Below are 57,671 nucleotides of genomic sequence, written 5' to 3'. Positions count from 1 at the left end.
GCCACGCTCAAGGCTCAACTCGGTAATATCGGTTTGGGTGATTAAACGGAGCAACTCACGCACATCCTCGGTGAGTAAATTATGTTCTGGCGTTTGCTCACTCATGGGCTAACATCCTCAACTACACTTTTAGAAATGGCGACGGCGCAGGGAACGTGCCCAGCGCCGTGATGATCAGCTTTAAAATACGCGGCGCAACTCCACCTAGATCCGGGTGAGGTACTTGCCGTTGGTGGTATCGACGCGAATCCGTTCGCCGACGGCGACAAATGATGGCACTTGAACCACCAAACCGGTATCGGTTGTTGCAGGCTTGCCGCCACCTGAAGCGGTATCACCTTTGTAGTTTGGCTCGGTTTCGACTACCGTCATCTCGACTGATGAAGGCAATGAAATATCCAATACTTCATCTTCATAGGTCAAGACATCGAAGGTTTCGTTTTCGCGAATGTACAATAAGGCATCTTCGAGCAAATCCACGCTGACGGGGAATTGATCGTAGGTTTCGGTGTTCATCACATAGATGTAGTTATCTTCGCGATAGAGATATTGCACATTGCGGGTTGACAAGCGAGCTACTTCGAAGCGTTCGCCAGCCATAAAGGTTTTGACGGTGGTGGCACTGGTGCGGACATTGCGTAAGGTCAGGCGCAAGAATGCCGTGCCACGACCTTGCTTGACGTGGTTGGCTTCCATCACGCGGAACAATTCACCATCAATAATGAGGGTTAGACCTTTGCGTACTTCACCTGTTGAGACCATGATACAAAAACTCCCTTTGGGTTGTAATAAATTTTAGGCTTGCTCGATCACAATAATCGGGTCAAGTGGTGACTGTGTAAGGGTTTCAACGCCATTGGCATTGAGCAAAACCAAGTTTTCGAGCCGCACGCCGCCCCAATCGGGCAAATAAATGCCTGGCTCGATGCTGAAAATTGAGCCAACTGGCAGCAAATCGTTGTGCACGCGGCTGAGCCGTGGCTCTTCGTGAATCTGCAAGCCAACCCCGTGGCCAGTGCCATGGCTGAAATATTGGCCATAGCCAGAGGCTTCGATGACATTGCGGGCGAATGCGTCAGCCTCTTTGCCGGTGGTGTTGGCCGTGATGCCGTTGGTTGCATCTTCCAGCGCGTGGCGCACAATGCCATAAATTTCGTCGAATTTGGCATCGGGCTGACCCAGCACCAAGGTGCGCGTCATATCGCCATGATAGCCAGCATACAGCGCGCCAAAATCAATCACAATCGGTTGACCTTGGCCGAGTGGCGCGTTGCCAGCGTGATAATGGGGCAAGGCACTATTCAAGCCAGCGCCCACGATAATCTCAAAGGCTAAGCCATCGCCGCCATGCTCCACGATTGCCTTGTGCAATTCCCAAGCAACTTCGCGTTCGAGCATGCTTGGGCGCAACATCGGCTTAACTGTTGCTAAGGCTTGGTCAGTAATGTTAATTGCTTGGCGCAGGGTCGCAACTTCTTCGCTGCTTTTGATGGCGCGTAATTGCTCAGTCAACGAACCAATCGCAACCAAGGTTACATCGCCAGGCAGCGCTTGGCGCAAGGCATTATAATCGGCAACGCTCAAGGTTGTTGGCTCGTAGCCCAAGCGCTTGATTGGCGCAACATAGCGGCCAACGCAGCTATCCAACGTTTCATCAAGCGTGCGCGTGATGGTTTCAAATTGGCTGGCCTCTTGCGCTGCTTGCACGGTATAGCGGCCATCGGTGATTAACAATGCCCGTTGAGCATCAATTAACAACACGCCCGCCGAACCACTAAACCCGCTCAGATACCGCCGATTTTGGCTATTGGCCACCAACAATCCATCAATTTGGGCTGCTTCAAAAAGCATCCGCAACGCTGCGAGCCGTTCTTGAGACACCGCGCACCAGCCTTTCAGCACACTACAAGCCCGCTTGGGGTTGCCAACGGGCTTTGTGTAGTATATATGCCATCAAAGATGCTTGTCAAACGTTTTTATTGTAAAGCTATGAGAGAGAACATAGAGCAAAGAACATAGAACATAGGATGTTGGGGGTCGGGGATCGGGGGCTGGGGATTGGACGATAGGCTCTTGGCTTTGGGCTATTGGCTATAGGGTATGAAAAAATCATCTGGGCTAATCTGTGACAATCTGTGGCGAAAAAATAATCATTCATGCAATTCGTGCGGTTCGTGGATCAATCCTTTAACGCAGAGGCGTAGAGAAATATGGCTATTGGCTATTGGCTTTGGGCTATGGGAAGATTTTTCGTGCAATTCGTGCAATTCGTGGATCAATCCGTTAACGCAGCGGCCCAGAGAGAAAAGATAAAGGATGAAGGATGAGGGATGAAGGATGAAATGTGGGGTATAGCAGGATAGTCCAAATAATCTGTGGCAATCTGTGGCTAAAAAATCGTTCTTCGTGCTCTTCGTGCTCTTCGTGGATCATTAACTCTTCCGATCCCCGACCCCCAACACCAGCTCCCCAACTCCTACTGATAACTTGCGGCCAAGTGGAGGCTGGCTTGGGCTGCGCCTGCAAAATCGCCCAATGCTTCGAAGGCTTGGCGGGCTGCATCAAAACTGGCGCGGGCTGCGAGCACATCGCCCTCCAAGACCCAGGCCCGACCAAGCCCAAGCATGCGCAGCGGCGTTGTTTCCAAGCTCAGTGCTCGTTGATAGAGCGTGACTGCTGCTTGGCCCGATGCCATAATCAAGGCATGATAGCCAGCCATTTCTGCGTAGCGCGCTGCTTCGTGGGCATTGCCCGCAGCTTCATAATGGCTGGCCAATTGCACCGCGACCAGTGGCAACATACCCGCATAACTGGCGGCCAAGGCTTCGGCAGCCCGCCGATGAAACACCTGGCGACGCGCCGGACTCAAATATTGCTGCCACACTTCAGCAATCAGCGGGTGGGCAATTTGATATTGGCCTGTTTGCTCGGCCAAAATGCCTTGCTGCAATAAGAGATCAAGCATATCGAGGGCTTGATCTTCGTTGCAATGACTGACTTGTTGCAACAATTCGAGCCTGCTGTTGATGCCCAAAATCATGGCGGCTGAGAGCAAGGCTTGGGCAGCATTCGGCAAACTGGTTAAGCGCAAGCCCAACACATCTGCCAGCGAGCTAGGAATTTGCTCGCTTGGGGCTTGTAATAATTCGTGCAAAAAGTAGGGATTGCCTCGGCTGCGCTGATAGAGTTGGGCACTGCGTTGCATATCGCCGCCATGTTGGCGCACCAATTGGGCGCTTTCGCTGGCGCTTAGCGGTTGCAACTCATGGCGTTGGGCGATGTGGTTGCGTTGCCAATGCCAAAGCAAGTTGGCCAATTCGCCTTGTACCTGATTGGCCCGATAGGTCAAAATAATCAGCACTGGCTTGGATTGCAAGCGTTCGGCGGCAAAGCCCAGCCAACCAAGCGAAAGTTCATCGGCCCAATGTGCATCGTCGAGCACCAACACCAAAGGCTGATCGGCAAACAGCAACAAAACTTGCAACATGGCCTCGAAAATTCGGCGGCGTTCTTCGGCTGGTGTGGCTGTGCTCAGTGGTGGCACGATCTCGCGTTGCTTAAAATCGGGAATCAAGCGCGCCAACTCGCTTTGCCAGTAGGGAGCTAATGGCGATTGTGCGCCAAACAGCCAATCAAGCAGCGCGGTTTGGTCGGTCCAAGCCAAGAATGGCGCAAATGGCAGCAATTGGGTAATTTCCAGCCCTCGCGCCACGATAACTTGATGCGCTTCGCGAATTTGACCCAGCCATGTTTGCCACAAGCTGGTTTTGCCAATTCCCAGCTCGCCGGTGAGCAGCACAACTTGGAGTTGTTGGTGCAAACTGGCTTGCCAAGCGCGATTCAACAATGCGTAATCACGCTCGCGGCCAATTAATGTGGCATTGTTGGTTGGGGCGGGTAAACGTGGTGGCTGAAGCGTTGCGCCCGTGGGCGGGCCAAGAATTTGCATGCGCAGCGCTTGGGTTGCCGCTGCTGGCTCCAAACCTAATTGTTGCTCAAGTTGATAATGGAAATTGGTGTAGTGTTGCAAGGCATTGGCCCGTTGATCGAGCGCCAAGCATGCTTGAATCGCCGCTTGGACAAATGGCTCATGCAGCGGATCGATCGTGAGGCCATGGCTGGCAAGTTGTAGTTTTTGCTGCCAATCGTCGCAGCGTTGCAACCCCTGTTCAAGCAATTGCAGATAGTGCTGATGCACCCGATTGCGCTCTTGCAGGAGCCATAATTCAAACTCCGGCGCATCGCGCAAATTCAGGCCATCGAGCAATGGGCCACGATAACAATTAAGTAGCGTTGTCAGATCAGGCTGATCGAATTGCCATAATGTTTGCAGATCGTTCCAGCCCTCGTTGCCCAAACTCAAACGATCATCGTGGCTGCGAATACAATCGTTGCCCAATTGTTGGCGCAACAGCCAGAGACAATTGCTTAGGTTTTTGCGCGCGGCGCTGCTGCTACTTTCGGCCCAGAGCAAGCCCAAAATGCGTTCGCGGGGCTGCAGCTGTGGTTGGCATGCCAAATAGGCCAACAACGCCACGGCCTTGGCATTGGTCAGATGAATCAATTGCTGGTTGTAGAAAATTTGCGGCAGGCCCAAAAAATAATAGCGTCGTTCCATCGCCCATTCCCAACCCAAAATCACCTAGCCAGCATTTTAAACCAAAATCGTGCCAATTGGGAATTAACTAAGGAAACCAAACGGGAAAGGAGCGTGCAATAATCGCCTGAGTGAATAGTGATTAATCGTGGAGCAACGCCCAATGACGACCGCAACCGCTGGCAAACTGCAAATTGGCGATCGCGCCCCAAACTTTCGGCTGCCCAACCAAACTGGCGCGATTGTCGATCTCAACGATTTGCTGGGCAAAAAGCATATTGTGCTCTTTTTCTATCCCAAAGATGATTCGCTGATTTGCGTGGCCGAAGTCTGTGCTTTTCGCGACCAATATGAAGTATTCAAGCAAGCAGGAGCCGAAGTGATTGGCGTAAGCAGCGATTCGGTCGAGTCGCACAAGCAATTTGCGACCAAACATCGCCTGCCGTTTACTTTGTTGAGTGATGGCGATAGCGCGGTGCGCAAAGCCTACGGCGCAACCACGCTGGGCATTTTTACTGGCCGCGTGACCTACATCATCGATCCGCAAGGCACGATTCAGCATATTTTTTCATCGCGCTTGAATGCCCAAAAACATATTGACGAATCGTTACGGATTTTGCAACAAGCCTAAATTTTAGTGAGGAGTTTTTTAAGATGGCGACTGCAACCACTGGCAAATTGAGCGTTGGCGATCAAGCCCCAGCTTTTAGCCTGCCCAACCAAGCTGGCCAAATGATTGATCTGCAAAGCCTGATTGGCAATAAGAAAATCGTGTTGTTTTTCTATCCCAAGGATCATTCTGCTGGCTGCGTGGCCGAAGTCTGTGCTTTTCGCGACCAATACGAGGTATTCAAGCAAGCAGGAGCCGAAGTAATTGGCATTAGCAGCGATTCGGTTGAGTCGCATGAGCAATTTGCCGCTAATCATCGACTACCATTTACCTTGTTGAGCGATCACGATGGCACGGTGCGCAAGCTGTATGGCGCAACGACCTTGGGCATTTTGGCAGGCCGCGTGACCTATATCATCGATCAAAAGGGCACGATTCAGCATATTTTCTCGTCGATGCTCAACGCTAACAAACATATCACCGAAGCCCTGCGCATCATCAACGAAGCCTAACCACGAAGGCTATAGGCTATAGGCTATAGGCTTTTGATCCACGAAGGACACGAAGAGCACGAAGGCGTTAAAATTTCGCGTTCTTCGTGCTCTTCGCGGTTTCAAGGATACGATTTTTAACCACGAAGGACACGAAGAGCACGAAGGCGTTAAAATTTCGCGTTCTTCGCGGTTTCATCCCTCATCCTTCATCCTTCATCCTTCATTTCTGCCTTTTGATTTCCTTCATCCTTTTACGTCAGGCTGATCAGTTTTTGGCGCACGGCGATGCTGACGGCCTCGGTGCGATTGGTTGCGCCAAGCTTGCCCAAGATATTTTGGACATGAACTTTGACCGTGCGTAGCGCAATATCAAGCTCTAGCGCAATCTCGCCATTGGAGCGACCCCGTCCCAACAAGTGCAGTACTTCCAACTCGCGTGGAGTTAACGATTCTGGCTGGGGATTGCTCACGCCAGCCACTAGTTTGGCAGCAATATCGGGGGCGAGGTGGGTGCTGCCCCGCGCCACCGCTTGAATTGCCGAAACCAACTCATCAGCAGAAGCATCTTTGAGCAAGTAGCCCTTGGCTCCTGCGCGCAAGGCCGCCCAAATAAACTCATCGGTGGCATAGGTTGTCAGCACCAGCACTTTGGCTTGGGGCCAGCGTTGGCACAGCTGACCAATCGCGGTTGGGCCATCCATCACGGGCATTTGCAAATCCATCAATACGACATCTGGTAGTTCTTGGGCATAAAGATTAATTGCTTCTTGGCCATTGGCAGCCTCGCCCACAATCGCAATGTTGGCTTCATCCTCCAAAACAGCAATCAAGCCCTCGCGAACAATCCGTTGATCTTCAACAATTGCAACTCGAATCATGGCAAAATCCTCGGCGATGGCGTTTTTAGCGCCGTACTATCAGCTAGCTATCAGCTTAACACGGGTCTCGCCCGATCTGATTATGCTATAATGGCGCGTATACGAGGGCCAAAAGCCCTTCTTTTTTGGATTAAATGCCCGCTTGCGGGGCTTGTGGCTCCGGCCTGCACCTTGACTTCCTGCCAACCATCCACGCGAGCGCTGCAGCAGAAAGATCATCGCACCATATATGTTTAGATCATTTTTTCGCTCATTTAGCCGCGATATTGGTATGGACTTAGGCACCGCCAATACTTTAGTCTATTTACGCGGCAAAGGCATTGTGATTTCCGAGCCATCAGTGGTGGCCATTGATAAACGCACGGGGATTCCCCAAGCTTTTGGCGCTGCGGCCAAAGCCATGGTCGGCAAAACCCCAGCCAATATTGTCGCAGTTCGTCCGCTCCGCGATGGCGTAATTGCCGATTTTGATGTTGTCGAAAAGATGATGAAATATTTTTTCGACCAAGCCCACAAACACGTTGGGGCAAGCATTGCTGGCCGCCCACGAGTTATTGTTGGCGTGCCTTCGGGCGTGACCGATGTGGAAAAACGCGCTGCCCGTGACGCTGCCATGAACGCTGGCGCACGCGAAGCCTATGTGATCGAAGAACCAATGGCCGCCGCAGTTGGCGCAGGCTTACCTGTGACCGAACCAACTGGCTCGATGGTGGTCGATATTGGTGGCGGCACAACCGAAGTTGCCGTGATCTCGCTGGGCGGGATTGTGATTAACCACTCGTTGCGCACCGCTGGCGACGAAATCGACGAAGCCGTAATTGCCTTTGCCCGCCGCGAATATAACTTGCTGATTGGCGAGCGCATGGCCGAAAAAGCCAAAATTGCCGCTGGCTCAGCCTACCCACTCGAAGAAGAAATTAAAGTTACCTTGCGGGGCCGCGATTTGCTAACTGGCTTGCCCAAAGCTATTGAAATTAGCAGCATTGAGTTGCGCGAAGGCATCGCTGGCCCAGTTGCCAATATCGTTTCCGAAGTGCGCACCGCCCTGGAAGAAACCCCGCCAGAGTTGGTCGCTGACATTATGGAGCACGGCATTACCTTGGCTGGTGGCGGCTCGATGTTGCGCGGCTTAGACCGCCGGATTGCCGCTGAAACCAAAATGCCAGTTCACATCGCCGAAGATCCGCTTTCGTGCGTGGCTCGTGGCACAGGCAAGATGATCGAAGAATTTGATAAATACCGTGACACGATTCGGCGTTCGCAAGAATCGCGTCGCATCAAACGCGGCTAGCCATGTTAAATCGTTCAGGCAATGCCCAACGCGCCACCAAGCTGATTATTTGGCTGGCTTGTATTGTGGTTGTGCTGCTGTTGCTCGATCAACAGGGCATTTTGAATCCGGTTACGGCGAGCACTGCCCGCTTTTTGACTCCCGTTACCCGAACGTTGACGAATATTCGTTTAGCAATTAGCGATACCTTTGGCGGCATTTTCGGTTCGTCGCAGGCAGCCCAAGATTTGGCCGCCATGCAACAACGAGTCACCGAGCTTGAAAACGAAAATCTGCAATTGCGCAGCGCCGCCGCCGAAAACGCAACCTTGCGCCGAACCGCAGGCATGCGCGAACGCTATGGCTGGCGCACGGTGATTGGCAATGTGGTCAGTCGCTCCGCCGATGCTGGCAATCGTTTAATTAGCATTGATCGTGGCTCTGCCGATGGCTTGGCCGTGGGCATGCCAGTCGTCTCGCACGTCAACGGTAGCCCCGATGCGCTGATTGGCTTGGTCGATACGGTGAGCCAACATAACGCTACGGTCTTGCTGATTACTGATTCACGCTCGGTGATTAGCGGCCAAGTGCTAGCCCAAGTTGCCAACGAACAAGAAGGCGGCAGCATCAGCCAACCAATGGGCGATGTGCTTGGACAATGGCAGCTTGGCTCACGCCTGATTATGCGCCATATCGATCGCGACGCAAAATTTAAGGTTGGCGACGATGTGTTGACCGCTGGCATTAGCAAAGCCCTAGCCTTTGATGCGCCTGCAGCGCGGATTCCGCCTGATGTGCCAATTGGCCGCGTGAGTGCGATTCGCCCCGACGGCCACGGCCAACAAGCCGATATTGAACCATATTTTGATCCTGATGTGGTGCGGACTGTATGGATTATCGTCGGCGAAGATTAAGCGAGCGGCTGCGTGGGCAGCTTTGGTTGGCGGCTATTGTTGGCTTAACTGTAATCATTCAGACAACCCTTTTACCAACCGTGTTCAATGCCCACTTGAATTTGGTGTTATTGGCGGTGGTTTGTTGGACGTTGCTGGCTGATGTCTCCAAGGGCGCGGCAATCGCCATGTATGGCGGCTTGTTGATCGATGTGGTTGGCTATTCGCCCTTTGGCAGCCATGCCTTGGCTTTGTTGCTGGTTGCTTGGCTGTGTAGCCTTGCCGCCGAGCGCTTTCCGCCCGATACATGGCCAACTTCGCTGTTGCTCACAATCGGCGCAACGCCGCTGTATCATTTGATTACCCAAATGTTTCGCGGTGGCACTGACGATTGGTTGAGCTGGGCGATTGTGGTGCTTGTGCCAGCCATGATTATCAACGCGATTGGGGTTTTGCCGACGTTTCTTGTTTTGCAATGGTGGAACGAACGGCAAATTCGCCACTAAACTTATCAGCAAGGAGAACCCTTATGCGCGGTCGCTTGATCGGCTTACGGGTCGTGAGCTTAATTATATTCATTGCCTTGCTCGCCCGTTTGCAGCAATTGCAATTTGGCAGCAGCGCCGCAACCTCACGGGCTTCAATTGAGCAAAATATTACTCGCCACGATTATATTGCGCCGCAACGAGGCGAGATTTTTGCCAGCGATGGCACAACCTTGCTCGCGGCTTCGGTTCCAACCTCGCTCTTAGGCATTCAAGCAGAATCGCTGCCGCGCAAACGTGCCGACCGCAACGCTGTCTATATGCGGCTGAGCATGCTGTTGCCGTTCAGCGATACCTTCACGCTCTCGCCAACCACCAAAATGCAGGAAGATCCTGCTTTGGCAGCGGCGGTGTATGGCATTTCGCCAATTTTGCCCGCCGATACAAGCTTTGCACCGCATCAATCGATTACGGTGACTGTGCCAATGGGCAAGGCCTTGACTGCGTTGCAACTCAGCAAAGCCTATACCGATGTGATTACCTTGCAGCCAGGCGTGGAAAAAGCCCTTGCCAAAGCCAATTTGCCATCGTATTTGGTTGTGCCGGTGGCCAAAAATATTCCTAATGATGTAGCGTTGGCAATTCGCGAAAATGCGCTGGCCTTGCCTGGCGTGCGGGTTGTCGATGGTTTCCAGCGCGATTATCCGCTGAGTGCCGAAACCAAATCGCTTTCGCATTTATTGGGCTATATGATTCGGATTAACGATAAGCAACTGGCGCGTTATAATCCTCTGAATGATGCAGATGGCCCGCGCCAATACTTGGAAAGCGATTTGATTGGGGTTGATGGGATCGAAAATTATTACGAATCAACCTTGCGCGGCAAACTTGGCACCAATCAAATCTCGGTCGATGTCTGGGATCGGATTGTCGGCGAGCCAAAGGTGTTGCAACCAATGGAAGATGGCAAGAATCTGATTTTGAATATCGATATGGATTTGCAACGTGATAGCGAGCAGATTTTGCAAAAATGGCTCGATATTGCCGACCAACGCCGCGTGCGCTTAGCCAATACGCCGGGCAAAGATCAAGTTAAATATGCCTCATACGATCGCATCAACAAAGGTGTGATTATGGTGATGGATGTGAATACTGGCGCTGTGCTGGCCTCGGTCAGCTTGCCAGCCTACGATAACAATGCCTTCAATCGCGGCGAGGTCGAAGAAATTACCGATTTATTTACCGATGAAGAAAACACGCCCTTGTTGCATCGGGCGATTGCTGGTAAATATCCACCTGGCTCGACTTTCAAGCAATTTACTGCTGCCGCAGCCTTGGATAGCGACATTATCAACCCCGATTCGCGGATTCAAGACCCTGGCTTTTTGCTGGTGCGCAACGAATATAACGAAGCGCTGACCAACCAATATCCCAACTCCAACCGCCGCGCCAATGGCTTGATCAATGTTTCCGATGCTTTGAAAGTTTCGTCGAACGTGTTTTTCAACACCGTTGCTGGCGGGACTGATTACGTAACCAACCTCAAGCCCAACGATCCCCAAATTAAAGGCGGCTTGGGGATTGATCGCTTATACGAAACGGTTTCAGGCGAATTTGGCTTCGATAAATTGACTGGTATCGACCTGCCAGGCGAAGATTCGGGGATTATTCCCAATAAAGAGTGGAAGAAGCAGCGTCGCGAACGCTGGGGCGTTGGCGATACCTATATCGCGGCGATTGGCCAAGGTGATGTGCAAGTTACGCCATTGCAATTGCTGCGTGCGACCGTCGCAACCGCCAATCGCGGCACGGTTTATCAACCGCAAGTGGTCAAAGCAATTACCGATTTGAACCGCACCGATACAATTACGCTTACACCAGTGATTGAACACACAATTAATCTGGCACCTGAGCATTGGGCCGTGATTCGCGAAGGCATGCGCCGCTCGGTGCGTGATTCTGATGCCTATAATCGGATTGCCAATAGCAACAACAAACCAGCAGGCGCGATTCTCGCCGATCTTGATCGGCTGGATTTGGCGGGCAAAACCGGAACCGCCGAATATGCAGAAGGACCATATTTGCGTTCGCACTCGTGGTTTGTCGGCTTTGCGCCATTCGATAATCCCAAAGTTGCAATTTTGGCCATGCTCGAAGGCACTGGCGATTTAGGCGACGGTTCGGGGACCCTGGCCTTGCCAGCGGTGGTTGATGTGCTGCGCGCCTATAACGGCGAAGGCTTCCCCGATATTAATGGCAACATGCCTGCGCCTGCTGCTGGTAGCACTGGCCAATAAAGGAAACAGCGATGCAATTATCAGTTGCGCTTGGTCAAATTGATCTTGTTTTGGGCGATCGCGCAGCCAATTTGGCAACTGTGCGCAAACTTGCCGCCCAAGCCGAACTGGCTGGCGCAGATTTGCTTGTGCTGCCAGAATTATGGGGCACTGGCTACATGCTGGAGCAAGCCCACGAATTGAGCGATCCGCTGGGCAAGGGTTTGTTTGAAGAAGTGGCGGTTTTGGCAGCGCGCCATCATCTGGCAATTGTTGGCTCGCTGCTCGAACGCGCTGGCGAGCACGTTTATAACACCGCCACGTTGTATGATGCGCAGGGCAAACGCCTACAGCACTATCGCAAAACCCACCTAATTGGCCTGATGAACGAAGATCAATACTTGGGTGCTGGCCAGCAAGCAGAGGTTGTGCAAACTGCATGGGGCACAAGCGCCTGCGCCATTTGCTACGATTTGCGCTTTCCCGAGTTGTTTCGGCGCTATGCTTTGGCGGGCGCAGAAGTGATTATTATTCCCGCCGAATGGCCGACAGCCAGAATTGATCATTGGCGTACCTTACTACGAGCGCGAGCGATCGAAAACCAATCGGTAGTGATTGCCTGCAATCGGGTTGGCAGCGACCGCGCTAACCAGTTTGGCGGCGCTTCGATGCTGATTGATCCGTGGGGCACTGTGCTGGTCGAGGGCGATGATCAAGCTGGCTTGCTGACCGCGACGGTTGATCTGGACACTGTTACCAAAGCCCGCAACTTCCTGCCAGTTTTCCGCGATCGGCGGGTTGATCTGTATTAATTGGGGGTCAGGGATCAGGGGCTAGGGTTTGGTTTTGATCCACGAAGGGCACGAAGATGAGGCTATGGGCTATGGGCTATGGGCTATGGGCTTTTGGCCCACCAAACGTCCGCTAGCCGATAACTGTACTGGTTCATTGGATTGACAACCAGCGGCATGCCCTCACCCCCCAGCCCCCTCGCCCACGAAAACGCGGGCGAGGGGGAGCACCCATTTTCACCACGCCGTGCGGCAGAACCACAGGATTAAAGCCCCTCGCCCGCTCCGTGGGAGAGGGGTTGGGGTGAGGGGATCAAGCCATGGTCAACCTAATGAACCAGTATATCTATGCTCTTTGTTCTTTGTTCTTTCAGCCTACAGCCATATGTTCTCTGTTCTTTTTGCCTTCTGCCTTCTGCCTTTTGACTTTTGACTTCATCCCTCATCCCTCATCCTTTCAAACGCTGGTTGCGTAGTTGCGCTGAATGGTGGATAATCAACCAGCAGAATGCTGGCAGTGAACAAGTGTTGGAATCGTGTTAATATTGCGCTGCAATCGAACGGCCCTCTGCCATACGCGAGGTTTTTCGGGTAGACTAGAAGCATCGACCGAAGTGCGCCGACGCGCACCGTTGCAAGGAGGCTTGCTATGTCCTGGTTTCAATGGCTCTCACCTGCTCACGACATTGTGGCAGCGAAATCGCCCTCGATGGTTGTTCCCTACGTTGTAGAAACGAGCAGCCGCGGCGAACGAGTTTATGACATCTACTCCCGTTTGCTCAAAGAGCGGATCATCATTCTCGGTACGCCGATTGATTCGCAAATTGCGAATGTGTTGGTAGCTCAATTATTGTTCTTGCAACACGATGATCCCGATCGCGATATTTCGATCTATATCAACAGCCCCGGCGGCGAAGTGAACGCTGGCCTTGCAATTTACGATACGATGCAAATGGTTTCGCCCGATATTGCGACCTGGTGTGTTGGTTTTGCTGGCAGTATGGCTACCCCAGTGCTTGCTGGCGGCACCAAAGGCAAACGCTACTCGTTGCCCAACTCCACCATCCACATGCACCCAGCAGGTGGTGGCGCTCGTGGTTATGCGCCTGATGTCGAAATTCAAATTAAAGAGTTGTTGCGCCTGCAAAACATTGTGCGTGGCTTGCTATCGAAGGATACCGGCCAGCCAATCGAACGCATTGCCCGCGACTTCGACCGTGACTTGTTTATGACACCAGAACAAGCAAAAGAATATGGTATCATTGACGAAATTACGACCCACATCGAAGCTGGGCAACAAGATTAATTGAGCAACAAGGATGATGACGCGAGCAGCGTGGCTCGCGTCGTCACCAATGGGAGCAATTCCAATGGCGCATTCCGCCTTTATGCCACCGACCTATTACTGCTCGTTTTGCGGGCGGAGCCAAGATGAAGTCGATCGCTTGGTCACAGGTCCGGGGGCATTGTTTATTTGCAACGAGTGCATTGAGTTATTAAGCGCAATTATCGCCAATGAGGAGCGGAAAGATGCTCCGAATACCCCAACCCTACCACCAACTTTGCCAATTCCCCACGCCATTCGCGACCATCTCGATGAGTACGTGATTGGCCAAGATCGGGCCAAAAAGGTGATGGCGGTGGCGGTTTACAACCACTACAAGCGGTTGCGTGCCCAAGCTCAAGGCGATACCGATGTCGAAATTCAAAAAAGTAACATTCTTTTAGTCGGCCCAACTGGCTCGGGCAAAACCTTGCTAGCCCAAACGCTGGCACGCATGCTCGATGTGCCATTTGCCATCGCCGATGCCACTGCGCTCACCGAGGCTGGCTATGTTGGCGAGGATGTCGAGACGATTCTGTTGCGCTTGATTCAGGCCGCCGATGGCGATGTTGAGCGGGCGCAGATGGGCATTTTGTATATCGACGAAATCGATAAGATTGCCCGTAAAGCCGATAATCCTTCGATTACCCGCGATGTTTCTGGCGAGGGCGTGCAACAAGCCTTGCTGAAAATTCTCGAAGGTGGCGTGGTGAATGTGCCGCCAATGCCTGGCCGCAAACACCCGCAACAAGAATTTATTCCCTTTGATACTACCAATGTGCTGTTTATCTGCGGTGGCGCTTTCGAGGGCTTAGAGCACCACATTGCCCAACGCTTGGGCAGTGCTGGAACCTTGGGCTTTGGCAAAACCATCGTCAAAGAAGAACGCATCGAACGTTCAAAGAAATTGCTCTCGTTGGTCAATCCCGACGATTTGCTACACTTTGGCTTTATTCCTGAGTTTATCGGACGGATGCCAGTCGTTGCCGCGCTCACGCCACTCGATAAAGCTGCCATGCTGCGGATTTTGACCGAGCCACGCAACGCAATTATCAAGCAATATCAAAAAATGCTGGCGCTTGATCACGTGCAGCTCGAAGTTAGCAGCGATGCCATGGAAGCGATTGTCGAACGCGCCTTGGCTGGCAAAACTGGCGCACGTGGTTTGCGCACCGCCGTCGAGGAAATTCTGCTCGATGTGATGTTTGACTTGCCTTCGGAAACCGATGTTGTGCGCTGTGTGATCACCGCCGAAACCGTGCGTGATGGCGCAATGCCAACCTTGATTCGCCGCACAAGCACCCGCAGCCGCGCTGGCAAGCAACCAACAACTAAGGCTAGCTAAATTGCGTTTTGTTGGATCGATGCCTCGTTCTTTAGCAAGAACGAGGCATTTTGTTTTAGCATTTGTTGCCGTGGCTTGACACACTGCGTAAATCGCGGCATCCTGCTAGTAGCACACGAACTATGTGGCTTTTATGGAGGTTCTATGAAGGGTAAAGTTTGTTTGGTCACTGGGGCAACTGGTGGCATCGGCAAGGTGACGGCCTTAGAACTCGCTCGCCAAGGCGCGACGGTGGTGATTATTGGGCGGCATCCATTGCGCACCGAAGGCGTTACCGAGATGATCAAACGCGAAACGGGCAACCCCAATGTTAGCTATATTCTGGCCGATTTATCCAAGCAGGCCGAGGTGCGCCGCGCTGCCCAAGAATTTCTCAGCCAGCACGATCAATTGCATATTTTGGTCAACAATGCTGGGGCTTTTTACAGCGCCCGCCAAGAAAGCGCCGATGGGATTGAATTGACCATGGCGCTCAATCATTTGGCCTACTTTCTGCTGACCGATTTGTTGCTGGATACGATCAAAGCCAGTGCTCCTGCCCGTATCATCAATGTTTCCTCCGAGGCCCATCGCATGGGCACGATGGATTTCAACGATCTCGAAGGTAAGCGCAAATGGAGCGGTTGGCGCATGTATGGTCGTTCCAAATTGGCCAATATTCTGTTTACCAAAGAGCTAGCGCGCCGCTTGGCTGGCACTGATGTTACAGTCAACTGCTTGCATCCTGGCGTGGTTTCGACAGGCTTTGCCGCAAACAATGGCGTTTTTGGGGTTGTGATGCGCAAGTTGATGGATCTTGGCTCGATCAGCGCCGAAAAAGGTGCTGAAACGACCTTGTATCTCGCCACCTCGCCCGAAGTTGAGCATGTCACGGGCTTGTATTTCGACAAAAAGAAACCCCGCGAATCTAGCCCAATTTCCAACGATCAAGCCGCTGCCGAAAAGCTCTGGCAATGGAGCGAGCAAAAAATTCAGCAAACCAGCAGCCAACAAGCAGCCTAAAAAAGTATGAAGGATGAGGGATGAGGGATGAGAGTTGGAGAAGTCAAAAGTCAGAAGTCAAAAATCAAAAAGCTTGTTTAACCGCGAAGAACGCGAAGGGCACGAAGAAATCTTTTTAATCAGGCTCTTGTCTAAAGGCTGCGGGAGTACAAAAAATCAATCCCGAAAATCTGTGCTCATCTGTGGCAAAAAAACATCCTTTGCGTGCTTCGCGCCCTTCGCGGTTTCGGCCTTCGTGCCCTTCGTGTCCTTCGTGGATCAAAATGATTGCTGGGCCTCAAGCTGATCGGCGAGCGTATCGCTAAACTCATACCAATCCCACCAATTCAGATAGCTTGTATCCCACGGCTTGCCATGATAGCGCGTCAAGAGTGCATGTAATTCATCGCCAAGCGCCCGAATCGCCGTCACATCGGCGTGGACGATGGCTTCCGCTAATCGACCTGACCATGGTCGGTCGGGATTTTCACGCTTGGGTAATGCAGCAATCTTCGCATCATAGATCAAGGCTTGCGCTGCATCCCCTTCCATCAATGCGGCTAAGGCCAAGAGGTCCCAATAAAATTCGACATAGACAGACCACTCAATCCAAACTGGGGACTCTTCGAGTTCTCGTATTTTCACGATACATGCACGCATTGACGCTTTATCACCAGTCAGTCGATACAAATTTGCGGCATAAAACCAATCTCCGGCATGCTTAAATAACGACGAAGATGAACGTGGATTGATCGTGCTTACCCGTTGCTGGGCGACTAAAAGGGCTGCCTGCCGAAGATACTCCGTCGCCCGTTCATCACGCAGGTAATAGTAACAGCGCCCAATTTCCTCCCAATCGTCCCAACCTAATTCATAGCCATGGCTTTTTTTTATTTCGATTTGGCTAAACCCCTCGTGTAGCCGTTTTTGCAAGGCCTTCGCTTTTGGCAGCAGCATTGCCAGCCCCTTTCCTTTCTCAAGTGCACCGACTTTGTGTTGAGTTGAACCCAGCGGCGCAGAGGAATGATGGCTACAGGCTGTTGGCTATGGGCTATCGGAAGTTTGGTGAGCCAATAGCCAATAGCCTATAGCCTTACCTTCGCGCTCTTCGCGGTTTCGGCCTTCGTGCTCTTCGTGGATTAAAATGATTGTTGGGTCTCAAGCTGATCGGCGAGTGTATCGGTAAACTCATACCAATCCCAGAGATTGAGGTAGGTCGTATCCCACGGTTTGCCATGATAGCGAATTAACAAGCCATGCAACTCACTGCCAATTGCCCGAATCGCTGGCGTATCAGCGTGGACGATGGCTTCCGCTAATCGCCCCGACCATGGTCGGTCGGGATTTTCACGCTCGGGTAATGCAGCAATTTTGGCATCATAGATCAAGGCTTGCGCTGCATCCCCTTCCATCAATGCGGCTAAGGCCAAGAGGTCCCAATAAAATTCGACATAGACAGACCACTCAATCCAAACTGGGGACTCTTCGAGTTCTCGTATTTTCACGATACATGCACGCATTGACGCTTTATCACCAGTCAGTCGATACAAATTTGCGGCATAAAACCAATCTCCGGCATGCTTAAATAACGACGAAGATGAACGTGGATTGATCGTGCTTACCCGTTGCTGGGCGACTAAAAGGGCTGCCTGCTGAAGATACTCCGTCGCCCGTTCATCACGCAGGTAATAGTAACAGCGCCCAAGCGCTTCCCAATCTTCCCAACCTAATTCATAGCCATGGCTTTTTTTTATTTCGATTTGGCTAAACCCCTCGTGTAGCCGTTTTTGCAAGGCCTTCGCTTTTGGCAGCAGCATTGCCAGCCCCTTTCCTTTCTCAAGTGCACCGACTTTGTGTTGAGTTGAACCCAGCGGCGCAGAGGAATGATGGCTACAGGCTGTTGGCTATGGGCTATCGGAAGTTTGGTGAGCCAATAGCCAATAGCCTAGAGCCTTGTTCTTCGTGTCCTTCGTGTCCTTCGCGGTTTCGGCCTGCGTGCCCTTCGTGCGCTTCGTGGATCAAAATGATTGCTAGGCCTCAAGCTGATCGGCGAGTGTATCGGTAAACTCATACCAATCCCAGAGATTGAGGTAGGTCGTATCCCACGGTTTGCCATGATAGCGAATTAACAAGCCATGCAACTCACTGCCAAGCGCCCGAATCGCTGGCGCATCAGCGTGGACGATGGCTTCCGCTAATCGACCTGACCATGGGCGATCGGGATTTTCACGCTCGGGTAATGCAGCAATTTTGGCATCATAGATCAGCGCTTGGGCTGCATCCCCTTCCATCAACGCGGCTAAGGCCAACAGATCCCAATAGAATTCGACATAGACAGACCACTCAATCCAAACTGGGGACTCTTCGAGTTCTCGTATTTTCACGATACATGCATGCATTGATGCTTGATCGCCAATGAGTCGATACAAATTTGCCGCATAAAACCAATCTCCGGCATTTTCAAATAAGGACGAAGACGAATGTGGATCAATCGTGCCTACCCGTTGCTGGGCGACTAAGAGGGCTGCTTGCCGAAGATACTCGGTCGCTCGTTCATCACGCAAGTAGTAATAACAGCGCCCAATTTCCTCCCAATCGTCCCAACCTAATTCATAGCCATGGCTTTTTTTAATTTCGATTCGGCTAAATCGCTCAGCAAGGCGTTTTTGCAAGGCTTTCGCTTTTGGCAGCAGCATCGCCAGCTCCTTTCTCTTCTTTATCGCTGAATACTTCTTGGTTGAAATTCTGACCCCTAACCGCTAAATGCTGGCCCCTCGCTTACTGCCAAGCATACAAAGTGGTAATAATGCTCGAATAATCATCAGTCCACAAGCGATCGTTGGGCTGATTTTGCAAGCTGCGCCATTGATGTTGATCGATAAATTGTTGATAGAAGGCTTGATTTTTGGTAAAAATCACCCATTTGGTGCTGTTATTGCCGTGTTCAAGCACATCCTCATCGGTATTGTATTCGTGGACCAACGCCAATAACCCTAATTTTTCGGCTAGGTCGTGCAACACTGGCTCTAAATTGAGATAGCGATTCGAAATGTGAAAGGCAATAATTCCATCAGGCTTCAATTTGCTTAGATATAGTTCCAGCGCCTCGACGGTTACTAAGTGGGTGGGAATCGCATCTGAGCTATAGGCATCCATAATCAACACATCAAAGGGCTTGGTTTCGGCTGCCAGCGAGATTCGAGCATCGCCAACCACGACGGGAGCTTGTGGCGTACATTGGCTGAGGTAGCTGAAATATTGCGGATTTTCAGCGATTTCAATCACCACCGGATCAATTTCAAAATATTTCCAGCTATCTTGCGCTTGAGCATAACAGGCGGCTGCTCCACTGCCTAAGCCCACTACCCCAACATTTTTTGGCGTTGTTTGTTGATTGGCAACTTGGAAAATCTCGTTGAGCGGGCCATTCAGGCTGTAGTAGGTCAGCGGGCGTTTACTTAATGCTGGATCAAGAAATTGCATTCCGTGCAAAGTCGTGCCATGCATCAAAATATTAAAGCGATCGTTGACTTCCAGAATCCGGTTGACACCGAAAAAGCTGCGTTCTTGATAGACTAAAGTTGATCGGGTAAAGCCAATCAGCGAAACAACCATGAAAAAACCACCAATGCTTAAGCCAAATGAGACAGGATTGCGCGATTGGCTATAGGCAAGCAGCATCGTTAGTGAGAATAAAATTCCGTAGCCAATTGTATCCTCTTCGTAATTAAACGCTTTGAGCAATAGTACCAACCCAATGCTGAGCACAATCATCAAGCCAGGTTTATACAACGATTGCAGCCATTCTTGGCGATTGGTTGGCTTGGGTTTACGCCATGGGGCAAGCATTAATCCCAAACACAGCATTAATGGATATTCCCAAACTGAATTAAAAATCAATGGTGCGATTAATCCATTGAAAATCCCACCAATCACGCCCCCCAATGACATCAATAGATAGAATTCAGTTAACTTCTGTGGCTCAGGTCGATCATCGGCCAATTGTTGATGCAATACCATCGTGACAACAAACAGGCTTGCCAAATGCAAAATTAATAACAGTAAAATTGGACTATTTGCCCCAGTAATAATCGTCAAAATAACCAACAGCACTAAAATTGGCATTAACCAAACCAACCCTTGTTTAGGAATCAACACTTTATTGGCAAAAACAAAAATAAACGTCAACAAATATAATGCCAAGGGAATAACCCATAGCAACGGCATCGCCACAATATCGGTGGTAATGTAGGTTGTAACGCTTACCAATAAACTCGAAGGCACTGCCGACCATGCGATCCACTTGAGTCTGCGTTGCCACGTAATTGAGCTGCGGGCTTGGCTGGTTGTGCTTGAAACAACCTGCGGCGCACGTTGCCAAACTCGAATGCCACAGCCAATAAACAGCAACACCAACAGCACATAGCCCCAGCGCCAACCATCGCTTTGCAAGCGTAGGCTGGTGTTTGGCTCGATAATTAATGGATAGGCCAACAGCGCCAACATACTGCCAACATTACTCATTGCATAGAGCACATAGGGGTTGCGATTTTGCTCGCTGCTGCCAAACCACGCTTGCAACAATGGGCTGCTAGCCGAAACCACAAAAAACGGTAAACCTAAAGCAACTGCAAATAAACTCAATAGCCATGCAATTGGAAAATCGGTTGTCGGTGCTTGCCAACCAACAGGAATTGCAATTGGCAAAACTAATAATGGAGTTAACAAAAGCCCGCAGTGAATTAATACTTGCTGCCGTGGTTTAACATATTTCGTCAGCAGGTGCGAATAACCGTAGCCTAGCAATAACATTGTTTGATAAAATACTAGCGCCGTATTCCAAACCGACGGCGCACCACCAAGCAATGGTAAAGCCATGCGTGCAAACATTGGTTGGATCACAAATAATAAGCTAGCGCTAGTAAAAATTGTTAACGCAAATAGTAACGGCATAGATTACTCCTGCTGAGGATAGTTAATCAAAAATGACCGTGCGATTGCCGCTTAAAAAAACTCGTTCGCTCAATACCAAATCGAGAGCTTTGGCCAAAACATGTTTTTCAATCTCACGCCCAGCTTGAACGATTTCATCAACACTATGGCTATGATCAATTGGCATAACCTGTTGTGCGATAATTGGCCCTTGATCAAGCTCATCGGTGACAAAATGCGCGGTTGCGCCAATAATTTTCACGCCCCGCTCAAAAGCTTGCCGATAGGGATTTGCGCCGATGAACGCTGGCAAAAATGAATGATGAATATTGATAATGCGCTGTGGAAATTGGGCTACAAACTGCGGCGAAAGCACTCGCATATATTTTGCCAGCACTAAATAATCTGGTTGCGCTGCCTGAATGACTTCGAGCAGGGCTTGTTCATGTGCTTCGCGACTCGATGATCGATGTGACAAATAATGAAATGGCAGATCGAAACGCTGCACTAATTGGCCAAGTTGCGCATGATTGGCAATTACGCCTAAAATTTCTGCTTTGAGTTCAGAAAATGCATGCCGAATAAGTAAATCGCCTAAACAATGATGTTCTTTGGTGGCTAGAATAAGAATTCGTGGCTTGTGTGCGCGTGCAAAGCGAATATATGCATTAATTGGCAAGAGTGTTTGCAGTTCAGCTAAGACTGTGCTTTGATCAAGTGTGCCTTGATATTCAGTCCGCATAAAAAAGCGTTGCCGCTGATGGTCAACAAACTCTTGATTGCTAATAATATTTACGCCATGGCGATACAGTACACCAGTAATCTGATGAACTAAGCCAATCTGATCGTTGCATTCAATCAATAACGCTTGGGGCATTGCTTGCTCCAACCCACCGCTTGAGCCGATCGCTCAGCTCAAGCGGGATAATTATTGGCCAGCTTAACCGACAATTCGTTCAACTTCAACCAAATTATCGTAGAAGGTCGCGCCGCCACCCATATCTGAAAGGGCTTGGGGCGTGGTATGGTTGACGTTACGGCCATCAACCGTTAGCTCCGACCACCAAATTGATGGCGCAACCACCACTCCTTGACGCACGCGATCGGTCACCACAGCCTTGGCCTGAAAGCCACCGCGATCATTGCGAATCAACAATTGATCGCCATCGTCGATGTTGCGTTCGATCGCGTCGAGCGGGCTAATTTCTAGGCTGGGGCCGCTCTCGTAGCGCTGCAAAATATTGCCAAAGGTGCTGTTCAAAAAGTGGTGGGCTGGCGGCGAGATCAAGGTTAATGGATAGCGCTCTGCCAAGCGTGGGTTGGTGGTTGGGCTTTCGTAAGGCGCTGTGTAGGTCGGCAATGGGTCAAAGCCATCGGCCTGCATGCGTGCGGAATACAGCTCGCACTTGCCCGACGGCGTAAGAAAATTGCCCTCGGCAAATGGTGCCCAAGTGGCTGGCACATTCAAGCGCACCCAACCCTCCGCTTGCAAGCGTTCAAGCGTAATTCCAGCCAACGCAGGGTGGTCAGAATCCAAGGCTTGGCGGGCAATCGTCAGATCATCATCACCAAAACATGGCTCGGCAAAGCCCATTTTGGCTGCCAAACGCCGAAACAATTCGGTGTTGGGAATCGCCTCGCCTAGCGGCTCAATCGCTTGGTTGCTCCACGCCAAATACCAGTGGCCATAGGCTTTATGCAAATCGACATGCTCAAGTTGGGTCGTTGCAGGCAGAATAATATCGGCGTAGCGAGTCGTATCGGTGTAAAACTGCTCGTGCACCACGGTAAACAAATCGTCGCGCTCCAAGCCGCGTTTCACCGCTTCCAAATCGGGAGCCACGCTGGCCGGATTGGAATTGTAGACAAACAAGGCTTGCACTGGTGGATCGTTGACCTCGGTCAAAGCCTGCCCAAGCTGATTCATATTGATCATGCGCGTGCCAGCAGGAATCAAATCGGGGCGCTCCAAGGCAGCATTATTAATTGGAAATGTGCCGCTGGTGGAAAGCAAAATGCCGCCTGCGCGCTCGCGCCACGAGCCAATTACCGCTGGCAAACAGGCCAAAGTGCGCACGGCCATCCCGCCGCCAGCGTGGCGCTGCAAGCCATAATTAATCCGAATTGCAGCAGGCGCGGTGGTGGCATATTCATGGGCCAATTGCTCAAGTGTTGCGACATCCAAGCCTGTTAATTCGGCTACGCGCTCTGGCGGATATTCCTGCACCCGCTGGCGCAATTGCTCGCCACCAATGCAATAATCATCAAGATAGGCTTGATCGTGCAAGCCATCGCGAAAAATAATATGCATCATGCCGAGGGCTAGGGCTGCGTCGGTACCTGGCAACGGTGCAATATGCCAATCGCATTGGGCAGCGGTGCGTGAACGCCAAGGATCGATCGCAATCACCCGTGCGCCAGCTTTGCGCGCCGCTTTGATAAATGTCCACAAGTGCACATTCGAGGTGAGCGTGTTGGTTCCCCACAAAATAATCAATTTGGCATCGACATAGGCTTCGGGATCGGTGCCAACACTCGCGCCAACCGTATAGCGATAGCCAGTTGCACCGGCACTGGCACAAATTGTGCGATCGAGCAGCGAAGCACCCAAGCGATGGAAAAAGCGCCGATCCATCGAGCCATAATGCAACAAACCCATCGTGCCAGCATACGAATAGGGCAAAATCGCCTGCGGCCCGTGGCTGGTGCTAATGGCCTGCAAGCGCTCGGCAATCGTGGTTAATGCTTCTTCCCACGAAATGCGCTCAAATTGGCCAGCACCTTTGGGGCCAACGCGCTTGGCCGGATACAACAAACGGCCTTGGTGATACGTTCGCTCGACATAACGCGAAACCTTGGTACACAAAAAGCCATTAGTAATTGGATGTTCAGGGTTGCCTTGCACTTTGATCGCCTTGCCATCCTGCACTGTGACGAGCATGGAGCAGGTATCGGGGCAATCGTGAGGGCACACCGCATGAATAATTTGCTGATCAAGGGCAATCGTTGTCATGGCATCAATCGGGCTGAAGTACCCGCCTCCTTCGCAGTTGTTGCCAAATACTATACAGCGTTTCGCTTTTTTCAACGAATTATCAGCTGAATGTTATGGAAACTTCACCCCTAATGTGCTTGAATAGGGTATTGAATCGCAGATCTATCCGTGATATAGTGGTCTATCATTAGGCTTTTCTATAGCAGTAGAAAGTCGGTGCTTCCTTGAAAAACGTACTCGAAGTTCTGATGGGGGCCGCCCGTCAGCATCGTTATCTAACGCACGACCAAGTGCTGCTTCATCTTCCTCCCTCCGACAAAAACACAGCGCTGTTCGACGAATTGTGTGTCCGCTGCCAAGCAGAAGATATTCCAATTTTAGAAGAACCGCCAACCGCTGCCGTGCATCTCCGTTCCCGTGATGTCGCCGAAGACGATCTCGAACGGTCGCTGATTCGCGAAGGGCTAAGCCTTGATGATCCGGTGCGCATGTATTTGCGCGAAATTGGCCAAGTGCATCTCTTAACCGCTCAAGAAGAAACGATGCTGGCCAAACAATTGGAACGTGGCGAACGGGCGATGATTCGGCTTGCCCGCCACGAATATCTCCTCGAAGAAAAAGCCCGCCTGCAACAGCAAGTCCTCGAAAGCGAAGCCGCCCGCCAACATCTCATCCAAGCCAATTTGCGCCTCGTGGTGTCGATTGCCAAAAAATATGTTGGCCGTGGCATGTCGTTTTTAGATTTAATCCAAGAGGGCAATATTGGCCTGATGCGGGCTACCGAGAAGTTCGATTATCACAAGGGCTTTAAGTTCTCAACCTATGCAACTTGGTGGATTCGCCAAGCAATTACGCGCTCAATCTCCGATCATAGTCGCACAATTCGCCTACCTGTGCATGTTGGCGAGACGATCAATCGGGTTAAGCGCACAGCCCACAAGTTGCAGCAAGCCTTGGAACGCGAGCCAAGCGCCGAAGAGATTGGCGAAGCCCTCGGCTTACCTGCCGATAAAGTCCGGCGCGTGCTCGAAGTTGCGCGCCAACCAGTTTCGCTCGAAACGCCAGTTGGCAACGAGGGCGATAGCGTACTGGGCGATTTTATCGAAGATGATCGCTCAGCAGAGCCGCTTGATCATGCCACCGAGCATTTATTGCGCGAGCAACTTGACGAAGTGCTGTGCAAGCTCGATGAGCGCGAACGGCGGATTATTGAGCTACGCTATGGCTTAGTCGATGGCAAATATCGCACGCTGGAAGAAGTTGGCCGCGAGTTTGGCATTACCCGCGAACGCATTCGCCAAATCGAAGCCAAAGTATTGCGTAAACTGCGTCACCCTGCCTTTGGTGGACGCAAATTGCGAGCCTATCTTGAATAACTAAGTTGCAGATTGAACGGCAAAGCAACACACGCGAAACGCGGGCATCCTGCCGTGATTCGCGTGTGTTAGTTTTTAATCAACCCATTTTGGAGGTGTCCGATGGAAACGATTCAAGCTGATGCTGCATTAACCCAATTGGCCAGCCTGTGCCATGCTCTTGGCCATCCGTTGCGCTTGGGAATTGTACGTTACATTGCCCAGCATCCGCGCTGTATTTGCAACGATATTGTGCAGCGAACGAATCGTGCTCAATCGACAATCTCCGAACATTTGCGGGTTTTGGTGCAAGCTGGTGTGGTTGAAAGCGAGCACGAAGGCCAAGCCACGGTCTATTGGCTGGCTCCGCAAACGTTGCGGCTGCTTGAGCAAGAAGTTGAGCAACTCTGTGATTCTGCCCAACAAAAAACGATCGCTGAGCGGGCTGCTCAACGACCGTTTTGGTATCAACTCAATCGTTAGATTAGTCGTTTAATGGTTGACCGGTGTATGGGTCAAAACGTGGTTTTTCTGGTTGGGCTGGCGTTGGGTTGATTGGTTGACCGGTTTGTGGGTCGAATTTCCAATCGCTTTGGGGCACAGCCGTGCTAGCGTTGCTTGCTTGGGCATTGTTGACCGCAGTTTTGACCTTGTTGAACACATTAGCTGCTTGGTTGCGCATTTCGTCAATGCCGCTGTTGATGCCTGGGCTTGGCAAGCCTGGAGCCGTCACCACTGGCAAAACTGCCCAGAGGATGATGTACAACAGAATGCCCGAACCACCAGCCAAGGTCACCAGCACAAAGGCCAAGCGGACCAAGGTTACATCAAAAGCGAAATATTGAGCCAAACCCGTACACACACCAGCAATCATTTGATCTTGTTGAACACGCACTAAGCGATTTGAATTTTGCATTGTAATAACTCCTTATTTGGGTGCAACTCATCGTTGCGTATCTGCTAACTAGGACGCAGGCCAGCAAAAAATTGTTGCAGCAGGTTTTGCGAATTGTCAAACAATCTGGATTTAGGCATTTGCAATTCTAGCAACGCTTAATTTTTTATTATCGTTGCGTGTTCCTGCGACCGAGGGGCAGGCAGTAGCTTTAATTCTTTCAAGGGTTGGTTGTCAACCATCATTGCTGATCACCAGCCTTCCGTCCCGCCTCAAGGCGGGAGACGCAGGGGTTTTCATCTCCCTGCACCCCCTAAAATCGGCTAGTTGGATTATGGCAACTTTTTCTCTATTCGAATTTGGATAATCGTACTCCTCATGTGCAGCTGTAATGGATTATGCTGAAATAAATTTAGTTATTGATCGTGGCGCAAGCAAGATTTGTGCTTGCATAAAATACGAACGTATGGTATTTTATTGCTATGAGTCGTAAAGATAGTGCCAAAGAACTTATTTTGAATAAAGCAGTGCAGATGGCTTCGGTTGCTGGCCTGAATGGCCTAACGATTGGCGGCTTGGCTGAGGCTGTCGCTATGTCCAAGGGCGGCATCAGTGCGCACTTCAAATCGAAGACTGAGCTGCAAGTTGCCACCGTTGAACGGGCTGCTGAGCTATTTCAAGCGGCAGTGCTTGGCAACGTGCTGGCCGAACCAGCTGGCATCGATCGGCTGTACAAGCTGTGCGATTCGTGGTTTAGCTTTTTGCAGCAAGGCATTTTTCTGGGCGGCTGCTTTTTAACCAACGCCGTGCTTGAGCTTGATGATTTGGCTGATTCGGAAGCGCGGGTTCCCGTACTGCGCTATTATCAGGATTACCTTAATTTTATCGAGCAGAGCATTGCTGAAACCGTGGAGCTTGGCCAATTTCGGGCCAATACGCCAATCGCCGCGCTGGCATTCCAATTCCATGGCATCCTGATCGCGGCGCTGGTTTGGCGGGCAGTGCGTAGCCATGAAGCCCAATTTACGACAGCCCGCGCTGCAATTGGCAATTTAATCGAAAGCTATCGCAGCTAAAATTTTTTAGCTTGAATAAAAAACGAACGTCCGTATTGTAAAGGAATCAATATGCAGATCAATGTGACCTATGTTGGGACAGCGACCGTTTTGTTGGAAATTGATGGCCTGCGGATTTTGACCGATCCCGTGTTCGATCCTGCTGGTAGTTCGCAGGTCACTCAGGTGGAGCCAAACCTTGAATTTGGGCTTTACAAACAGCAATCAGCGGCCTTGCAACCAGCCGAGCTTGGGCCGATTGATCTGGTATTGCTCTCGCACGATGATCATTATGATAATTTGGATACTGCTGGGCGGGCATTTTTGCCGCATGCCAAGCAGGTGTTGACCACCAAAGCGGGTAGCGGGCGCTTGCAGCAACAAGGTGCAACCAATGTGCAAGGCTTGGCCGAATGGCAATCGATCACGCTGAACACAGCGCAAGGCTTGCCATTGACGATTACCGCTGTGCCAGCACAACACGGCCCCGTTGAATTGCTGCCGATCATTGGCGACGTGATTGGGTTTGTTTTGGAATATCCTAATTTTGAGCATGGGCCAATTTACATTTCAGGCGATACGGTTTTGTTTGCTGGCATTCAGCAGATTGCTGAACGCTACGCCATTGGCACTGCCTTTTTGCATGTTGGGGCAGCGCAATTTGCGCCAACAGGGCCAACCTTATTTACCTTTGATGCAGATCAAGCGCTGCAAGCAGCTCAATTGCTCAAGCCGCACACGCTGATTCCAATTCATTTTGATGGGTGGCAGCATTTTAGCCAAGGTCAAGCTGAAATCGAGCAAGCCTTTGTTGCTGCGCCAATGCAGCCCCAATGGCTCATTCCTGGGCTTGTTACAGCATTAGAAGTCTGATTATTTTGTAACCAAATCCCGTACTCTTTGTTCGCCACGAATTTTATCCTTCATCCTTCGTTTTTCCACCCTTCCGTCCCGCCAGCGGGAAACGCAGGGGGCTTTAATCCCCCTGCACCCCCTCAAAGGACAATTTAGGGTAAAACGGCATTCGTTGATCAACCTAACAATCTGTATTTGTAATCGTGGTTTATCCCACGGGCAACGTGGCTAAGGGCGAGAAAAGGCTTAAATCACGCCTTTGGTGCTGGGAATTGCATCGCCCAAGCGTGGGTCGTGCTTGGTGGCGCTATCGAGGGCGCGGGCCAAGGCTTTGAATAAAGCTTCTGCTTTGTGATGGTCGTTGCGGCCATATTCGAGCTTGGCGTGTAAGTTCATGCGGCCATGAATCGCAATGCTTTCAAAAACATGCTCAACTAAATCGCAGGTCAAGCCGCCGATGCTGGGGTTGGTCCAGCTGAAGTTGAGCACATGAAACGCTCGACCACTGAGATCGAGCGCGACAAAGGCCAGCGCCTCATCCATGGGCACGTAGGCATGGGCGGTGCGGGTGATGCCTGCTTTATCGCCTAGCGCCTGATCTATCGCCATGCCCAAGCAAATTGCCACATCCTCGACCGAGTGGTGGTCATCGATATGCAAATCGCCGTTGCAGGTTACTTCTAAATCAAATTGGCCATGGCGGGCAAAACTTTCGAGCATATGGTTGTACATGCCAATCCCTGTATTGATGGCAACCTGGCCTGAGCCATCAAGATTAAGCGTGAGCTTGATTTGGGTTTCGCGGGTGTTACGTTCGATGGTTGCAATCCGAGCCATGATCATCCTTTCGCTAAAGCTGCCCGATCGTACCTGTTTTGGCGCTTTTTGCCAAACTGCGTGATAACGATTTCACGGGTGTAGCTCATCGCCATCTCATCAAATTTTCATCATAATTTCAGATTGGGGCAGCATACTAGATTGGCCTGAATCATATTTGGGCTGAAATTTTGTGAAACAGGTGCAATTATGAAGCTTAGCCTCAATCGTCGTTGGTTCCCGCTGTTGGGAGCTTTTGCTGCCTACATCGCGTGGGATCTCGTCGATCATCAAATTCTCACGCCTCGCTCGCCAGCTTGGCTGTGTTATATGATTGATTGGGGTGTGGCTGGGATGGCAGGTTGGTCGATATTTGTGCTACTCGAACGTCAATATCAGCGCGCAATTCCCATGGTCGATTCCACGACGATTAATTTGCCGCCAGCAGTATTCGCCCAATTGACGCAAGCTGCGCAAAGTTTGCAGAGCGAAATTCAAGAGCTGCAACAAGCAATTGGCAATTCGATCAACGAAGAGGGCATTCAACAGCAGCGCAATTTGCGCCAAGCCTTGGTTGCCAGCTATCGGGCGCAGGCAATCCTTGAGGAAGTGAGCGGCATTGTTGATAAACCGCAGGTCACGCCGCCGCCAGTTGAGCAATTGATTACCCAGCGCTCGTAGGCTGTGGTAGCATAGCAGCCATGTTAAGTTACGAGGCTGCCGATGATTGCGATTGATGCGCGTTTGAATGCCTACCGCCATGGTGGCATCGCCCATTACACCCACAAATTATTAACCTATCTGCCACAAATTGCCCCCGAGCAACAATGGTTGCTGCTTGAGCATCGCAAAAGCCAAAAACCATTGGTCAGCGGCCCGAATATTCAGCGGGCACGGCTCTTTACTCCGCCCCATCATCGGCTTGAACAACTGCTTTTGCCTTTGGAAATTGGCCTGCGCCGCCCAAAACTGCTGCACTCGCCCGATTTTATTCCGCCGTTAAAACGAACATTTCCTGCCGTCATTACTGTGCACGATGTAGCATTTAAATTGTTTCCCGAGATTTTGGATGCCAATGCCAGCCGTTATTATGGCCAAATTGAGCGCGCACTGGCTTCGGCTAATGCAATTATTGCCGATTCGCAGAGCACCGCCAACGATCTTACCCGCTTATTAGATGTTGATCCAGCTAGAATTGATGTGATTCAGCTTGCGACCGATATGCAGCCAATGCCAATCGCTGCCGATTCTCAACGCCAGATTGGCGGCCAAATGTGGCAGGCTGATCAATTTATGGTGTTTGTTTCGACCTTGGAGCCACGCAAAAATATTCCAATGTTGTTGCGGGCCTTGCGCATCGCGCTTGATCGCAAGCCGCAGGCTGGCTATCGCTTGGCCTTGGCTGGGCGGCGTGGTTGGCTTGATGCAGAAATTTGGCAAACCTTGGCTGAATTGCATTTGGAAGATGCAGTAACGTGGCTCGATAGCCCAAGCGACGAGGAAATTCGCTGGCTTTTGAGTGCTTGCCGTTTGTATCTCAATCCTTCGAAGTATGAAGGTTTTGGTTTGCCAGCCTTGGAGGCGTTGGCTTGTGGCGCGGCAGTGTTGGTGGCTGATGCCTCAAGTTTGCCCGAAGTGGTGGGCGAGGCTGGCCTCAAGTTGCCAGTCGATGATCCACAGGCTTGGGCCGATGCAATTGAACGCCTTTGGGCTGATGCTGATCAGCGCCAAGTGTTGCGTGAGCAAGCGCCCGCTCAGGCAGCCAAATTTTCGTGGCAACGCACCGCCGAGCAAACTTTGGCGGTCTATCGGCGCGTGCTTGCGCAAACTCGCTAGCTGTAATGGTTCATCACCTTAACAGGTTTTCATCGATTCACCACCCTTCCGTCCCGCCTCAAGGCGGGAGACGCAGGGGGCTTTAATCCCCCTGCACCCCCTCAAGGACAATCAGGGGCCGAACCGCATCAATTGATGAACCTGTAGATTTGTGGCAAGCAGCGGAAACCGACCCTTGGAACGCTGCTGTTGTTAATCCAATGGGCCAATAAACCTAGCCCCTGACACCTGATCCCTTGTCGGTTCGGTTTACGAACCATGACCAAGCGGCGTTTGCAGGGTAAAGATAAAGCGTGCGCCGTGTTGGGGTTGGCTTTCGACCCAAACATTGCCGCCATGGGCCTCGATGATTGCGCGCACGATTGCCAAACCCAAGCCAGCCCCGCCATAATCGCGGGAACGTGATTTCTCGCCGCGATAGGTGCGCTCGAAAATATGTGGCAGATCATCGGGCTGAATGCCTTCGCCAGTATCTCGCACTTCGACATGCACCGTTTGGTTGATTGTTTGGGCTTGAATGGCGATTGTGCCATCGCTGGGCGTGTGCCGCAACGCATTGCTGATCAGGTTGTATAAGACCCGTTGCAATTTTGGCGCATTCATCAGCACCAAATCGGCGGCAGGATCAACTTTGCCGAGCAGTTGCACGCCATGAGCCGCAGCATGCGGTTGTAAATTGCTCAACGTATCGGAGATTAAATCGCCAAGCGAGGCCCGCTCCAATTCTAAGCGCAACACGCCAGCATCAAGCTGAGCCATCTCGAATAAATCATCGACTAAGGTGCTGAGGTTGGTTAATTGGGCATTGGCTGAATGAAGGTAGCGCTGTTGAGTCGCTGGCTCAGTTACCACGCCATCTGCTAAGGCTTCGATCATGGCGCGAACTGCGGTTAGCGGGGTGCGCAAATCGTGGGAGATGGCGGCAATCAAATCGCGGCGCGATTGCTCAAGCTCTTGTTGGCGTTGCGCACTTTGGGCTAGCTCATCGGCCATCTGGTTAAAATCGGCGGCTAGCAAACTCACTTCATCACTGCCATGCTCAGGGATGCGCAAGGTTAAATCGCCTTTGGCTAGTGCGGTGGCTCCAGCCCGAACCTCGGCCAAGCGCGCCACCAACACATTGCCCACGGCGATGCTAAAGCCCAAAGCTAGCACTAACATAAAAATCAGCACCAGCAGCAACAATGGTAAATCGTGATCGGTGCTGATGAACATAGCGCTAGCCACGCCCTGCAACAAGGCCGCCACCAAAATCCCGCCTAAGCCAATCGCGGCAATAATTTGCGCTCGCAAACTGCGCAGCAGCGAGAGCATGCGGCTTTGCAAGGCGATAATTGCCACCACGCCAGCCCCAAACCCAAGCGAACCAAACAGCGTGATGATGCCTTCGAGTTCGCTGATTGGCAGCATGAGGCCAAAGTGGCCAACCAAGCCAACCAACGTCAAGGCAATCGCCAAGGTCAGCAACAAAAGGCTGCATTGCTGCAAAAAGCGCTTCATTGCTCGCCTGCACTGAGTTTGTAGCCCACGCCCCAGACCGTTTGTAAATAGCGCGGCGCGGTTGGGTCGTCCTCGATTTTTTCGCGCAAACGTCGAATATGCACGGTGACGGTGCTGGTATCGGCGGAAAATGTATAGCCCCAGACGAGTTCCATCAGTTGGTCGCGGGTAAACACCCGTTCGCGATGGCGCGCCAGAAAATAGAGCAAATCAAATTCGCGGGCGGTCAAGCTAATCGATTTGCCCGCCACTTGCACATCGCGAGTGCGTGGATCGACGCGCAATGCACCTAGCTCAATCGGGCGTTCATCTGGGGGCGGGGCATCGGGCTGTGGTTGAACCCGCCGCAGCACTGCTTCGACGCGCGCCACCAGTTCGCGTGGGCTAAATGGCTTGACCACATAATCGTCAGCGCCCACGCCAAGGCCAATGATCCGATCGTTTTCTTCGCTCTTGGCGGTGAGCATAATCACGGGAGTGCGTTGATCGCTCTGCAAGCGGCGACACACTTCCAAGCCAGTCACCTTGGGCAACATCAGATCAAGCACAACCAAATCTGGCGGTTGTTGACGGGCCAAGCGCAAGGCTTCCTCGCCATCGCTGGCCTCGATCACGCTATGGCCTTCGCGGCGCAAATAGAGGCCCACCACTTCGCGAATATTCGGTTCGTCATCAACCACCAAAATATTGGCCATATGTAATTCCTCAAATTGATCCACGAAGCGCACGAAGGGCACGAAGGACGAGAAACCGCGAAGAACGCGAAGGATAGAAAGGCGATGGGCTATAGGCTGATGGTTATTGGTGTACTGGTTCATTGCGTTAATCATGATCTGATGCCCTCACCCCCAGCCCCTCTGCCACTGAACGCGGGCGAGGGGAGCGCGAATCGCGTGATTCCTACTCACCTTGCGGGCGGGAGCGGGGGCGAGGGTGTGGGGACACGGTTGCTAAGCCAATGAACCAATCCAGATAGCCACAAGCTAATAACCTCCCATGCTCTGCGCCGCTGCGTTAAAACTTACTCCTGTTCTCCCCGTTTTTGATTTTTGCCTTCTGCCTTTTGAATTTAACTTCATCCTTCATACTTTTATTTTACTGGATTGGTGCAACCGCCATCAAGACTTGATATTTTTCGCACCAGATCACGACATTGTTATAGAGCGCAGGATCAAAATCGTCGGGCAGGGGATAATTTTGGTTGCCCTCGGAGCCTTTGAGTTTGCTCAATTCAAGGTAGCCTGCTTGCAAATCGCTTGGCTGATGAATGTCGGCGGCCTTGGCAACAAAGACATACATATCTGGGCCTGGCTCGACGTAGAAATCGTTGAGCCGCAACATCATGCTGCCATCTGGTTGTTTGAACAGCATTGCCATGCCCCGACTTTCATGGTCGATGCCACGAAACGCGCCAGAACTGAGCATCACTGGCTCGGCTGGCACGGCGCTTGGTTCAACCCGCGATTCAGCGGTTGGCATGATGGTTGGCTCGATCATATCATCGGTCATCGGATCAGATGGTTGCATATCGTCAGTCATCGACATTGGCCCGGTTGGCTGCATCATATCGTCGGTCATCGACATTGGCTCGGTTGGCTGCATCATGTCGTCGGTCATCGACATTGGCTCGGTTGGTTGCATCATCGAATCGACGGTTGGTTGGGTTTTGGCCATTGGCGCGCTGCTGGTCGTTGGGAACGGCTCATCAACTTTGGTTGGCGCAGTGCCACACGCGGCTAAGCCACCAAGCAGAATTAACATTGCAAAAGAGCGTAATTTCATCGCTAACCTCCATAAAACTTCTATGCTTTAGTTATAACGGCTAGCACTTAACCACTGCTTGCGCAAAGCTTACAAAACCCTAAACAAACCCATACTAGAACTAAAGGCTGATATGCATTTATCAGCATAGCAATATACTAATCTAATCAACAATTCCAACCTTGAATGACATCACAAAGGAGCCATCATGGCTGAATCAATGCGCAAGCAACCAAGCGGGATGCTGGCATTTAGCATTATGTGGTTTGGGCAGGTCGTTTCATTGCTTGGCAGCGCCATGAGCAGCTTTGCCCTGACGTTTTGGGCTTGGCAAATTACCGGACAAGCCACGGCTTTGGCATTGGTAGGTTTTTTCTCGTTTGCGCCGAGTATTCTGGTTAGCCCGTTTGCTGGCGCTTTGGTTGATCGCTGGAATCGTAAAGTTGTGCTGATTTTGAGCGATTTGGCGACTGGCGTATCGACGATTGCGATTTTGCTGCTCTACCATAACGATGCGCTGCAAATTTGGCATTTGTATGTGGCCGGAGCGTTTGCTAGCGTCTTCCAATCGTTTCAATGGCCAGCCTATTCGGCGGCGGTTTCGACGATGCTGCCCAAAGCGCATTATGCCCGTGCGAGTGGCATGATGTCGATGGCCGAATCGGCGGCGGGGATTGTTGCACCGGCCTTAGCTGGCTTTTTGCTCAGCGTCATCGGCATTGGCGGGGTGTTAATTATCGATATTGTGACCTTTAGCTTTGCAGTGATTGTTGTGCTATTTGTGCATATTCCGCAGCCCACCCAAAGCGCGGCGGGCGCAGAAAGCAAAGGCAGTTTATGGCGTGAGGCCGGCTTTGGCTTTCGCTATATTTTGGCCCGCCCAAGCCTGCTGGGCTTACAATTGACCTTTTTTATGATTAATTTCGTTGGATCGTTTCAAGCCACAATGACCAATCCCATGATTCTAGCCCGCACCGATAGCAATTCGGCAATTATGAGCACAGTCCAATCGCTTATGGGTTTTGGTGGCTTGTTGGGTGGTTTGATGCTGAGTTTTTGGGGCGGCCCGAAGCGCAAAGTCCATGGCGTGCTTGGTGGCATGGCACTATCGAGCTTTTTTGGCGGCATTGTGATGGGCTTGGGCCAGAATGTGGTCGTTTGGTCGATTGCTGCCTTTGGCTTGCTGTTTGTATTGCCCGTGCTCAATGGCTCGAACCAAGCGATTTGGCAAGCGAAAGTACCACCCGATATTCAAGGCCGCGTGTTTGCAGTGCGCCGCATGATCGCTCAAATTTCGGGGCCGGTCGCAATTTTGATTGTTGGGCCGTTGGCGGATAAAATCTTTGAGCCGCGTATGGCCGAGGGTGGGGCGTGGGTTGGTATGTTTGGCAGTTGGGTTGGCAGCGGCAAAGGCGCAGGCATCGCCTTGATTATGGTCCTGAGTGGCATTCTTGGGATTGCCGTCGCCGTGCTTGCTTATGGTGTGCGCGTCGTGCGCCATGCAGAAGATTTGATTCCTGACCATCAGGATAGTCCAACCAGCAGCCCCGAACTGCAAGCAGAACCAGCCTAAACGATTGACAATCGATGGGACAAAGCTTGTTACAATCATTTTGAAATGCTTCTAGTATGAGGATTTGCACGCTATGGCAGATGCAGGTAGCAGCGAAAAACGCAGCGATTCGGAAAGCCCCAAGCCGCCGCAAGAGGTGGTGAGCGTGACCCACGGGCGGGTAAAAATCAATGGCACTGATATTCCCTACACCGCCACCGCTGGCACAATCGTGCTCTACGAGGACGATCCAGAGTTTAAGCAAGCGCCCAAGGCCAAAGCTACAGTCTTTTATGTGGCCTACACCCGCAGCGATATTGATGATCAGACGACGCGCCCAATTACCTTTTCGTTCAATGGCGGGCCTGGCTCGGCCTCAGTTTGGATGCACCTTGGCTTGTTGGGGCCAAAGCGGGTTTTGATGGCCGATGAAACTGGCAATTTGCCAGCGCCACCGTTTCGCTTGGTCGAAAACGAATATTCCTTGCTCGACCAAAGCGATTTGGTCTTTATCGATCCGATTAGCACGGGCTATAGTCGGGCGGCAACTGGCGAAAATCCCAATCAATTCCATCAATTTACCAAAGATATTGAATCGATCAGCGATTTTATTCGGCTCTACACCACGCGCGCTAAGCGTTGGCTCTCGCCCAAATATATCATCGGCGAAAGCTATGGCACGACCCGCGGCTCGGCCATTACCAATTATTTGCAAAATCGCTACGGCATGTATCTCAACGGAATTATGCTGATCTCGTCGATTCTCGATTTTCAAACTGTCGAGATGGACCCAGGCAACGACCTTGCCTACATCGTGATTTTGCCGACCTACGCCGCCACTGCTTGGTATCACTCCAAGCTCGATGCCAAATTACAACTTAGTTTGGCTGATACGTTGGCCGAAGTCGAGGCGTTTGCAACTGGCGAATATGCCACGACTCTGTTACAAGGCGATGGTTTGGCTGAAGGCAAACGTCGCTCAGTTATCCGCAAATTGGCGCGCTACACGGGCTTGAGCGAACGCTTTATTGATCAAAGCAATCTACGGATTGATCTGATGCGCTTTACCAAGGAATTATTGCGCGATCAGCAGCGCACAGTAGGCCGCTTGGATAGCCGCTTCGTGGGCATCGACCGCGATCCAACCCGCGAATCGTTTGAGTATGATCCCAGTTATGCGGTAATTCATGGGCCATACAGCGCGACGTTCAACGATTATGTGCGCCGCGAATTGAAATTCGAAAGCGATGATGCCTACGAAATTCTGACCTCGAAAGTGCGGCCTTGGAAATACGATAAGCACGAAAACCAATATGTGAGCGTTACCGAAGCCTTGCGCTCGGCCATCTCGCAAAATCCCTATCTCAAAGTGTTTGTGGCCAGTGGCTTTTTCGATTTCGCTACGCCCTACTACGCCACCTTGCACACCTTCAATCACCTTGGGCTTGAGCAAACCTTGCGCAACAACATCGTGATCAAACATTACGAAGCAGGGCATATGATGTATACTCATTTGCCTTCGCTGACAGAGCTGAAACGCGACCTCGAAGCGTTTGTCAGCCAAACCAAAAACGTCTAGTTAAATACCAAGCCCACGGTGAAACGAAATCACCGTGGGCTTTTTTTAGGCGTTGGTTTGCGCGAATAAATCCACAATTGTCGCGGCGGTGGTTTGGGCTTGGCGCACGCAATCGGGAATTCCCACACCTCGGAAGCCGCTACCACACAGCAACAAGCCCTCTGGGCACAAGGCTTCTAGCTGATCCATGCGTTGAAAGTGACCAACATCATATTGCGGGTTGGCTTCGTTCCAACGGGCTACGCCGCTCCAAACTGGCTCGGCATCGAGGCCAAAAATTGCTTTAAGCTGATCTCGCACCAATTCAGTTAAGCGCTGATCATCTAAGCGCAGCACTTCGGGGTGTTTTGAGCCACCAACAAAGGCCCGCAACAACATATAATCGGCTGGCGCGCGTCCGGCAAATTTGCGCGAGTTGATGGTTACGGCGTTGATCAGGCGATGCTCGCTGCGCGGAATCACCAAACCATAACTATCGAAGGCCATGGTGCTTTCGCTACGCCGAAAGGCCAACGAAACCGTGCCCGTACTGACATAGCGAATTGCCTGCAAGCGCTCGGCCAGTGCTTCGGCCCAAGGCTGCACTAATTTGGCGGCGGCATAACTTGGCACTGCCAACACCACCACATCGGCATCAACGCGCGTGCCATCATCGAGGGTTAGTTGATAGGCTGGAGCGTTGGTTGGGTCGTAGCGCAGCGCTTGTACCCCGCAATTGGTGCGTAGCTCGACCGTTAATTGGGCAACCAAGGTCGTGATCAGTTGCTCGATCCCGCCGCGCAAGCTAATAAATGGACTTAATTGCTGACCTTTGGGCTTGCCTGCTTTGGCCTTGGCGGCTCGAATCCCACGAATTACGCTGCCATGGCTGCGTTCAGCCTCGATAAAACGTGGAAATGTTGCTTCGAGGCTTTGGCGATCTGATTCTGCATTGTGAATGCCAGACATTAGTGGTTCGCCCAATTTATCGAGCGCTTCGGCTCCAAAACGGCGGCGCACAAAATCGGCCAGCGATTCATCGGCGTTGCTTTGACGGGCAGGCAACACCAAATCGAGCAACATGCGCAATTTGCCCGGCCACGAAAGAATTGGCGTGCGCAGCAGCGGCCAAAATTCAGTTGGCACAACCAAATTAATCCCATCGGGCAATGGCTCGGGCTGGCCACGGTGCAGCACAAACACCTTATGCCGAGCTGGCTCAGTCGAAATCAACTGATCATCCAAGCCCAATTCGCGGGCCAATTGCAAGCCCCAAGGTTTTTGGCTAATAAACGCATCTGGCCCAGCTTCAACCAGCAATTCGCCAACAGCATCGGGCAAGGCGACATGCTTGGTCAGCAATTTGCCACCAAGCCGTTGATCGCGCTCAAAAAGCTGTATATTGGTCAGACCTTGTTTTTGTAAATACCATGCTGTACTAAGGCCAGCGATGCCACCGCCAATAATGGCAATTCGTGGCTGATCAGCAACATCCATTGCAAACCTCATCGTAGTGGAAACTACCGCTAGTGTGCAGCGCTTGCGGGTTTCTGTCAATCAGTTGTTGAATGGATCTGGTGAAGATTAGGCAACGTTAAGCGGTAGGATTCTTCGCCCACGCAAGCTGCTGATCAGGACGCACAGCCCACCCGCCATCAGCCAGAGCAATTGACCACCAGAGCTTGGTGGCAGTCCAGCGCTTTGGCCAATCACTGGCAGCGCAGGCTCCAAGGTTGCCTTTGGTTCGGCAGTTGGTTGCTCGGTTGGCTCTGCGGTTGGTACTGCGGTTGGCGCAGTGGTTGCAGTTGCTTCTGTGGTAGCAGTAGCAGTTGCCGTAGCGGCAAGCGCTGGCTCGTTTTGCAGCGTATTGGTGACACGAAAACGGCTATCAGCACTGACGGTATTGGCATTGCTGGCACCAAATTGGGTGCGGAATGAACACGAGCCGACCGAACTGCCCGTAACCACGACCGAGAGTGAACGATTCGAACCGCCGTTCAAATCGCTTGAATCGCTTGAGCCTGGCTGGGCGCTAATACACGAGCCAGCATTGAAATTGAAATTCAAGCCAGTTGCCCGTGAACCACTCGCGTTATTGCCAAACACAACCGTGACATTTTCTTGTGCGCCAGCAGCCAAGGTGATGTTGCCTGATGGATTGACCTCGCCATTGATGATGTGAAACACAAACAAATCAGGTGTTGGCGTTGGCGTTGCGGTTAACGTCGGCGTTTCGCTCGGTGTTGGCGTTTCACTCGGCGTTGGTGTCTCGCTTGGTGTTGGCGTTTCACTGGGCGTTGGTGTCTCGCTTGGTGTTGGCGTGTCGCTTGGCATTGGTGTATCAGTTGGCAACGGCGTTTCGGTTGGCGTTGGAACATCGGTTGGCGTGTTGGTTGGGATCGGCGTATTGGTCACCGTTGGCGTATTGCTCGGCGTAGGTGTGTTGGTAATGGTTGGCGTAAAGGTTGGCGTGCGCGTATTGGTCGCCGTTGGTGTGTTGCTCGGTGTTGGCGTGTTAGTTGGCGTAAAGGTTGGCGTACGCGTATTGGTCGCCGTTGGCGTGTTGCTCGGCGTTGGGGTATAGGTCAACGTCGGAATCGTCGTTGGCGTGCGGGTATTGGTCGCCGTCGGCGTATTGCTTGGCGTGAGCGTATTGCTCGGCGTTGGTGTATTGGTTGCTGTCGCCGTGTTGGTTGGTGTCGCAGTTCTGGTTGGCGTTGCGGTTGGCGTGCGCGTAGGCGTGCTGGTTGGTTGCGGCGTTGCCGTCGCACAGCCATCACACACAATCGTCCAATTCAGGCTTGCCTGAACTGGGGTTTGATTATCGGCAGTTAAAATTGCCGTAATCGAACAAGTACCAACATTATTGGCTGAAATAACTGGCGAAAGCGTAAAGCCTTGATGTGCCTGAAGCGTAATTCGTGTACCGCTATCGCTAATACTTGACTCAATACAGGTTCCAGTTACGCTGATATTGACCTGTGCATTAGCCGCTGGAGCATTGCCGGCATTGCCGAAGACCACAAAGACCTGCTTGGTGTCGTTATTTTCCAGCGATGGATTCACTGGATTGACGACTCCATCGACCCGCCAAGCAATGTATAGCTCTGGCGCAGGCGTTGCGGTTGGTGTAGCTGTATCGGTCGGCGTAGCTGTATCGGTTGCAGTTGGCAGATCGGTTGGTGTGGCCGTCGCAGTTGCGGTGGCCGTCGCCGTGTTGGTTGGGGTTGGCAGATCGGTTGGCGTGTTGCTTGGCACAAACGGCGTGTTGGTTGCCGTAGCAATAATTGGCGTATTGGTTGCGGTAGCAGGCACAGGCGTAATAACCGGCACGTCAGTTGGCGTGTTGGTTGCGGTAGCAGGCACAGGTGTAATAACCGGCACGTCAGTTGGCGTGTTGGTTGCGGTAGCAGGCACTGGAGTGCTGCTTGGAATCCGCGTGTTGGTTGGCGTTGCGGTTGGCAATGCGGTTGCGGTTGCGCTTGGCAGAGCCGTATTGGCCACGGTTGCGCTGGCCGGAACAACCGTCGTTGCCACAACACTTGTGCGCGTTGGCGTGTTGCTTGGCGCTGGCTCGAAGGTTGGTCTGGTTGGATTGATGGTTGGGTTAACAGTTGGCGTGCGCGGGCTAGCCGTTGAGCTTGGGTTCACCCGTGGCGTAGAGCTTGGCTCGGCAGTTAATTCCACGCTTGGCTCAGTTGTGGCCGCAGTTGCACTGCCAATCGGAATTCCTTCGGCCTTGGTTGGCGTGGGTGTGTTGGTGCTGGTCGATGTTTTGGCAGCATCAGTTGCTGGCGTTGGTTTGCCAGTTGGCGTAGCAGTTGGCATCAAATCAACAATCCCAATTGGCACGGGAGTTTCAGCAGCAACCAAATTTGGGTTGGCTGGCTGATCGCTAATTTTGCTGCGAATTGCTTCTTGGCCAATTGGAAAAGGCGCTGTGCCATTCCACGCTTCATAATTGGCAAACGGTGGCAGCAAGACCTCAGGCCCAGAAGCATTAACTGGGGTTGTCCAGCGCACAACCATTAACGATGAGCAGCCCATGACCAACAACACCGCTAAAATCACAATTGAACCGATCGTTAATAACAATCGGTCGCGTGGTTCTTGGGTATTTGGTTGTGGTATGGCGCTATTGCTCATGAATTTGATACCGTTGCCTTCATTAAGTCGTAGTTGCTTGGCTCAAGTTGCAGCATTGGAAACTGCATAATGAAGCTTGAACCAACGCCTTGGGTGCTATCGACCCAAATTTTACCATTATTGCGTTCAACTAATTGTTTGGTAATCGCTAAACCAAGCCCAATCCCGCGTTCTTTCGAGGTCAAGCCACTTTGCTCGCCGCCCCGTTGAAAGCGCTCAAACAAGCGCTCAAAATCTTGGCTGGCAATCCCCGGGCCAGTATCGATTACCGCAATTTGAATGCGCTGATCGACAGTCTTGGCTTGTACCGTCACTGTGCCAGTTTGGGTATAGCGGCGGGCATTCTCCAAAAGCTGGGTCAGCATTATCTTGAAGTGGTCGCGATCTACTACAATGTACGGCATGTTCTCTGGAATATCAATGAGCAATTTGAGTTGTTTTTGCTCAAAGCCCTTCTGGAACGCCTGGGCTATTGGCGGTAGCAGTTCAGGTAATAAATGTTGCTCAATTTGCGGTTCCATGTTGCCGGCTTCGATGCTGGCAATCACAATCACATTTTGCAGCACTTCGACCATGCTTTGGCCTTGTTGGCGAATTGTGGTCATAAATTGGGTTTGTTCGTCGGTCAATGGCCCAACAAAGCCGCGCAACAGCAAATCGGCATAGCCACAAATCGAGGTCAACGGCGTGCGCAGTTCGTGCGAAATTGTGGCGATAAAGTCAGTTTTGGCCCGATCCATTGCCCGTTCTTCGGTCACATCGTGCAACACCAACACTTCGCCCGATTGCAAGCCTTCGCGTTCAACCGGCGCTGCATTGACGGTCAAAATGCGCTGAGCGCTGGTTTCATAAAAGGTTGTGGCTGTGGGCGTGGCAAACAGCTCAGCGCCGCCCGACAATGGCGTGAGCCTGAATTCAGCAAAGCTCTTGCCCAACAAATCGGCTTCACTCGCGCCGAGCATGGCAGTGGCGGTGTGGTTGACCAAAATAACTTTGCCATCGGGATCAAGCACAATCACCCCATCGGCGATACTTTGCAAAATTGCCTGCTTGCGGCTGGCTTCATCTTGAACTGTGGTGTAGAGCACAGCGTTTTGCATCGCTGTCGCGGTCATGCTGGCGATTGCGCTCAGTGGCTCGCGAATGCTGCTAGCTGCTGGCATAGCGTGATCATTCTTCACCAACAACGCGCCAATAACTTGTTGCTGGGTGCGCAAGGGCAAAACCAACTGCACATTCGGCGCAAGCGGACGCAAAGCACTATCCAAGGCCGGATTTTCGGTGATCGTCACCATTGGCGCGAGCGTTTCAAGGCTGGTCGCGGGAAAAGGCCGCGCAATTTCGCGCACGGTCTCGGTGGTGACATAATGCCAAACGCCTTGTTCGACCACCAAAGCATCAACTTCGGCCTCGGGAATGAGGCGTTGTACAGCGGCAGTGGTTTGGGTCAAAACGCCATCAAGAGTCAATTCTGTACCGAGTTGGCGACTGGTGCGATATAAATCGAGCAAGCGATCGGTCATATCATTTAAAACCGTCGCGAGCGTGCCAAGCTCATTTTCCTCGGAAACAAAACTACGGCCTTCTAAATCGCCGCTTTTGATCCGCAAGGCGGTACTGACCAACTCGCCAAGCGGCACGGTGATGCTGCGTGTAACCCGCACGCTGATCCAAATAATTGAGATCAGCGAAAGAATGCCAAAGAGGAAAATCAGCACTCGCGCTTGTTGCCAAGCCCGATCAATGTTGCTGCGCGGCAGACCAACCGCAAAATAGCCATTCAGCGCCCGCCGAATCCGCATTGGGCTATACATTACTTGATAACTGGTATCGCCACGTTGAATGGTGGTAAACAGTGTGCCACGGGTTTCTGGGTCGGGGTTGGCTTGGCTGGCCTTAATTTGCTCAATCTGATTGGCGCTGATGACCAATTCAGCTGCTTCTTGCGGCGGATTGCTGGTCAAAACGCTGCCATCGCTATTGAGAATTGCGGTAATTGTTGCGCCGTTGCGTGGTGGTAATTCCTCGTTGACAATTCGCTCTAACGGCTCTGCATAGATAATTGCCCCAACCACTTGCTCGCTGCTGCCAACTGTTAATTTGACCGGAGCAACCACAAAAAACATCGTGTACGGTGGATTTGTGCCGATGCGCAAGAGGCTGGCATATTTATCGCCATAATCATCAACTTGGCCACGCAGCACCGCCTGAATCAAGCTATCTTTGGCTAATTCGCTGCTACCAACCAGCGAGGGGCTGCGGCTCAATACCGCTGAACTAGCGGCATCGACCAAAACTTGACCATCAGCATTGAGCGCAATTAAGCGTGAGGGCTTGAAATAATTAAAGGCATTGTTGACGATCTTTTCGACCTGATCAACGTCATTTTTGCTAAATGCCTCGGCAGTGCTCAGCAAATCTTCTTTTTCGTTGGCAGGCGAAGTGACAAGTAGGCGCAAGTTATCGAGAATTTGGGCTTCGATTGTTTCCAAGCCAACGCCAGTGTTGGTGGCGCTGGTACGCAGCGATTGATTCAGTTGGTTCTGCAAGCTTTGGGCATACAGCCAAAAAATAATCACAATCAATAAACCCGACAAAAATGCTAGCAACAGCAAATATGGCAGGGTGATTTTATACCGAATGCGCCTTTTAAGCCGTCGCCGCAGGTTGACAAACATACAAGGTTATTTCACTGCTGGCTCATATGGAATGGTAAACGAGAATGTACTGCCTTGACCTTCAGTGCTTTCGACCCAAATTCGCCCACCATGGGCTTCTGATGCAAGTTTGGCAAAGGCTAAGCCCAAGCCGGTGCCTTTGCGCTGGCCGGCAACCTGCACAAATTTATCGAAAATCTTGGCACGGTAGCTTTCAGGAATCCCTGGCCCCGCATCAATCACACTCCAACAGATCGTCTGCTGGTTATTATCGGCTAGTTGGCGCACGCGGATTGTAACACTTCCATCAACTGGCGTAAATTTAATCGCGTTGTCGAGCAAGTTTTGCAACACCCGCACAATTTTATCTTGGTCAGCATCGATAATCGGCAAGTTCAATGCCATATCCAGGTTAATGCTGATGTTCAGGCTGCGCGCCGAGTTAATCAAGCGTTCAGAAGCGCGATCGGCAATTTCGTAGGCTGAGCATGGCGCACGATTCAGCACCAATTCGCCTGCTTCCATCTTGCTAATATCCAGCAAGGTGTTGATCATGCCGACCATTTCTTGGCTGCTATTGTTGGCAATATCGAGCAATTCGCGTTGTTGGTCGTTGATCGGGCCAGCAAAACCACGCCGCACCATGGTCATGCCATTGATGATCGCGGTCAGCGGCGCGCGTAAATCGTGCACCAACATACCCATATAATCTTCGCGAATTTGGGCTAGTTGATATTCCTCGCTAATATCGTGGAACACAATCAGCGTGCCAATCACATTGCCAAAATTATTGCGCACAGGCAACGGCTCTTGGCGCACGTAGCGGGTGCGGGGCCGTAGCACTTCAATTTCGTAGGCTTCGCTATTGGGCAATTCGTTGACCACCCGCGATTGCTCTTTGATGCGGGCCAGAATATCGCTGCCAGCCTCACCGATGATATGTCGCCATTCCCAGCCAAACAATTCGCCCAGCATCGGATTGGCAGTCAGCACCACATCATCAGGATCGATCATCAAAATGCCGTCGGTGGTGGAGTTGAGCAGCGCTTGTAGGCGGTTGCGGTTTTGCGAAACTTCGTGAAATAGATTGGCGTTATCGATTGCCACGCCCACCGTGTTGGCCATCGCTTGTAGCCGTTGGGTATCTTCTGCATTAAACACACCTTCCAACTTATTCAGCAATTGAATCACGCCGATTTCACGATTTTTCACCAGCATGGGCACGCACAACGCTGATCGGGTTACAAAGCCCACATCTTCGCTGACCCGCCGATAGAAGCGCGGATCGTTTTGAGCATCGAGCACAACCACTGGCTGGCGGGTCGTAATTGCGGCCCCGACCAAGCCTTGGCCCGGTGGCACGCGCACCCCAGCCAATTTTTCCTCGCCAGCTTCGAGCGTCATCACAAAGACCAACTCATTGGTTGCTGGATCGAGCAGCAGCAATGAACCAGCTTCAACCTGAAAATATTCGTTAATCTTCTTGACCACCAAGCGATAGACTTGGCGTGGATCGAGTGACGAAGTGATGGTGGCGGCAATATCGTTGAGGGTATTAATTTCTTGGTTGCGTTTGGCGGTATAGTCTTTGAGTTGCAAGGCCGAAACCGCCAAAGCTACATGCTGAGCCAACAATTGAGCAGCCTCAATCGCAGCGCTCGACCAACGACCTTTCTTGGGCAACAATAACGCTAAAAAGCCAATTAGTTGCTGGCTCGCGGTTAAAGGCAAGACCAACAATTGAGCTTGAGCGCTCTCATCGTCGCTTGGCAGGGTTGGCGTTTTATGTTCAATCGTGTGGGTAATCGCCTGATCAAGCAATTTTTGGCTAGCTTTGCTTGGGTTGCCATACAGATATGGCGCAGGCGAAGCATTATGATGTTCGTTATCGAGCAGCCCTAGCTTAACTACTTCGACCCCAAAACCAGTAGCACACCATTCGGCCACTGTTGCGAGCAAAGTCCCAAGATTTGCTGCGTTGTTGATTGCCTCGGCAATTGCCAACAACTGAAAACCGCCAGTTGGACGTGCGTGATGTTGGGTAGTTGCAACGTCAGCCATAGGTGTTGTGCTCAAATCGTAGATTTCAGGCTTCTCTGAGGAAAATTATACTGTAGAGCATGCCCCAAACGCAAGGAGATTTACTAGCAAAATAAACCCCACGCCAGTGTTGCAACCAGCGTGGAGCCATGCGACTTAGGCTACAATTACCACAAAATCAAGGGTAAATTGTTTTCGATACTATGTTGGGCAGCAGCGCGCAGTTCGTGTAACGCTTGGTGAGCAGCTTGGCCTTCAGCACTGCGCAAGTTGTGCACTTGGGCTTCGAGTTCGGCCAATTCGCGGGCCAAGGCTACTGATGAACCGAATGAGACAACGTCTTCGCTGCCTTCTTCGCCCCATTCTTCTTCGTCGCTTTCTTCGCCTTCGTAGCTCAACCAAATTGGCTCAGCAAAATCGACTGGCAAATAGTAGCCACCTTCGCCTTGATGGTTGATCAAGTGTGGGTATTTGGTTTGGCTTTCGCCTTCCCAAATATTGGCCAACACTGGGTCAACTTCATCATCTTCTTGGGTCGCTGGCAAGTTTTCCAAGTCGCTGCCTTTTTCTGAGTGAGCAGCTAAGCGGCGCAAATTGTAGAGATCGGCAAATGTCGCAATGCCGCCGTTGTACACTTCTGCTCCTGGCATTGAAAGCAGGTCAACCTCAACGCCTTCTTCGCGCAACAGGTCTTGAACATCTTCAACCCAAGCTTTTTCTTCTTCAAACATTGCTCGATCATCTTCTGGGCTGACGGTGATCATCGAGCCTACTACTAAATCTAGCTCATGAGTTGGCGTACCATCGGACATGAGAGAAACTCCTTGTTATGTGCAAACACGCTCCTAAGGCGAACTTAGGAGCGTGTCCATTATACCATGCTCGTTGTTAGTTATGCCCGAACAACCAAAGTATCGGCAACTTTATCGTGCAAGGCTTGCTTTTGGGGGTCCCACAATGGCCAGAGGTAGTCTAGCAGCACCGCAATGCTAAACGCCAAGTTAATCAAGCTGAAAATGCCGAAGGTTGTAAGGCTATCCCCAAAGGTTACAATACCAAGTAAGAGGCTTACAGCCGACGAGGCAAAGGTGATTGCCAAGCGTTTGGCGGCGGCGACAAAATCCATTGCTTGGTTGTTGCGCCGAATCACTCGAATATTTAACACTTTCTTGCCAATCGTTTGGCCAGTTGTGCCATGGAAATAGATGAAGTAGCCATAAGTGATTACCAAGTTAAGCAAGGTGCCAATAATCAACATCGCAACGCTGCTAGCGGTGCGGTTTCCAGTGAGGTTGAAGCTAGCCGCAACACCGCCACCAGTGATCACGCTCACCAGAACCGAGGGAATCAACAAGACCAAGACATCTAAGATATAGGCCCCTAAGCGTGCACCCCAACCAGCATACATGCCAGCAGCATTTGGCACGGCATAGCCACCTTGCACAAATGGTTGTTGGCCATAGGGTTGTTGCCCGTATGGTTGTTGACCATATGGCTGCTGTGGTTGGCCATAGGGCTGTTGGCCGTATGGTTGTTGCGGTTGTTGGCCATAGGGTTGTTGTGGCTGTTGGCCATAGGGTTGTTGTGGTTGTTGGCCGTATGGATTGTTGGGATCTTGTGGTTGGTATGGATTACTCATAAGGGCGTTCCTTTCAACACAATCAACGAATACCTACTTCAACCCATCTTCTCTAGCGGCGACGGCGTTCGCGTTTCTCATCGCCATCACCAACAACAGCGGTCAAAACAATACTGATCAACGAAATAACAATTGAGCCAATGAGCGCTGTGCCAAAATCTTCAACATAGAATTGTAAGCCCAAATCTTGGGCAATTGCCGATGTTAACAACAGCATTCCTGCATTGATCACAAAGATAAACAAGCCAAGCGTCAAAAGTACGAGCGGACATGATAAAAGTTTCAGGATCGGGCGCACTAATGCATTAATCAAGCCAAAAATTAAACTAACCGCCAATAAGGTCTTAATATCAATACTGAGTGGTTGATTAATTGAACTAACGCCGCCACTAATTCCTGGCACAATATAAACAGTGATGCCAATTGCCACTGCATTAATTAACCAACGAATGATTAAACTCATTCCAGCAACCTTCCTATGCCAAACCAAATCCAGCAGCTTTGATTATCGCACGCTGGCTTGGCCAAATGCAACCCTTGATTTACGCCAACTTGCTCCTATGGATCGGCCAACGGGTTACTAATTACAATCGTATTGGCGTAGGTTTGATAAGGTGCTGTTTGCAGGCCCACATGGGCTGAAACAGCAATTTGTGTTTGGCGCGGATCATTGGTATTGAGCTGCACCACCCCAAGTGCTGGATGCTGCACCCATGCCATTGCGCCAAAACCTTTGAGCTGAACCTGCATAATCGCCTGCTGATTGGGCGCAATCGTCAAAGTGCTTGGCTCCACACTTAGCCATTGCGCACTCGTTGCTTGATTGCGTAAGTGCCAATTTTGGGTCGTCAGATATTCATGGCTTTGATGACAACCGATAGCCTGCGCCAAACTCGTCGTGCTATGGGTGCCAATTCCCCACTTGCTCGGCACTGAATTCATTGCCGCATACCGATACTCCACCAACCCACTGCGCTTAATAATGATTTGAAAGCTATAGGTTGGAGCCGGCGTAACAATATTCTCATCTTGCCACAGTGGCACGTTTTCAAAACTGGCTACAAACGTTTCAGGGTCGATGTTTCCCGCCCGAATAATGCCACCCTTCGAAGGATCAAGATCCGTCCAGAAGGCGGCAAAAGTGGCATTCGGCAGATTGTTGGCCGGAAAACAGTTAGAGCTGGGGGCTGAAAACCCAGTCTGATTCAACGAAACCCAGCCATTTGAGCTAAGGTAGAGTTTGTTGGCTAACTTCCCAAATAAAGGTGCATGAAAGCCCAAATCTAACGCATCGGTATAAATTTGGTCGTCCTTGAGTTTTAGCTCAGCCAAGCCGTTCGTAGCGTATAACCCAACGCTTGGCGCTGGCGTAATTTGCCAATCTTGATTAGGAATTTGGGGCTTAATCGTCAAGGGTTGAGTGCCAAGGTTGCTAAGGGTGATCGGAATTGTGCGTTGCTCGGCAAAGGTGAGGGTTGTGCTAATAACTGGAATTTCAGCTTGCACATGGGGAATATCAGGGGTCATTGTCACAAGTTTGGTGGTTTGCAGCGCAAGATCAACGCTGGCGCTGTTTGGATGGTAGCCATTGGCTTGGGCGTTGAGCTGATGGCTATCAATCGTGAGCGTCATCGTGTAACGCCCAGACTGATCAGTATAGACTGAAGGGCCATTGCCAACGCTGACCCGCCCATAAACCCCGCGCCCATGCCAAAAATCGACCAATTGGCCAGTAAATTGGCTGGTGTTGGGCGCTGCTTGCACTACTAACTCTAGCTCAATAGTTGATGTACTTGCACCTGCGACAATTAGCACATTGGCCCGATAGGTTCCTGCCACGCTTACTTGGCGGGTATCCAAGGTAATTGGAATGGTTATTTGGGCGTTGGCGGGAACCACCAATTGCTCTGGCAGATTGAGCCATGCCACATCGACCCGTGCAGCGCTGACTGCGGCATAGGCATCGACGCTGCCCCAACCATAGACGTTGTTCGGGCGGGCTGTGGCCGAATCGCCACATTGAGCTGAATAGCGGGGCACGGTCGTATCAGTTAATAAGGCTTGGGTCGCAGCTAAATTGCCAATGTATTGCGGGTTGGCCGACCAAATTAGGGCGGCAATGCCACTGACATGCGGCGCGGCCATCGATGTTCCATTCATCAGCGCAGTTGAGCCATCGGGCCAAGCCGAAGGCACGCGCACGCCGGGGCCGCTCAAATCGGGGTTGGTGCGGCCATCGCTGGTTGGGCCGCGTGATGAAAACTCGGCGATCAGGTTATTGCTATCGACAGCGCCGACACTAAATACATTGGGATTATTGCCTGGGGCAGCGCTGGTACGGCAGCCATCACTCCCCAAATTGCCGGCAGCAAAGACGCTCATAATTCCTGCTGCATCCCAAGCGCTGATGTAGCCACTGTACCAAGTGCTCTCACCGGAGCCGCCCCACGAATTGTTAATGATATGAGGCCGCAAATCTGGGCGCGGATCGCAGGCAATCTGCTGATTACGTTCGCAGCCAACCCGTGTTGGAGCTAGCATCCATTGGGCGCTGCGCATCAACGCTGCTTCGTTGCATGTCCAGACATCACATGCTCTGGCAGCAATCCAACGAGTAGCGGGCGCAACGCCCAAGGCCATACCTTGGCGATCATTGGCTCCAGCCATACTGCCCATCGTATGCGTGCCATGGCCAGCGGGATCGGTCGGCAAACGATATTGATAGGTCGGATCAAACCAGTTGTAATCGTTGCTCAAGCCATTAGCCGACCAGCCGCGATAATTTTTGAGCAAGGCGGTATGGCTGACGGTTACGCCGGTATCAATATTGGCAACCACGATCCCTTGGCCGCGCACGCCCCAATCACCCCACACTTGCGGCGCATTGACCGCGGTTAAGCCCCACGCGAAATTTTCTGGATCGGTCGCTGGGATTGTCGTTAAATGGGGATTATTCCATGTTTGATTCGCTGCAATGCTAGCAACCGCAGGCTGCTGAGCCAAATCCAAAGCCAATTGCTGATCGCCTTCAATAATCAAGCTATTGACAATCCACAGCGATTGAACCGTTACGCCTTGGGCGCGTAGCTTATCAATTAATGGTGCTTGGGACTGTTGAGCATGCTCGGTTAGTATTTTATAGACATAATCGCCACGTTCAGCCCAATCGCTGATGGTGCTAGCTTGGCTGAGATCTGCTTGATCGGCCAAAAACACGAGCATTGTTTGGGGTTGATTGGCGGCTTTACGCCAGTTGCTCAGTAGATTGGGGTCGATTTTCTGCGCAAAGCTGGGGACATGCACCCGCAACGCCGGGTTTGGCTGGCGTTGGGTTTGGCTGGCGGGCCACGCTTCATAGAGCTTAATTGTGCGTTGCGGCTGACCACGATTATCGAAGTTTAGCCCACTATTGGTTACGCTGGCAATCGGCACAATAAATTGAACAGGTTGGGTTGTTTGGGCACTGACCGAGGGCAAAAGACTGAAAATGAGCAGGCCAATTGATAAAAATCGCCACATAGCACCACCTCACAGTTACAGCATAGCCATGATTAAACCATGAATTAAGCGATGCAGCTAGTTTGCCAATAGGCCTATTTTTCGGCGGCCAGCCACCCCCAAATTGAGCGTGGCTGGGTCAATGTTAGAGGTTACCTGCCAAAACGGTGGTTCCTGGAACGGTTTGTGCTCCGCCAGCAACTTCGATTGTGACCATTACTTGTTGAAAATCGTTAACCTGGCTATCGGCAGTAATGACCAATTGCGCATGGCCATTGGTGCTGACCAAAAATTGATCACTGGGAATTGGCTCTTGCCCAGCTCGGGCCAACCAAAACTGATAAACCTGACCTTCAGGCAAGGGTTGCAGCCCATCAACCACTAAAACGGCAGTTTGATTGCCTGGTTGCATATACATCGTACCAACGGCTGTCGGCGATTGTTCAGTGCCAGCCAATTGGCGCGAGGTGGTAGTTTGGGCAACGACAAACGAAACCGCTTGTTCTGCTTTGGCAATCCGTTCATCTGCTTGCACCCGCCGAATCCGCTCATCGGCAACTTCACGTTCAAGCCCGGCAATATCGGAGCGTAATTGATTATTTTCGCCGCGCAGACCAATGTTCCAGCCACCCAAGGCGACTAAAAGCGCCAAGGTGAGTGCCCAAGCCAGCGAAAGCTTTCGGGCTGCTGGACGAGTGATTGGACTGGTTTGCTTGCTGGCCCGCGCACGAGCCAACAACTGTTGCTTAACCAGTGGGGTTGGTTGCACTTTCGGCGCAGCCAAAGCCAACTGATGAACAGTCCGTTGCAACTGCTGAATTTTTGTGCGCAGCAGTGGATTATTCGCGATTTGAATTTCGACCGATTGTTGCTCGTCGGCACTCAAAATGCCAAGCGCATACCCAATCAAGAGTTCTTCTAATTGTGTATCCATTATTCGTTCCACTGATGTGTACCCAAAAGATCGCGCAGTTTCAATAGGCCAAGCCGGACACGGGTTTTAATCGTGCCTAACGGATTGCCTAATTTATCGGCAATTTCGCGCTGGGTCAGCCCACTAAAATAGGCCAACTCCAAGGCTTCGCGTTGTTCGGCGGAAAGCGCCTGCATAGCTGAACGCACGACTGAGCGTTGTTCGCCAAGCCAAACGACTTCTTCAATATCAGCATCGTCGGCAATCGACTCAAGCAATGGTCGCTCTGGATCTTCGTAGGCAGCTTGAGGCCGCGCTGCTCGTCGCCGCAGTTCGTCAATGCTCAGGTTGCGGGCGATTCCAAAGAGCCATGGGGCACAATTGCCACGGCTATTATCAAAGGTGCTCGCTCGTTGCCAAACCCGCCAAAAAGCCTCTTGGGTAATTTCCTCGGCGATCTCGCGTTGACGCACGATTTTTAGGGCAATCCCCATCACGGTAGCAGCGTAGCGGTCGTAGAGCTGCGATAATGCTTGCTCATCGCCTTGGGCAATCCGTCGAATCAGCACGTTATCGCCCAATGGATCACCTGGCATTGGGCGTTGATTATCGTTAATAGGCACTACGTCCGATGAGTCTGAACGGATGGTTGAAGCAGCCCACCATACCCCAAAACGCTTGAGCGTTTGAGCAAACCATAGTGGCTTGGAGCTAGCTTTAACCGTGCCTAAACGAATGTTTGGTCGTGCAAATACCATCAGTACCTCAATGTGAGTGATGAGTACACACAGCATTAAACACGAAAATCTGGAATTGGTACTCAGCAGCATTTGGTTTCATCGTGAATCATTGTATCATACTCATTAATCAGTCCATGAGGCGATTTTCGGCTCCCCTTGTGGCTTGAAACTCGGTGTTATAATTTTTAGCATAAGCCGCATAGCTGTGGAGTATCCTATGGCCGCGAATGAAGCTAGTCCGGTGCCAAGCCCCGAAGATTCATATCAGCGTTTGCGAACCGAGTATGAACGGTTGCAGTTGCTCTATAGCCTCGCTCAACAGTTTGCGACGATGTTAAGTTTGCCGAATGTTTTGCAACATGTGCTTTCGGCCACCACTCGCTTTACCAACGCGGTGCGTGGCAGCATCTTTTTATATGGCGAGCACGACGAAGTGCAAATGCATTTGCTCTCCGAGCGTTTTCAACAAGCACGCTTAACCCCTTTTACCAACCGGATTCTGCGCGAAGGCTTGGCAAGTTGGGTATTGAAACACCGCCAAAGCGCCTTAATTGCCGATACCAACCTCGACGAACGCTGGATCGATTATCCTAGCGATACCTTGGATGTGCGTTCGGTGCTGTGTGTGCCGCTGTTGCGCGGGCGACGGGTGCGCGGGGTTTTGACCTTGGTGCATCCCGAAATTGGCTTTTTTACCATGGATGATGAGGCGCTGCTGAATGTGATTGCGCAGCATGCGGCCATGGCGATTGAGAATGCCCAACTGATTGCTGATATTAACGATGAGCGGCGCAAATTCGAGGGAGCCTTCACCGCCATGGAAGAAGGCTTGATTTTGGTCGATGGCGATGGCCGCATCCACTTTGTTAATCCCCAAGCCTTGGCTTTTTTCGCAGTTACGCCGCCAGTCCCCGAGCATCTCAAAGATCTTTCGCCGCTTGTGTTGGCACTTTTTAAGCAAGCGCAACAGACTGGCGATAGTGTGCGCGATGAAATTGTGCTTGAGCAAAATCCAACCACCGATCTGGGCATCCATATTGCCTATATTCCGATTTTCAGCGAGCAAGAAGATTGGTGGACGATTGTGCTCCACGATATTACGCGGCTGAAGGAATATGATCGGCTTAAAACTCAGTTTGTCGCCAATGCTTCGCATGAATTGCGCACGCCGTTGGCCAACATTAAACTCTATGCGCGCTTGGCGCAGCAAGTTAAGGCTAAAACCAAATTGCCCCAATATCTCGAAACTATAGCAAGCGAGGCTGGGCGCTTGGAGGCCATCGTCGAAGATTTGCTGACGCTGACCCGCTTGGATAGTGGCTTGATGCACAGCAATCCGGAGTGGGTGGATATTATCGAGTTGTTGCGCAATTTGGCTCAAACCTATCGCCCATTGGCCGAAGCGCGCGAACAACGCTTGATTTTTCAAGAATGCACCAGCAATTTGCCTGCGTTGTGGCTCGCGCCTGATCAATTTATGCGAGTGGTCGTCAACTTGCTGAGCAATGCACTCAAATTTACACCCGATGGTGGCACTGTCACCCTCTCAGTTGATCGCCAGATTCAAGCTGGGCAGGCGGGCACAATTATTACGGTCGCTGATACGGGGCCGGGCATCGCAGCCGAACATCAACAACGCTTATTTGAACGTTTTTATCGCGGTAGTAACCCAACCGAGAGTGGGAGCGGCTTAGGTTTAGCCATTGTTCGCGAGTTGCTGGCCCTGATGGGTGGCACCATTTCGGTCGCCAGCACCGTTGGTCAAGGTTCGCAATTCACCTGTTGGTTGCCCTTGGAACAACATAGCCATACCGCATGAATACTCACTTAATCGTAATTCTGTTCGTAAACTCTCACCCCTACAGTGGATAGGCATTGTCTGTTTTTTACCTGTTTTCGCATCTGTTCTGAAGAAGGAGTACCCCATGCGGATCCTGATTGTTGATGATCATCCAGTGTTTCGTGAAGGGGTACGTGCCCTGCTCGAAACCCACGATGAGATGGAAGTTGTTGGCGTGCTTGGGCATGGGCGCGACGCTGCGGTAGTGGCGAAAGATCAATTTGTTGATGTAGCGCTGCTCGATGTTAGCTTGCCTGATATGCCTGGCTATGAAGTGTGTCGCACAATTGTTGAAGCATCGCCACGCACGCGAGTTTTGATGCTGACCGCCAACGATACCAATGATGTGATTCGCCAATCGTTGGCCGCTGGGGCTGCTGGCTATGTGCTCAAAACCGAAGATCCTTCGCGCTTGATTAGTCATATTAGCGCGGTTGCCCAAGGCGAGACCGTTTTGGCTGGCCCGATTGCCCAAAAAGTTGTGCGCCAACTGTTGGAAGGCCCACAGCCAACCGTCTCGACCAAAACCAACGATGCCTTGAACGCCCTAACCGAGCGCGAACGCCAAGTCTTTTTCTTGGCCGCCGAAGGCCGCCGCAACAGCGATATTGCCCAGCAATTAATTCTCAGCGAAGAAACAATCAAAACCCATTTACGCAATATTTATAGCAAATTAGGGTTGGGTAATAAAGCTGAATTGCGCTTATTTGCGGTGCAAGCTCGGCTCGCGCCACCGCAAGTCTAAACTAAAAGTCCCACAATCGAGGGATATAACAGGGCTTGGACGTGGAGATCAGTTCATGCTAAGATGAAAATCATTGCAATTGCTAACCCTTGTGGTTTGAGTAGACACTTATGAATGAGCACGCTCCACAACGATTTGTCCGTGATCCGGCGATTGTTACCCGTAGCATTGGGAGTGAAACGGTGTTGGTTCCTGTACGACCAAACACCGCCGCCCTCAATGCTATTTTTGCGCTTAACGAAACCGCCGCGCTGGTTTGGCAGGCTTTGGCAACGCCCCAAAGTTTGGCCGAATTGATCGAGCATGTGTGTGCCGAATACGATGTTGAACCGCGCGCCGCCCAAGACGATCTGATTCCGTTGTTGGAATCGATGCTTGAGGCCGCCGTTATTCAGGAGGTTGCCTAAGCATGGAATTATGTGCAGAAACCAACGATGCGGCGTTCAATGTCCGATTATCAGCCTTGGGGCGCGTGCCAGTTTCGATGTCGTTTGAGTTGACCGAGCGCTGTAACTTAAATTGCCAACATTGCTATATCAACTTGCCTGTCAATCATCAAGCTGCCCGCCAACGTGAGCTTTCAACCGAGGAGTGTAAACGCCTGCTCGATGAGATGGCGGCAGCTGGCACGCTGTGGTTGCTGCTCACTGGTGGCGAAATTATGGTGCGCCGCGATTTTGAAGAGTTATATCTTTATGCTCGCAACCTTGGCTTTGTAATTTCGATTTACACCAATGCCACCATGGTTACCCGCCAACGAGCTGAATTTTTGAGCAACTACAAGCCACATTTGGTCGAAGTGACGCTCTATGGCGCAACCGCCGAAACCTACGAAACCGTGACTCGTGTGCCTGGATCGTTTGCTAAATGTATGCAAGGCTTGGCGCTGCTGGCCGAATATGAGCTTGATGTGGTGCTCAAAACCGTGCTGCTCAATATTAATTCGCACGAATTTTTGGCCATGAAAGCTGTAGCCGAGCACTATGGCTGGGATTTTCGCTATGATGGCATGATTCACCCGCGCTTGAATGGCGATCGTTTTCCTACCACTTTACGGCTTAGCCCAGAAGAATTGATCGCCATCGAAAAACTTGATCCCCAGCGGGTCGAGGAATGGCAGGATTATTGCAACGGCTTTTTGGGCTATCAGATGAAGGGCGGCGAAAAAACATTCACCTGTGGCGCTGCCAATAAATCGGGCCATGTCGATGCCTATGGCATGGTCAGCCCGTGTATGATTACCCGCACGCGCGCTGTCGATTGGCGGGCAACCAATTTTATGGATGTGTGGGATGGCTATTTGGCCGAAGTGCGCGAAACCCGCAATACTGAAGCCACTGCTTGTCACTCCTGCGAAATGTCACTGGTCTGTACCAATTGTCCAGGTTGGTCGACCTTAGAGCGTAACAGCTTGGAAAATCGCCCAATCGATTGGGTGTGTGATAGTACGAAGGCGCGGGTTTCAGCCTTTGCTGAAAATGCCGACCGTTGGATCAATAATGCAATTTGTCTAGAGGTTCGCTAACCGCGTACCGGAGGATGTCTCATGGCACAACAATCATCGACCAAGCCAGAACGCAAGCCCCGCAAAGCCTATGTCAAACCAACCATCGAAACGGTTGGCTTGCGGATTAAAGAAGATGTGTTGGCGGTGTGCCGCACGACCAGTAGCGCCACATCGGGCGCAAACTGTAAAATTACGCCCTGTTTTAGTTAAGCGTTCTTTTTTTGCGATGGTAATGCTTTCCATTGGCGGTTGTCGAATTGCACTTGATCTGCCAGCGTGGCCAGCTATGGTCGACCAGCAATTTCAAATCAATGCTTCAACCGCCGATCTTCAGATTCACACCTGTGCTGCCGCTGACCGCTACCCGCTTGGTCAGCGGCTTTTTCAGGCCGATCAGGTTTGGGCGCTTTGGCAGCACGAGCATATTCGCAGTATCGTCGGCCACCCGCCAACTCATGCCGAGCCATTGTGGGCGTTGCAACAAACCGCCGCTGATACGTGGTTGCTCAGCCATGATTCAAGTGTTAGCGCCGCCGAAGTGTTGTTTGATTATCCAGGCTTGCAGTTGATCTTAATTGAATGGCTGAGTGTGCATCAAGGTGGTTTGTTGCATGCCTGCGGCGTGGTCGATGCAGGGCAAGGCTTGCTCTTGGTTGGCCCGCCAGGCGTGGGCAAATCAACCTCAGCGCGCCTTTGGCATAGCGCGGGAGCTAGCATTTTGAGCGATGATCGGGTGATTGTGCGTTGGCATGCCGACCAGCTTTGGGCTTATGGCACGCCATGGTATAGCAGCGCTGGTTTAATCGCTGCCCAAGCAGCCCCAGTACGGGCAATATGCTACCCCAGCCATGGCGCAACCAACCACGCCACTCGTTTGAGCAGCGCCCAAGCC

50 protein-coding genes (2 of these 50 running past the window's edge) are annotated in these 57,671 nt (G+C 51.5%); 24 read left to right on the top strand and 26 right to left on the bottom strand.

Going from position 1 to position 57,671, the window contains the following annotated elements; genetic code table 11:
* The 4 genes from accB to JOD20_RS01480 form a co-directional block, all read right to left on the bottom strand.
* Positions 1–105, bottom strand: the start of a protein-coding gene (gene accB, locus JOD20_RS01495; RefSeq protein ID WP_204753574.1) for an acetyl-CoA carboxylase biotin carboxyl carrier protein. It extends 363 nt beyond the left edge of the window; 105 of the gene's 468 nt are visible here — the first part of the coding sequence; its start codon is at positions 103–105; the stop codon falls past the left edge of the window.
* A 99-nt stretch (positions 106–204) separates the two neighbouring features.
* A complete protein-coding gene (gene efp / locus JOD20_RS01490; protein WP_054535670.1) occupies positions 205–762 on the bottom strand; it encodes an elongation factor P in 558 nt (185 codons plus the stop codon).
* 33 nt (positions 763–795) lie between these two features.
* Positions 796–1,881: a M24 family metallopeptidase gene (locus JOD20_RS01485; RefSeq protein WP_204753573.1), complete on the bottom strand. Its 1,086-nt coding sequence runs from the start codon at positions 1,879–1,881 to the stop codon at positions 796–798.
* A gap of 595 nt (positions 1,882–2,476) precedes the next feature.
* The gene (locus JOD20_RS01480) at positions 2,477–4,618 is read right to left on the bottom strand and encodes an ATP-binding protein (protein WP_204753572.1); all 2,142 of its coding nucleotides are present in this window, start codon (positions 4,616–4,618) and stop codon (positions 2,477–2,479) included.
* Positions 4,619–4,760: 142 nt separating this feature from the next.
* On the opposite strand from JOD20_RS01480, the gene JOD20_RS01475 reads away from it, so the two are divergent.
* Positions 4,761–5,228: a peroxiredoxin gene (locus tag JOD20_RS01475; protein WP_204753571.1), complete on the top strand. Its 468-nt coding sequence runs from the start codon at positions 4,761–4,763 to the stop codon at positions 5,226–5,228.
* Between the two features lie 23 nt (positions 5,229–5,251).
* Positions 5,252–5,719: a peroxiredoxin gene (locus JOD20_RS01470; RefSeq protein WP_204753570.1), complete on the top strand. Its 468-nt coding sequence runs from the start codon at positions 5,252–5,254 to the stop codon at positions 5,717–5,719.
* Between the two features lie 233 nt (positions 5,720–5,952).
* Here JOD20_RS01470 and JOD20_RS01465 read toward each other — a convergent pair whose 3' ends face one another.
* Positions 5,953–6,579: a response regulator transcription factor gene (locus JOD20_RS01465; RefSeq protein WP_204753569.1), complete on the bottom strand. Its 627-nt coding sequence runs from the start codon at positions 6,577–6,579 to the stop codon at positions 5,953–5,955.
* Positions 6,580–6,808: 229 nt separating this feature from the next.
* On the opposite strand from JOD20_RS01465, the gene JOD20_RS01460 reads away from it, so the two are divergent.
* From JOD20_RS01460 to JOD20_RS01425, 8 genes are all read left to right on the top strand, one after another.
* Positions 6,809–7,870: a rod shape-determining protein gene (locus tag JOD20_RS01460; RefSeq protein ID WP_012192298.1), complete on the top strand. Its 1,062-nt coding sequence runs from the start codon at positions 6,809–6,811 to the stop codon at positions 7,868–7,870.
* Positions 7,871–7,872: 2 nt separating this feature from the next.
* Complete coding sequence (mreC, locus tag JOD20_RS01455; protein ID WP_204753568.1) at positions 7,873–8,763, top strand: rod shape-determining protein MreC; 891 nt, start codon at positions 7,873–7,875, stop codon at positions 8,761–8,763.
* On the top strand, positions 8,739–9,248 hold the full coding sequence (gene mreD / locus JOD20_RS01450) for a rod shape-determining protein MreD (RefSeq protein ID WP_204753567.1): 510 nt from the start codon (positions 8,739–8,741) through the stop codon (positions 9,246–9,248). Before mreC ends, mreD begins: the two co-directional genes overlap by 25 nt.
* A 23-nt stretch (positions 9,249–9,271) precedes the next feature.
* Entirely contained in the window at positions 9,272–11,524 is a 2,253-nt protein-coding gene (locus tag JOD20_RS01445; protein WP_204753566.1) for a penicillin-binding transpeptidase domain-containing protein, read from the top strand.
* Between the two features lie 11 nt (positions 11,525–11,535).
* The gene (locus JOD20_RS01440) at positions 11,536–12,315 is read left to right on the top strand and encodes a carbon-nitrogen family hydrolase (RefSeq protein WP_204753565.1); all 780 of its coding nucleotides are present in this window, start codon (positions 11,536–11,538) and stop codon (positions 12,313–12,315) included.
* A gap of 628 nt (positions 12,316–12,943) precedes the next feature.
* Positions 12,944–13,600: an ATP-dependent Clp protease proteolytic subunit gene (locus JOD20_RS01435; protein WP_054535680.1), complete on the top strand. Its 657-nt coding sequence runs from the start codon at positions 12,944–12,946 to the stop codon at positions 13,598–13,600.
* A 64-nt stretch (positions 13,601–13,664) separates the two neighbouring features.
* Positions 13,665–14,963, top strand: a complete 1,299-nt coding sequence (clpX, locus tag JOD20_RS01430; protein WP_054535953.1) for an ATP-dependent Clp protease ATP-binding subunit ClpX — start codon at positions 13,665–13,667, stop codon at positions 14,961–14,963.
* Positions 14,964–15,107: 144 nt separating this feature from the next.
* Positions 15,108–15,965 (top strand): SDR family oxidoreductase, encoded by an 858-nt coding sequence (locus JOD20_RS01425; protein ID WP_204753564.1) that lies wholly within the window; start codon positions 15,108–15,110, stop codon positions 15,963–15,965.
* Positions 15,966–16,223: 258 nt separating this feature from the next.
* On the opposite strand, the gene JOD20_RS01420 is transcribed toward JOD20_RS01425, so the two are convergent.
* The 6 genes from JOD20_RS01420 to JOD20_RS01395 all read right to left on the bottom strand — a co-directional run bounded on the left by JOD20_RS01420 (position 16,224) and on the right by JOD20_RS01395 (position 23,889).
* Positions 16,224–16,901, bottom strand: a complete 678-nt coding sequence (locus tag JOD20_RS01420) for a hypothetical protein (RefSeq protein ID WP_204753563.1) — start codon at positions 16,899–16,901, stop codon at positions 16,224–16,226.
* Between the two features lie 182 nt (positions 16,902–17,083).
* Complete coding sequence (locus JOD20_RS01415; RefSeq protein ID WP_204753562.1) at positions 17,084–17,761, bottom strand: hypothetical protein; 678 nt, start codon at positions 17,759–17,761, stop codon at positions 17,084–17,086.
* A gap of 213 nt (positions 17,762–17,974) precedes the next feature.
* On the bottom strand, positions 17,975–18,640 hold the full coding sequence (locus tag JOD20_RS01410) for a hypothetical protein (protein WP_204753561.1): 666 nt from the start codon (positions 18,638–18,640) through the stop codon (positions 17,975–17,977).
* An 82-nt stretch (positions 18,641–18,722) separates the two neighbouring features.
* A complete protein-coding gene (locus JOD20_RS01405) occupies positions 18,723–20,897 on the bottom strand; it encodes a fused MFS/spermidine synthase (RefSeq protein ID WP_204753560.1) in 2,175 nt (724 codons plus the stop codon).
* 22 nt (positions 20,898–20,919) lie between these two features.
* Positions 20,920–21,753: a formyltetrahydrofolate deformylase gene (gene purU, locus JOD20_RS01400; protein WP_204753559.1), complete on the bottom strand. Its 834-nt coding sequence runs from the start codon at positions 21,751–21,753 to the stop codon at positions 20,920–20,922.
* A gap of 63 nt (positions 21,754–21,816) precedes the next feature.
* Positions 21,817–23,889 carry a molybdopterin-containing oxidoreductase family protein gene (locus JOD20_RS01395; RefSeq protein ID WP_204753558.1) on the bottom strand — a complete coding sequence of 691 codons (2,073 nt, stop codon included), beginning with the start codon at positions 23,887–23,889 and terminating at the stop codon, positions 21,817–21,819.
* Positions 23,890–24,119: 230 nt separating this feature from the next.
* Between JOD20_RS01395 and rpoD the strand changes: the two genes are divergently transcribed.
* Complete coding sequence (gene rpoD, locus JOD20_RS01390; protein ID WP_054535687.1) at positions 24,120–25,247, top strand: RNA polymerase sigma factor RpoD; 1,128 nt, start codon at positions 24,120–24,122, stop codon at positions 25,245–25,247.
* A gap of 102 nt (positions 25,248–25,349) precedes the next feature.
* Positions 25,350–25,709: an ArsR/SmtB family transcription factor gene (locus JOD20_RS01385; RefSeq protein ID WP_204753557.1), complete on the top strand. Its 360-nt coding sequence runs from the start codon at positions 25,350–25,352 to the stop codon at positions 25,707–25,709.
* Between the two features lies 1 nt (position 25,710).
* Here JOD20_RS01385 and JOD20_RS01380 read toward each other — a convergent pair whose 3' ends face one another.
* Positions 25,711–26,142 (bottom strand): PspC domain-containing protein, encoded by a 432-nt coding sequence (locus tag JOD20_RS01380; protein ID WP_204753556.1) that lies wholly within the window; start codon positions 26,140–26,142, stop codon positions 25,711–25,713.
* 461 nt (positions 26,143–26,603) lie between these two features.
* Between JOD20_RS01380 and JOD20_RS01375 the strand changes: the two genes are divergently transcribed.
* Complete coding sequence (locus JOD20_RS01375; RefSeq protein WP_204753555.1) at positions 26,604–27,197, top strand: TetR/AcrR family transcriptional regulator; 594 nt, start codon at positions 26,604–26,606, stop codon at positions 27,195–27,197.
* Positions 27,198–27,248: 51 nt separating this feature from the next.
* Positions 27,249–28,049 (top strand): MBL fold metallo-hydrolase, encoded by an 801-nt coding sequence (locus JOD20_RS01370; RefSeq protein ID WP_204753554.1) that lies wholly within the window; start codon positions 27,249–27,251, stop codon positions 28,047–28,049.
* A 228-nt stretch (positions 28,050–28,277) separates the two neighbouring features.
* Here the strand turns inward: JOD20_RS01370 and hisB are convergent, their stop codons facing one another.
* The gene (hisB, locus tag JOD20_RS01365) at positions 28,278–28,868 is read right to left on the bottom strand and encodes an imidazoleglycerol-phosphate dehydratase HisB (RefSeq protein WP_204753553.1); all 591 of its coding nucleotides are present in this window, start codon (positions 28,866–28,868) and stop codon (positions 28,278–28,280) included.
* 189 nt (positions 28,869–29,057) lie between these two features.
* Between hisB and JOD20_RS01360 the strand changes: the two genes are divergently transcribed.
* Positions 29,058–29,528 carry a hypothetical protein gene (locus JOD20_RS01360; protein ID WP_054535693.1) on the top strand — a complete coding sequence of 157 codons (471 nt, stop codon included), beginning with the start codon at positions 29,058–29,060 and terminating at the stop codon, positions 29,526–29,528.
* A 42-nt stretch (positions 29,529–29,570) separates the two neighbouring features.
* Positions 29,571–30,683: a glycosyltransferase family 4 protein gene (locus tag JOD20_RS01355; RefSeq protein WP_204753552.1), complete on the top strand. Its 1,113-nt coding sequence runs from the start codon at positions 29,571–29,573 to the stop codon at positions 30,681–30,683.
* A gap of 249 nt (positions 30,684–30,932) precedes the next feature.
* Here JOD20_RS01355 and JOD20_RS01350 read toward each other — a convergent pair whose 3' ends face one another.
* From JOD20_RS01350 to JOD20_RS01340, 3 genes are all read right to left on the bottom strand, one after another.
* Positions 30,933–32,183 carry a sensor histidine kinase gene (locus JOD20_RS01350; protein WP_204753551.1) on the bottom strand — a complete coding sequence of 417 codons (1,251 nt, stop codon included), beginning with the start codon at positions 32,181–32,183 and terminating at the stop codon, positions 30,933–30,935.
* Positions 32,180–32,878: a response regulator transcription factor gene (locus JOD20_RS01345; RefSeq protein WP_204753550.1), complete on the bottom strand. Its 699-nt coding sequence runs from the start codon at positions 32,876–32,878 to the stop codon at positions 32,180–32,182. The genes JOD20_RS01350 and JOD20_RS01345 overlap by 4 nt, the downstream gene beginning before the upstream one ends.
* A gap of 400 nt (positions 32,879–33,278) precedes the next feature.
* Positions 33,279–33,965, bottom strand: coding sequence for a DM13 domain-containing protein (locus JOD20_RS01340; RefSeq protein ID WP_204753549.1), 687 nt, complete (start codon positions 33,963–33,965; stop codon positions 33,279–33,281).
* Positions 33,966–34,152: 187 nt separating this feature from the next.
* Here JOD20_RS01340 and JOD20_RS01335 point away from each other — a divergent pair, with 187 nt between their 5' ends.
* On the top strand, positions 34,153–35,517 hold the full coding sequence (locus JOD20_RS01335) for an MFS transporter (RefSeq protein ID WP_204753548.1): 1,365 nt from the start codon (positions 34,153–34,155) through the stop codon (positions 35,515–35,517).
* Positions 35,518–35,590: 73 nt separating this feature from the next.
* Entirely contained in the window at positions 35,591–37,075 is a 1,485-nt protein-coding gene (locus tag JOD20_RS01330; RefSeq protein ID WP_204753547.1) for a S10 family peptidase, read from the top strand.
* A 45-nt stretch (positions 37,076–37,120) separates the two neighbouring features.
* Here the strand turns inward: JOD20_RS01330 and hemG are convergent, their stop codons facing one another.
* The 10 genes from hemG to JOD20_RS01280 form a co-directional block, all read right to left on the bottom strand.
* Positions 37,121–38,551: a protoporphyrinogen oxidase gene (hemG, locus tag JOD20_RS01325; RefSeq protein ID WP_204753546.1), complete on the bottom strand. Its 1,431-nt coding sequence runs from the start codon at positions 38,549–38,551 to the stop codon at positions 37,121–37,123.
* An 87-nt stretch (positions 38,552–38,638) separates the two neighbouring features.
* A complete protein-coding gene (locus JOD20_RS01320) occupies positions 38,639–41,200 on the bottom strand; it encodes a hypothetical protein (protein ID WP_204753545.1) in 2,562 nt (853 codons plus the stop codon).
* Positions 41,197–43,878: an ATP-binding protein gene (locus JOD20_RS01315; RefSeq protein WP_204753544.1), complete on the bottom strand. Its 2,682-nt coding sequence runs from the start codon at positions 43,876–43,878 to the stop codon at positions 41,197–41,199. The genes JOD20_RS01320 and JOD20_RS01315 overlap by 4 nt, the downstream gene beginning before the upstream one ends.
* Before the next feature lie 6 nt (positions 43,879–43,884).
* Positions 43,885–45,918: an ATP-binding protein gene (locus tag JOD20_RS01310; RefSeq protein ID WP_204753543.1), complete on the bottom strand. Its 2,034-nt coding sequence runs from the start codon at positions 45,916–45,918 to the stop codon at positions 43,885–43,887.
* Positions 45,919–46,064: 146 nt separating this feature from the next.
* Complete coding sequence (locus JOD20_RS01305) at positions 46,065–46,709, bottom strand: hypothetical protein (RefSeq protein ID WP_204753542.1); 645 nt, start codon at positions 46,707–46,709, stop codon at positions 46,065–46,067.
* 80 nt (positions 46,710–46,789) lie between these two features.
* A complete protein-coding gene (locus JOD20_RS01300) occupies positions 46,790–47,536 on the bottom strand; it encodes an RDD family protein (RefSeq protein WP_204753541.1) in 747 nt (248 codons plus the stop codon).
* 52 nt (positions 47,537–47,588) lie between these two features.
* Positions 47,589–47,999: a phage holin family protein gene (locus tag JOD20_RS01295; RefSeq protein ID WP_204753540.1), complete on the bottom strand. Its 411-nt coding sequence runs from the start codon at positions 47,997–47,999 to the stop codon at positions 47,589–47,591.
* A 95-nt stretch (positions 48,000–48,094) separates the two neighbouring features.
* Positions 48,095–51,055 carry a S8 family serine peptidase gene (locus tag JOD20_RS01290; protein WP_204753539.1) on the bottom strand — a complete coding sequence of 987 codons (2,961 nt, stop codon included), beginning with the start codon at positions 51,053–51,055 and terminating at the stop codon, positions 48,095–48,097.
* 124 nt (positions 51,056–51,179) lie between these two features.
* Positions 51,180–51,968: an anti-sigma factor domain-containing protein gene (locus tag JOD20_RS01285; RefSeq protein WP_204753538.1), complete on the bottom strand. Its 789-nt coding sequence runs from the start codon at positions 51,966–51,968 to the stop codon at positions 51,180–51,182.
* Positions 51,968–52,705: an RNA polymerase sigma factor gene (locus JOD20_RS01280; protein WP_239583661.1), complete on the bottom strand. Its 738-nt coding sequence runs from the start codon at positions 52,703–52,705 to the stop codon at positions 51,968–51,970. The genes JOD20_RS01285 and JOD20_RS01280 overlap by 1 nt, the downstream gene beginning before the upstream one ends.
* 199 nt (positions 52,706–52,904) lie before the next feature.
* On the opposite strand from JOD20_RS01280, the gene JOD20_RS01275 reads away from it, so the two are divergent.
* The 6 genes from JOD20_RS01275 to JOD20_RS01250 all read left to right on the top strand — a co-directional run.
* Positions 52,905–54,506, top strand: coding sequence for an ATP-binding protein (locus JOD20_RS01275; RefSeq protein ID WP_204753537.1), 1,602 nt, complete (start codon positions 52,905–52,907; stop codon positions 54,504–54,506).
* A gap of 106 nt (positions 54,507–54,612) precedes the next feature.
* Positions 54,613–55,272 carry a response regulator gene (locus tag JOD20_RS01270; RefSeq protein ID WP_054535709.1) on the top strand — a complete coding sequence of 220 codons (660 nt, stop codon included), beginning with the start codon at positions 54,613–54,615 and terminating at the stop codon, positions 55,270–55,272.
* 110 nt (positions 55,273–55,382) lie between these two features.
* A complete protein-coding gene (locus tag JOD20_RS01265) occupies positions 55,383–55,679 on the top strand; it encodes a PqqD family protein (protein WP_110513817.1) in 297 nt (98 codons plus the stop codon).
* A 2-nt stretch (positions 55,680–55,681) separates the two neighbouring features.
* Positions 55,682–56,797: a radical SAM protein gene (locus JOD20_RS01260; RefSeq protein ID WP_204753536.1), complete on the top strand. Its 1,116-nt coding sequence runs from the start codon at positions 55,682–55,684 to the stop codon at positions 56,795–56,797.
* A 21-nt stretch (positions 56,798–56,818) separates the two neighbouring features.
* Positions 56,819–56,989, top strand: coding sequence for a hypothetical protein (locus JOD20_RS01255; RefSeq protein WP_160319522.1), 171 nt, complete (start codon positions 56,819–56,821; stop codon positions 56,987–56,989).
* Positions 56,990–57,011: 22 nt separating this feature from the next.
* On the top strand, positions 57,012–57,671 hold the 5' portion of the coding sequence (locus JOD20_RS01250) for a phosphoenolpyruvate carboxykinase (ATP) (protein ID WP_204753535.1). Its footprint extends 165 nt past the window's final position; 660 of the gene's 825 nt are visible here — the first part of the coding sequence; it begins with the start codon at positions 57,012–57,014; its stop codon lies beyond the right edge, outside the window.

It is taken from the genome of Herpetosiphon giganteus (assembly GCF_016907925.1).
GTDB lineage: Bacteria > Chloroflexota > Chloroflexia > Chloroflexales > Herpetosiphonaceae > Herpetosiphon > Herpetosiphon giganteus.
Note: the sequence above shows the minus strand (reverse complement) of the source record. Positions and strands in the feature narration are given on the sequence as shown.

Coding starts and splice junctions, on each gene's coding strand:
- JOD20_RS01305 (WP_204753542.1), bottom strand. CDS start 46,709: ATGTCCGATGGTACGCCAACTCATGAGCTAGATTTAGTAGTAGGCTCG.
- efp (WP_054535670.1), bottom strand. CDS start 762: ATGGTCTCAACAGGTGAAGTACGCAAAGGTCTAACCCTCATTATTGAT.
- JOD20_RS01290 (WP_204753539.1), bottom strand. CDS start 51,055: ATGTGGCGATTTTTATCAATTGGCCTGCTCATTTTCAGTCTTTTGCCC.
- mreD (WP_204753567.1), top strand. CDS start 8,739: ATGGATTATCGTCGGCGAAGATTAAGCGAGCGGCTGCGTGGGCAGCTT.
- JOD20_RS01350 (WP_204753551.1), bottom strand. CDS start 32,183: ATGAAGCGCTTTTTGCAGCAATGCAGCCTTTTGTTGCTGACCTTGGCG.
- JOD20_RS01470 (WP_204753570.1), top strand. CDS start 5,252: ATGGCGACTGCAACCACTGGCAAATTGAGCGTTGGCGATCAAGCCCCA.
- JOD20_RS01320 (WP_204753545.1), bottom strand. CDS start 41,200: ATGAGCAATAGCGCCATACCACAACCAAATACCCAAGAACCACGCGAC.
- JOD20_RS01340 (WP_204753549.1), bottom strand. CDS start 33,965: ATGAAATTACGCTCTTTTGCAATGTTAATTCTGCTTGGTGGCTTAGCC.
- JOD20_RS01465 (WP_204753569.1), bottom strand. CDS start 6,579: ATGATTCGAGTTGCAATTGTTGAAGATCAACGGATTGTTCGCGAGGGC.
- hisB (WP_204753553.1), bottom strand. CDS start 28,868: ATGGCTCGGATTGCAACCATCGAACGTAACACCCGCGAAACCCAAATC.
- purU (WP_204753559.1), bottom strand. CDS start 21,753: ATGCCCCAAGCGTTATTGATTGAATGCAACGATCAGATTGGCTTAGTT.
- JOD20_RS01370 (WP_204753554.1), top strand. CDS start 27,249: ATGCAGATCAATGTGACCTATGTTGGGACAGCGACCGTTTTGTTGGAA.
- rpoD (WP_054535687.1), top strand. CDS start 24,120: ATGGGGGCCGCCCGTCAGCATCGTTATCTAACGCACGACCAAGTGCTG.
- JOD20_RS01440 (WP_204753565.1), top strand. CDS start 11,536: ATGCAATTATCAGTTGCGCTTGGTCAAATTGATCTTGTTTTGGGCGAT.
- JOD20_RS01275 (WP_204753537.1), top strand. CDS start 52,905: ATGGCCGCGAATGAAGCTAGTCCGGTGCCAAGCCCCGAAGATTCATAT.
- mreC (WP_204753568.1), top strand. CDS start 7,873: ATGTTAAATCGTTCAGGCAATGCCCAACGCGCCACCAAGCTGATTATT.
- JOD20_RS01480 (WP_204753572.1), bottom strand. CDS start 4,618: ATGGAACGACGCTATTATTTTTTGGGCCTGCCGCAAATTTTCTACAAC.
- JOD20_RS01475 (WP_204753571.1), top strand. CDS start 4,761: ATGACGACCGCAACCGCTGGCAAACTGCAAATTGGCGATCGCGCCCCA.
- clpX (WP_054535953.1), top strand. CDS start 13,665: ATGGCGCATTCCGCCTTTATGCCACCGACCTATTACTGCTCGTTTTGC.
- JOD20_RS01425 (WP_204753564.1), top strand. CDS start 15,108: ATGAAGGGTAAAGTTTGTTTGGTCACTGGGGCAACTGGTGGCATCGGC.
- JOD20_RS01285 (WP_204753538.1), bottom strand. CDS start 51,968: ATGGATACACAATTAGAAGAACTCTTGATTGGGTATGCGCTTGGCATT.
- JOD20_RS01345 (WP_204753550.1), bottom strand. CDS start 32,878: ATGGCCAATATTTTGGTGGTTGATGACGAACCGAATATTCGCGAAGTG.
- JOD20_RS01410 (WP_204753561.1), bottom strand. CDS start 18,640: ATGCTGCTGCCAAAAGCGAAAGCCTTGCAAAAACGCCTTGCTGAGCGA.
- JOD20_RS01415 (WP_204753562.1), bottom strand. CDS start 17,761: ATGCTGCTGCCAAAAGCGAAGGCCTTGCAAAAACGGCTACACGAGGGG.
- JOD20_RS01395 (WP_204753558.1), bottom strand. CDS start 23,889: ATGACAACGATTGCCCTTGATCAGCAAATTATTCATGCGGTGTGCCCT.
- JOD20_RS01435 (WP_054535680.1), top strand. CDS start 12,944: ATGTCCTGGTTTCAATGGCTCTCACCTGCTCACGACATTGTGGCAGCG.
- JOD20_RS01295 (WP_204753540.1), bottom strand. CDS start 47,999: ATGAGTTTAATCATTCGTTGGTTAATTAATGCAGTGGCAATTGGCATC.
- JOD20_RS01375 (WP_204753555.1), top strand. CDS start 26,604: ATGAGTCGTAAAGATAGTGCCAAAGAACTTATTTTGAATAAAGCAGTG.
- JOD20_RS01310 (WP_204753543.1), bottom strand. CDS start 45,918: ATGGCTGACGTTGCAACTACCCAACATCACGCACGTCCAACTGGCGGT.
- hemG (WP_204753546.1), bottom strand. CDS start 38,551: ATGGATGTTGCTGATCAGCCACGAATTGCCATTATTGGCGGTGGCATC.
- JOD20_RS01445 (WP_204753566.1), top strand. CDS start 9,272: ATGCGCGGTCGCTTGATCGGCTTACGGGTCGTGAGCTTAATTATATTC.
- JOD20_RS01315 (WP_204753544.1), bottom strand. CDS start 43,878: ATGTTTGTCAACCTGCGGCGACGGCTTAAAAGGCGCATTCGGTATAAA.
- JOD20_RS01405 (WP_204753560.1), bottom strand. CDS start 20,897: ATGCCGTTACTATTTGCGTTAACAATTTTTACTAGCGCTAGCTTATTA.
- JOD20_RS01460 (WP_012192298.1), top strand. CDS start 6,809: ATGTTTAGATCATTTTTTCGCTCATTTAGCCGCGATATTGGTATGGAC.
- JOD20_RS01330 (WP_204753547.1), top strand. CDS start 35,591: ATGGCAGATGCAGGTAGCAGCGAAAAACGCAGCGATTCGGAAAGCCCC.
- JOD20_RS01360 (WP_054535693.1), top strand. CDS start 29,058: ATGAAGCTTAGCCTCAATCGTCGTTGGTTCCCGCTGTTGGGAGCTTTT.
- JOD20_RS01385 (WP_204753557.1), top strand. CDS start 25,350: ATGGAAACGATTCAAGCTGATGCTGCATTAACCCAATTGGCCAGCCTG.
- JOD20_RS01380 (WP_204753556.1), bottom strand. CDS start 26,142: ATGCAAAATTCAAATCGCTTAGTGCGTGTTCAACAAGATCAAATGATT.
- JOD20_RS01355 (WP_204753552.1), top strand. CDS start 29,571: ATGATTGCGATTGATGCGCGTTTGAATGCCTACCGCCATGGTGGCATC.
- JOD20_RS01265 (WP_110513817.1), top strand. CDS start 55,383: ATGAATGAGCACGCTCCACAACGATTTGTCCGTGATCCGGCGATTGTT.
- JOD20_RS01260 (WP_204753536.1), top strand. CDS start 55,682: ATGGAATTATGTGCAGAAACCAACGATGCGGCGTTCAATGTCCGATTA.
- JOD20_RS01280 (WP_239583661.1), bottom strand. CDS start 52,705: ATGGTATTTGCACGACCAAACATTCGTTTAGGCACGGTTAAAGCTAGC.
- JOD20_RS01255 (WP_160319522.1), top strand. CDS start 56,819: ATGGCACAACAATCATCGACCAAGCCAGAACGCAAGCCCCGCAAAGCC.
- JOD20_RS01300 (WP_204753541.1), bottom strand. CDS start 47,536: ATGAGTAATCCATACCAACCACAAGATCCCAACAATCCATACGGCCAA.
- JOD20_RS01270 (WP_054535709.1), top strand. CDS start 54,613: ATGCGGATCCTGATTGTTGATGATCATCCAGTGTTTCGTGAAGGGGTA.
- JOD20_RS01420 (WP_204753563.1), bottom strand. CDS start 16,901: ATGCTGCTGCCAAAAGCGAAGGCCTTGCAAAAACGGCTACACGAGGGG.
- JOD20_RS01335 (WP_204753548.1), top strand. CDS start 34,153: ATGGCTGAATCAATGCGCAAGCAACCAAGCGGGATGCTGGCATTTAGC.